Origin of the sequence: Thermus thermamylovorans, from assembly GCF_004307015.1 — a bacterium.
GTDB classification, from domain to species: Bacteria; Deinococcota; Deinococci; order Deinococcales; family Thermaceae; genus Thermus; species Thermus thermamylovorans.
On sequence record NZ_SIJL01000010.1, the window covers coordinates 1 to 52,836 of the forward strand.

Sequence of the window (52,836 nt, forward strand, 5' to 3'; positions counted from 1 at the left end):
GTGAGAGGGGTGCGGAATGTGGGCTACAGCCCCTTCCCTCCTTGCGCCTTCACCTCCTTGGGCGACCGAGCGTCTGGCTGAGGCTCCGGCGCTTCCTTGCCTCCTGAGGCCCCCCGGGGGGCCCCGGCGGACGGCCGGGGCGTGGCCCCGGGTCCGGGGGGGCGAGGGGGAAGGGAGCCTCCCCCTCAGGGCCCTTTGGCCAGAAGGCTCCTCACCGCCTCCGGCAAGGGCTCGTCCGGAAAGAGGGCCTGGAAGCGCCGGGCGAGGTCCCCGAGGAGGGGGCGGAGCCCCTCCTCCCTCAGGGCCTGGGGAAAGAGCTCGGCCATCTCCGCGAGGAGGGACTGCCGCGCCAGGTGGCGGGCCACGAGCAGGGCCTCCCCCTCGAGGCCCGCGGCGCGGCCCCGCTTGAGCCGCTCCGCCCCCTTACGCACCGCGGGGCTTTCCAGGAGGCGGCGGCAGGTGGGGCAGGGGTGGGCCTCGCTGGGGCTTTCGCAGATGGGGCAGGGCTCCCCCCGCCGGTGGCGCAGGAGGGCAAGGGCCGCCCGAGCCACCGACCCCCGCAACTCCGGAAGGGCCTCCCGGGCCAGCTCCCAGGCCTTGCGGGTCCCCTCGGGGTCCTCGGGGGCGGGGGAGCCGGGGGAGGGGGGTGCCCCCACCTGGCCCACCACAAAGCGGATCTCCCGGACCATCCCGGGAAAGCGCTCCTCGTAGTGCCGGAGAAGGGCCAGGCGGCTGTAGGTGAGCCCGTGGGCGGTGAGGGCGTCCGCCACCCGGACGGTGAGGATGCCCCCCTCGAGGGCCACCGCCTCCGTGAGGCGGGCCAGCTCCCGCCCCACCACCTCCTTCCAGGCGGCCAAGACCGCCCCCCGCCGCCACCGCTCCTCCCCTCCCAGCCGCCGCAGGGTCTCGGGGAGCACTTCCTTCAGCCGCCGGGGCACAGGACTACCCCCTCTTCCATCCAGCATACCGGGAGGCCCTCCGGAGCCCAAAGGCCCGCCAGGATGGCCTGGGGAAGCCCTTGGGCGTAGGCGAAAACCGCCTGGCGCCGGGCCCCGTCCAGCTCCTCGCTCCACTCGTCCACCAGGAGGAGGGGGGCCTCCCCGTGGTGCTCCCAAAGGAGCCGGTGCTCTGCCAGGCGCAGGGCCAGGGCCAGGGCCTTGGCCTCCCCGCGGCTTCCGAAGCGGTGGGCGGGCCGCCCCCCCAGGAGGAAGACCAGGTCGTCCCGGTGGGGGCCCACCAGGGTCTGCCCCCGGGCGAGCTCCTCCTTCCGCCCCCGCTCCAAGGCCTCCAGGAAATCCCCCTGGACGGTTTCCTCCAGCACCAGCCCCGCCTCCCCCGGGGCCAGGACCCGGTAAACCGACTGGAACATGGGCAGAAAGCGGCGGAGGAAGCGGCGCCTCAGGGCCGCGATCTCCACGCCGTACCGGGCCAGCTCCCGGTCCCACACGGAAAGCCCGTTGCCTCCCGCCTTCAGGAGGGCGTTCCGCTGGCGCAGGGCCCGCTCGTAGGCGGCGAGGAGGGCGGCGTGGCGACGGGAGAAGCGGGCGATCAGGCGGTCCAAGGCCGCCCGCCGCTCCTCCTTAGGGCCCAGGACCACCTCCACATCCTCGGGGGAGACCAGAACCGAGCCGGGAAGCTCGTGAAGGGCGCGCAGGCTTACCGGCCTCTCGTTGAGGCGCACCTCGCGCCCCTCGGGCGCCAGGCGCTGCTCCACCCGGTAGAGGCCGAGCTCGGTCTCCACCTCGGCGTAAAGCCAGGCCTCGGGCTCCCCGAAGCGGACCAGGTCCCCCAAGGCGGCCCGCACCTCCCCCCCCAGGGCCAGGTGGAGGGCCAGGAGGAGGCCCGTTTTCCCCTGGCCGTTCCCCCCCGCCAGGGCGAAGGGGCCCGGGGGAGGGCGGAAGGCGGGGAAGGCCAGGTTGCGGAAGTGGCGCTGGCGGAAGAGGAGGAGGCGCATCTACAACCTCATCCGGCGCAAAAGGGCGGGCAGGAGGGCCCAGGAGAGGAGAAGAAGGCCCGCCCCCAGGAGAAAGGGGGCCTCGGGCTGCAGGCGGTAGAGGCCCGTGCCCACCACCGGGCCCAGCATCCGCCCCAGGGCCTGGGCGGAGCTGTTGAGGCCGGCCACCGAGCCCTGCTCGTTCTCCCGCACCGCCAGGGAAAGGGCCGCCGTCACCCCCGGGCCCGCCAGGGCCGCCCCCGCCCCCTGGAGGGCCAGGCCCAGGACCAGGGCCCAGAACTCCCGGGCCAGGACCAGGACCAAAAACCCCAAGACGGCCATGGGAAGCCCCAGGAGGAGGAGGGTGCGGGGAGGCCAGGCCAGTTTGCGCACCAGAAACCCCTGGACGAAGACCGCCACCAGGCCGTAAACGGCCAGGGCCAGCCCCACCGCCCGGGCCGTCTCCACCCCGGAAAGGCTCAGGCGGTCTTGGAAGTAGAAGGCCACCGTCTGCTCCAGGGCCACCCCCGCCAGGTTCAGGGAAAGCCCCAGGAGGAGGAGGGGGAAGACCCGGGCGTCCCAGGGGGAGAGGCGGCCCGGAACCGGCCCTCCCCGGGTGCGGGACTCGGGGAGGAACAGGGCCGCGAAGAGGGCGTTGAGGAGGGCAAATCCCGCGGAGAAGAAGACCGGGGCCAGGAGGCCGAAGAGGGCGGCCAGGCCCGCCCCCAGGGCGGGGCCCAGGATCACCGCCAGGCCAAAGGCCGCCCCCAGGAGGGCCATGCCCGCGGTGCGGTTCTCTCGCCCGGTCACGTCGGCCACGTAGGCCTGGGCGGTGGGCAGGGTGGCGGAGCTGAAGGCCCCCCCCACCACCCGGGCCAGGAAGAGGAGGGGAAAGAGGGCCTCCGGGGGGAGGTGCCCTCCCTGGCCCAGGAGGGCGAAGAGGCCGAAGAGGAGAAAGCTCCCGGCGAAACCCAGGATGCCGAGGAGGAGAACGGGCTTCCTCCCCCCCTCGCTCCGCCGCCCCCAGTAGGGGGAGAGGAGAAACTGCATCAGGGCGTAGCCCGTGGAGAGGAGCCCCACCTGCACCTCGGTGAGGCCCAGCTCCCGGCCCAGGGGACCCAGGATGGGAAAGAGGATGGAAAGCCCCAGGACGCTGTTGAAAAGGGTAAGGAAGAGGAGGCCAAGGGCGGACACGCCCAAGAGTCTACCCGAAGCGCCCGGTGATGTAGGCCTCCGTATAGGGGTGCTGGGGCTTGGTGAAGATCACCTCCGTGGGGCCCTCCTCCACCAGGACCCCCAGGTGCATGAAGAGGGTGCGGTCGGAGATGCGGGCCGCCTGCTGCATGTTGTGGGTGACGATGACCACCGTGTAGCGCCGCTTGAGCTCGGTGATCAGGTCCTCGATGGCCTGGGTGGCGATGGGGTCCAGGGCGCTGGTGGGCTCGTCCATGAGGAGCAGGGGCGGTTCCACGGCGATGGCCCGGGCAATGCAGAGCCGCTGCTGCTGCCCCCCGGAAAGCCTCAGGCCGCTTTGCTTTTTGAAGATGTCCTGGACCTCGTTCCAGAGGGCGGCCCGCCTCAGGGCCTCCACCACCCGGTCCTCCAGCTCGCTCCCCTTTACCCCCATGAGGCGGAGGCCGAAGGCCACGTTCTCGAAGATGGTCTTGGGGAAAGGGTTAGGCTTCTGGAAGACCATGCCGATGTGCCGCCGCACGGCCACCGGATCCACCCGCGGGTCGTAGATGTTCACCCCCTCGTAGAGGACCTCCCCCGCCACCCGCACCCCGGGGATGAGGTCGTTCATGCGGTTCAGGGAGCGCAGGAGGGTGCTCTTGCCGCACCCCGAGGGGCCGATGATGGCCGCCACCTGGTGGCGGGGAAAGCGCACGGAGATGTCGAAGAGGGCCTGCTTCCTGCCGTACCAGAGGTTGAGGCCCCGCACCTCCGCCTGGGCCTCGGCCTCGGGGACGGGGGCGGTGCGGACCGTCTGGTGGTCCTTGAGGAGTTCCAAGCTCACCATTCCCTCCTAAAGCGGTTCCTGAGGTAAAGGGCCAGGGCGTAGAGGCCGGAGAGGACCATGAGCATCACCAGGATACCCGCGGCCGCCACCCGGTGGAACTCGGGGATGTTCATGCTGATCCAGAGGTAGATCTGCACGGGAATCACCGTGTACTCGGACATGGGCCCCGTGGGCATAAAAGGGACGAAGGCCGCCGCCCCTACCAGGAGGAGGGGGGCGGCCTCCCCGATGAGCCGGGCCGCGGCCAGGATCACCCCGGTGACCATCCCGGGGAGGGCGGCGGGGAAGACCACCCGGAAGACCACCTGGCGGCGGGTGGCCCCCAGGGCGAAGGCCGCCTGGCGCAGGGACTCGGGCACCGCCCTCAGGGCCTCCCGGGCGGTGACCACGATCACGGGGATGGCGAGAAGCGCCAGGGTCATGGAGGCGGCCAGGATGGAGGGCCCCAGGCCCAGGCCCCGCACGAAGAGGGCCAACCCCAAGAGGCCGTACACGATGGAGGGCACCCCGGCCAGGTTCCGCAGGTTCACCTCCAGGATCCGGTTCCAGGTGCCCTCCCGCAGGTACTCCTCCAGGAGGATGGCGGTCCCGATCCCTACGGGGATGGCGATGAGGAGGGCCAGGGAGAGCACCCAGATGGAGCCCAAGACCGCCACCCCGATCCCCGCGGTGAGGGGGGAGCGGGAGGGGGTGCGGGTGAGAAAGCTCTGGTCCAGCCAGGGGTTGAGGACGAGCCGCTCCCCTTCCCCCAACCCCGCCTTGAGCTCCTCCCAGCGCCTCAGGCCCTCCACCAGGGAGAAGTCGGCCACCCGGTCGTCCCGGAGGCCGGTGACCACATAGCGCAAAGGCCCCTCGTGGGTGAGCCACATGAGCTCCACCCGGTTCTGCAGGAAGAGGACCCGGCGTTCCGTGGGGTCTTGCAGCATGAACTGGACCTCTTCCCCCGTGTACTCCCGGGCCAGGAGCTCCCGGCGGAGGATCTCGTCGGCGGAGAGGCGGAAAGGGTAGGTCTGGCCCGGCCCCTCGTCCGCCCGGACCACCTGGACGGAGAAGCTGTTGTAGACCGTGTCCGCCAGGAGGAGGGCCAGCAGGCCCACGGCCAGGAAAAGGGGCAGGGCGATGGCCCGGGCGAAAACCCGGTCGATGCGGGCCTTCCAGGGGTCTACCCCGAAGGCCTCGGGGGCGCGGTCCAAAGCCCTATTCATACCGCTCCCGGTAGCGCTCCACCACCCACTGGGCCAGGATGTTGAGGAAGAGGGTGATGAGGAAGAGGGTAAAGCCCACGGCGAACAGGGCGTAGTAGGCGGTGGTGCCCGTGGGCTGGTCGCCGGTGGCCGCCTGAACGATGTAGCTGGTCATGGTGGCGATGGTCTCCCGCGGATCCAGGGTGAGGAGGGGACGCTGCCCCGCGGCGATGGCCACGATCATGGTCTCCCCCACCGCCCGGCTGGTGGCCAGGATGATGGCGGCGATGATGCCGGAGAGGGCCGCGGGAAAGACCACCCGCAGGGCCACCTCGTAGGGCCTGGCCCCCAGGGCGTAGGCCGCCTCCCGGATGGGGCGGGGCACGGACTCCATGGCGTCTGCGGCCACGTTGGACACGTAGGGGATGATGGCGAAACCCATGACCAGGCCCGCGGAGAGGGGGTTGAAGATGTTGAGGCCGGGGATCACCTGCTGCAGGAGGGGGGTGACGAAGAGGAGGGCGAAGTAGCCGAAGACCACCGTGGGGATGCCCTCGAAGAGCTCCAAGGTGCCCTTGATCCGGGCCCGGGCGGCCCCTTTGGCGTACTCCGCGATGTAGACCGCCAGGGTGAGGCCCAGGGGCACCGCCACCAGGAGGGCGATGGCGGTCACCAGGAAGGTGCCGGCGATGAGGGGGCTGATCCCGTAGCGGGGGTCGGCGAAGAGGGGGGTCCACTCGGGGGCGAAGAGGAACTCCGTGAGGGGGACCTGGAGGAAGAACTGGACCACATCCCCCAGGAGGCTGGCGATGACCCCCACCGTGGTGAGGAGGGTCACGGAGGAGAGGAGGAGGAGGAGGGCAAGGGTGACCACCTCCTTGGGGTTCCTCGAGGGCCTCTGCTTGAGGATCTCCATGCCTTTCCCATTCTAAGGGGGTGGGGGGAGCACCCCCACCCCCAGGAAACGAGGGTTACCGCAGCTCCCTGCGCAGCTCCTCCACGAAGCGGGAGAGGGGGGTGCCCACGGGCAGGTCGCTGAAGAAGGAGCCCGTCTTGCGCCGGTTCACCAGCTCCTGGCCGATCTGGTAGGCCTCGGCGGGCAGCTCCACGTACCCGGTGGAGCGGATGGCCCGGCGGGCGGCGGGGGAGAGGTAGAAGTTGATGAAGTCCCGCACCTCCCGGCGCTCCAGGCTACGCACGTTCACGTAGATGAAGAGGGGGCGGGAGAGGGGCTGGTAGGTGCCGTTCAGCACCGTCTCCCGGGTGGGGGCCACGCAGCCCTGGCCGTTGTTGATGGCCACCGACCGCACCCGGTCCCGGTTCTCCTCGTAGTAGGCGTAGCCCACGAAGGCCATGGCCCCCCGGTCCCCGATCACCCCCCGGAGGATCACGTTGTCGTCCTCGGAGGGGAAGAAGTCGGTGCGGATGGCCCCGGAGCGGCCCATGATGGCCTCGGTGAAGTAGTCAAAGGTGCCGGAGTCGGTGCCCGCCCCGTAGAGGACCAAGCGCTGGTTGGGCCAGTTGGGGTTGATCTGGTTCCAGTTGGTGATGCGGGAGCCCGGCTCCCAGATGGCCCGGAGCTGGGCGGTGGTGAGGCACTGGGCCCAGGTGTTGGCCTGGTTGACCAGGATGGAGAGGGCGTCGTAGGCCACGGGGATCTCGATGAACTGGATGCCGTTTTGGGCGCAGAGGTCCAGCTCCGTCTTGCGGATGGGGCGGCTGGCGTTCTGCACGTCCGTTTCCCCACGACAGAACTTCTGGAAGCCGGCGCCCGTGCCGGAGAAGGCCACGGAGATCCGCACCCCGGGGTTGCGGGTGAGGAACTCCTCCGCCACCGCCTGGGTGATGGGGTAGACCGTGGAGGAACCGTCCGCCCGGATCTGGGCCAGGGCCGTCCCCGCGAGGGCCAGTAGCGCTAGACCGATTGCCTTCCTCATCTCCTAACCTCCCACCCGTACTCTGGCACCCCTTTGTCAGGAGAAGGTCAAGGACCGCCCTGTCAGGGCCGGGTCAACCCCCGCCAAGTTGTAAAGCCCCCGGCGGATCACCGCCCCGCCCAAAAGCCGCTCCCCTTGGTAGAGGACGGCGCTCTGCCCCGGGGCCACGGCGAAGACCGGGCTTTGGAAGCGGAGGCGCAAGGGGTCCAGGGACTCCACCTTGGCCCGCACAGGAGGGGTGCGGTAGCGCACCTGGACCTCCACCTCCTCAGGAAGCTCGGCCAGGAGGTTGGCTTCCTCCCCCTCAAGCCCAAGCCAAAGGGTAGCCTCCTTTGGCCCCACGTAGACCACGTTGGCCAGAGGGTCTAACCCCACCACGTGCCGTTCCAGGTGGGGTTTGAATAGGCCGAGGCCCTTTCGCTGGCCGATGGTGTAGAGGCTTGCTCCTTGGTGTTCCCCCACCACCTCCCCGGTGAGGGCGTCCACCAGGGGACCGGGGCGGACCTTGAGCCTTTCCCTCAGGAACTCCTTCAGGTCCCCGGCCACGAAGCAGAGGTTCTGGCTTTCCGGCTTCCTGGCGGTGGGAAGCCCGGCCCTTTCCGCTAGGGCCCGCACCGCGGCCTTGGTCATCCCCCCCACGGGGAAGAGGAGCTGGGGGAGGGCCTCCCTGGGGGTGCCCCAGAGGAAGTAGCTCTGGTCCTTCCCCGGGTCCACCCCCCGGAGGAGGTCCGTCCCTTCCCGGCGCACGTAGTGCCCGGTGGCCACGAAGTCCAGGCCCAGGCGCTGCGCCTGCCTGAGAAGGGCCCCGAACTTCACGAAGGTGTTGCAGCGGGCGCAGGGGTTGGGGGTGCGCCCCCCCGCGTAGTCCCGCAGGAAGGGCCGTAGAATCGCCTCCTCAAAGACCTCGCGGTAGTCCAAAAGGTAGAAGGGGATGCCCAGGAGGTCCGCCACCCGCCTAGCCCCGTAGGCGGCGTCCGGGGTGCAGCAGCTTTCCCAGGCCCGGGACCCCTTGGGGTCCCCCTCGGGTCCCAAGGAGGGTCGGGGGGCTTCCTCGGGCCAGAAGCGCATCATGGCCCCCACCACCTCGTAGCCTGCCTCCTTGAGGAGGTAGGCGGCCACCGAGGAGTCCACTCCCCCGGACATAGCCACCAGGACCCGCTTCACGCCACCACCCTCTCCCCCACCGCCGCCTCCGCGCTCCGGATGGCCACCTCCACCATGTCCGGGGTAGGCTCGGCCACGGTGAGGGCCTGGAAGCGGAAGCCCAGCCCCCTCAGGGCCCGGGAAAGGGGATCCTCATGCCGGGCAGAGAAGTAGAGGAGCTCGAAGGCCAGGGCGGCCACCAGGGGCAGGAAGAGGACCCGGGCCAGAAGGCGCCACCAGACCACCTCCGGAGCGGGGATAAGGCTGTAGACCAGGACGGAGACCACGATGACGAAGGCGATGAAGGTGGTGCCGCACCGGGGGTGGAAGCGGGACTGGGCCAGGACGTTTTCCACCGTGAGGGGCAGGCCCTTTTCGAAGGCGTGGATGGCCTTGTGCTCGGCCCCGTGGTACATGAAGAAGCGGCGGATCTCCGGCATCCGACCGATGAAGAGGATGTAGCCCACCAGGATGGCCACCTTGAGGAGGCCCGCCAGGAGGTTGTGCCCCAGGGGGTGGCGGGCCGGGTCCAGGAGGAAGCCGGCGAGAAGCCCGGGCAACACGATGAAAAGGGCGATGCCGATGAGGAGGCTCACCGCCACCGTGGCCCAAAGGGCCCCCCTGGGCACCTCCTCCTCCCCCCCTACGAGCTCGGCGCTTCGGGCCAGGGCCCGGTAGCTCACGGAAAGGGCATCCCACAGGGCCGCCACCCCCCGGAGGAGGGGGAGCCTGGCCCAGGGATAGCGCTCGGTGAGGGCCCGTTCCTCGTGGCGCTCCACGTGGATCCGCCCATCGGGCAGGCGCACGGCCAAAGCCCAGGCCCAGGGGGCCTTCATCATGACCCCCTCCAAGGCCGCCGCCCCGCCCAGGGCCGTCTTTTGAGCCAGAAGAAAAAGGGGTCGCATCCCCACCCATTGTGCCACGGGACCGTGGTATAACCCTAGGCGTGATCACCCTGCGCGCCACTCGGGCCACGCTCGCGGAGGGGCAGGCCCCCCTGAAGGTCCTTTGGGTTAGGGAGGGCAGGCTTCTGCCCCAGGGGGAGGCCTTGGACGCCCGGCTGGGGGGCCTCCTCCGCCGGACCCTGGAGGAGGCCCGGTTCCACGGGGAGGCGGGGGAGAGCCTCTTCCTCGCCGCCGCCGAGGGCCACCTCCTCCTCTTCGGGGCGGGGGAGGACCCCCGCCAGGCGGGAGGTAGGCTCGCCCAGGCCCTGGGCCGGCTGGCCTTCCCCGAGGCCCTGGTGGAGCCCCTGGAGGCCGAAGGGAAGGCCTATCCTCTGGCCGAGGGGCTCTACATGGGGGCCTACCGCTTCGAGCGCCACAAGAGCCAGGCCCGGGAAAAGGCCCTCACCCTCGGGCTTTCCGGGGCCCAGGAGGAGGAGTTGGAGCGGGCCCGGAAGGTGGCGGAAGGGGTCTACTTCGCCCGGGATTTGGTGAACGAGCCCCCCAACGTCCTGAACCCCGAGGCCCTGGCGGAGACGGCCCTTTCCCTCGAAGCCCTGGGCGTGGAAGTGGAGGTGTTAGACGAGGAGGCCATCCGGGCCCTGGGCATGGGGGCCTTCCTGGCCGTGGCCCAAGGCTCGGAGAACCCACCCCGCTTCATCTCCTTGCGCTACGCCCCGGAAGGGGCAAAGGCCCGGCTGGACCTGGTGGGCAAGGGCCTCACCTTCGACTCCGGGGGCTACTCCCTAAAGCCCACGGAGAGCATGGCCGCCATGAAGGGGGATATGGCCGGGGCGGCGGCGGTCCTGGGGGCCTTTAGGAGCACTGCCCTTTTGGGCCTTCCCGTGGAGCTCAGGGGCTACATCGCCGCCTGCGAGAACCTGATCTCGGGCCGGGCCTACCGGGTGGGGGACGTGCTGAAGACCCTTTCCGGCAAAACGGTGGAGGTGATGAACACCGACGCCGAAGGCCGCCTCACCCTGGCGGATGCCCTGGCCTACGCGGAGCGGCAGGGGGCTGAGCGGCTCCTGGAGCTTTCCACCCTCACGGGGGCGGCGGTGGTGGCCCTGGGGGAGGAGGTGGCGGCGCTTTTCGCCACCGAGGCCGCCTGGGGGGAAAGGGTACGCCAGGCGGCGGAAAGGGCCGGAGAGAAGGTCTGGCCTCTGCCTCTGGAAGGGGCCTACCGGGAGAAGCTCAAAAGCCCGGTGGCCGACCTGAAGAACGTGGGGGACCGCCAGGGCGGGGCCATCACCGCGGCGCTTTTCCTGGCGGAGTTCGTCGGGGTACCCCTGGTCCACCTGGACATCGCCGGGCCGGCCTTCGCCAAGAAGGCCCACCCCCTGGGTCCCGAGGGGGGGACGGGGTTTGGGGTGCGGACCATCCTGGAGACGGCCCAGTCCCTGGCCGCCCCCTAGCGCGGGGGCCGGGCGCCACCCCCTCGGAAGGGCAAGGGCCCCCGGCGCAGCAAACGCCGCGCCGGGGGCCCTCGAGGCCCGGGCTACTTCTCCGGCCCCTTGCCCCGGAACTCGATGCGCACGTCCTGAACCTCCCAGCCCGTGCGCTCGGCCACAAGCCGCTTGAGCCCCTCCAGGTCCAGATCGGGGAGGTTCTTGAGGGGAAGGTCTTCCACCTTACCGGTCTCCACGTCGGTGAGGTGGACGTGGGGCTCGTTGTAGCCGTCGTAGCGGGTGTACCCCTTGGGGTCTTTGAACTCGTAGATGAGGCCGTGCTCCCGGAGGACGTGGAGGTTGAGGTAGACCGTGGAAAGGCCGATGTCGTAGCCCCGCCGCTTCAGGCCGTTGTAAAGCTCCTCGGGGGTGGGGTGCACGTTTTTGCGGTCCAGGTAGGTCAGAATCCGCTCCCGGGGCAGGGTGTGTCTAAGCCCTACCGCCTTCAGCCGCGCCCGGTAGCTTTCTTTTTCCTTAGTCCTTGGCATGACTCCTCCTTTCTTTCAGTTCCAGTATACATGGGTCGTGTGCGAATGCAATACCGAAGTGTGCCGGCAGGCAAGATAATGGTGGTTTACCGACCAATTCTCTCTCTGCACCCACTTTCCCCAGCAGGTGCCTCCCTCGTTTTGGAACCTCTCCTCCCTTTTCCCAAGGCCCCGCAGCGGCTTCCGGCCATGGGCTATAATGGGGTTGTTTTGGAGCGTCCCATCTACCGCATCCTCCACGTGATCTTCGCCCTGGGCCTGGCCCACGCCCTCTTCCTCCTGGGGCAGGAAGGCGTGCGGGCCCACCGCCTGGCCCAGGAAAGGGCTAAGCTGGAGGAGGCCCTAAGGCAGGCGGAGGCCCGGGTGGCCCGCCTGCAGGCGGAGGTGGAGGCGGCCAAGGACCCTGCCCACCTCGAGGCCCTGGCCCGCAGGCTCGGCCTGGTCCGGCAGGAGGAGGTATTGCAGAGGCGATGAGGGAAGATCCCGCCCAGCTCTTTTTGGAAGACGAAGCCTTGACCGAAGGCCTCACCGACGAGGAGGCGGAGGTCCTCCTCTCCTGGCTCCTGGACCTGGCGGGGGAGGCCTCCCCCGCCCGGCTTTCCCACCTGCGCCGGCTGGGCCACGAGATCACCCGCCTCTCCCGGGAGTACGGCCTGCCGGTGGAGGAGCTCATCTCCCTGGTGGAACTCTCCTGGGGGCAGGATAGCCTCCCCGGCCTCCAGGCCTAAAGGGCCAGGGCCCGGAGGAGTTCCCGCACCTCCTCCAGGCGGGGAGGGGGGGGGTTCTTGCGGTAGATGAGGGCCACCTGCAGGGCGGCTCCCTCCAGGGGCCGGAGCACCGCCCCGGGATGGGGGAAGACCCGGTAGGGGGCCAGGGTGAGGTGGACCCCCAGGCCCGCGGCCACCAGGCTGACCGCCTGTGGGAAGCGGGCCACCTCCCGGACCACCCTGGGGGTGAAGCCCGCCCGGCGGAACACCTCCATGAAGGCCTCGTGAAGGGGGGGCAGGGTCTCCCGGGGCAGGAGGAGGAAGGACTCCTCCTTCAGGGCCCCAAGGGGCACCCGCTCCCGGGCGGCCAGGGGATGGCCCTCGGGTAAGACCACCACGATGGGCACCTCCAGCAAGGGCTCCCGGGCGATGGCCGGGTCCCCCACCTTAAGCCCGGCCAGGCCGTAGTCCAGGCGGCCCTCCTTAAGGGCCTGCACCTGTTCAGGGGTGTGCATCTCCAGCACCTCCACCGCCTCTCCCAACCCCCGGCGCAGGTGGTCCAGAAGGGGCATGAGGTCGGGGAGGAGGTTTTCCGGCACCCCGAAGCGCAGGCCCCGGAGGGCCGCCCGGCGCACCGCCTCCTTGGCCCGATCCCAGGCCAGGAGGACCTCCCGGGCCTCCCGCAGAAGGGCCTCCCCGGCAGGGGTCAGGCGGAAGGGGCGGCGGCGGAGGAGCTCCACCCCAAGCTCCTGCTCCAGGGCCCGGATCCTCTGGGAGAGGGCGGGTTGGGAGAGGAAAAGCCGCTCGGCCGCCCGGTGGAAGTTGCCCTCCTCGGCCAGGACCAGAAAGGCCCGCAGGCGGCGCAGGTCCATGATAAGTCTATTTTATCAATTGGCCCAGGCCACGCTATTGGACAAGGGGTGGGACCTTGGTCCAGACTGGGAGGTAGACCGGTGTAGTGTACCTGGGCGCAAAGGAGGAAGGGATGACGGCGAAAGAGCTAAGGGAGGCCCTCGAGGCCCTGCCGGAGGAGCTTAAGGAACGGGCGCGGGCCGAGGAGAACCGGGACTGGCTGGAGTCCCTGGAGTACGTGCTGCAGGTGGAAGGGTTCGAGCGGGTGGAGGAGCTCCTGCGCCTTTTGGACGAGTACCTCTACCTCAAGGGCCACTTCCCGCAAAACCGCCTCTCCACCCCCTACCTCAACACCATCCCCAAAGGGCTGGAACCCCCCTACCCCGGGGACCTGAAGTTGGAGGAGCGCATCGCCAACATCCTCCGCTGGAACGTGGCCATGATGGTCACCCGGGCCAACGAGAAGGCGGAGGGCATCGGGGGCCATATCTCCACCTACGCCTCCATCGCCGAGCTCTACGAGGTGGGCTTCAACCACTTCTTCCGGGGCCCTGAGGCGGGGCTGGACCGGGATCTGGTCTTCTTCCAGGGCCATGCCTCCCCCGGGAACTACGCCCGGGCCTTCCTGGAAGGAAGGCTAGGCGAGGCCGAGCTGGAGAACTTCCGCCGGGAGGTCCACCCTCCCGCAGGAGGAGGCCGGGGGCTCTCCAGCTACCCCCACCCCTGGCTCATGCCGGACTTTTGGGAGTTCCCCACGGTCTCCATGGGCCTCGGCCCCATCCAGGCCATCTACCAGGCCCGCTTCATGCGCTACCTGGAGGACCGGGGGCTTAAGCCCAAAAGCGCCGCCAAGGTCTGGGCCTTCCTGGGGGACGGGGAGCACGACGAGCCCGAAACCGTGGGGGCCCTCCATCTGGCGGCCCGGGAAGGGCTGGACAACCTGATCTTCGTGGTGAACTGCAACCTCCAGCGCCTGGATGGGCCGGTGCGGGGCAACTCCAAGATCATCCAGGAGCTGGAAAGGCTCTACCGGGGAGCGGGCTGGCGGGTGATCAAGATCGTCTGGGGCTCGGCCTGGGACCCCCTCATCGCCAAGGACGGGGAGGGCCACCTCCTGCGCCGCTTCGAGGCCCTGGTGGACGGGGAGAGCCAGCGCTACGCCGCCTTCGGGGCCAAGGAGCTTAGGGAGCGCTTCTTCAACACCCCCGAGCTCAAGCGGCTCATCGAGGGCCTGAGCGACGAGGAGCTCACCGAGCTCACCCGGAGCCGGGGCGGCCACGACCTCAAGAAAATCTACGCCGCCTACAAGGCGGCGGTGGAGCACCGGGGAAGCCCGGTGGTCATCCTGGCCCGCACCATCAAGGGCTACGGCATGGGCCCCACGGCCATGGCCAAGAACGTGGCCCACCAGGTGAAGAAGCTCGCCGAGGAGGACCTCAAGGAGGCCCGGGCCTTTCTGGGCATCCCGGTTCCCGAGGAAAGGCTCCCCGAGCTCCCCTACTACCACCCGGGGCCGGACTCCCCCGAGGTGCGCTACCTCCAGGAGCGAAGGCAAGCCCTGGGGGGCTTTGTCCCTGAGCGGCGGGTGCGGTTTACCGGGGGCCTGGAGGTGCCCGGGGAGGAGTTCTTCCGGGAGTTCTACCAGGGCTCTGGGGGCCGGGAGATCTCCACCACCATGGCCTTCGTGCGCATCCTCGCCAAGCTTCTCCGCCACCCCGTGGTGGGCAAACTCATCGTGCCCATCGTGCCCGACGAGGCCCGCACCTTCGGCATGGAGGCCCTCATCGCCCAGGTGGGGGTCTACTCCCCCCAGGGGCAGCTCTACATCCCCGTGGACGCGGGGACCCTCACCGCCTACAAGGAGAGCCGGGAGGGGCAGATCCTGGAGGAGGGGATCACCGAGGCCGGGGCCATGGCCGACTTCATCGCCGCCGGCACCGCCTACGCCCACTGGGGCATCCCCACCATCCCCTTCCTCATCACCTACTCCATGTTCGGCCTGCAGCGGATCGGGGACCTGGTCTGGGCCGCCGCCGACCAGCGCACCCGGGGCTTCCTCCTGGGGGCCACCGCCGGGCGCACCACCTTGCTGGGGGAAGGCCTCCAGCACCAGGACGGGCAGAGCCAGGTCTACGCCCTGGCCGCCCCCAACCTCCTGGTCTACGACCCCGGCTTCGCCTACGAGTTCGCGGTGATCCTGGAAGACGGCCTCAAGCGCATGTACGGCCAGGGGGAGGACGTCTTCTACTACATCACCATCGAGAACGAGAACTACCCCCATCCCCCCATGCCCGAGCCTTGGGAGAGGGTGAAGGAGGGCATCCTGAAGGGCCTTTACCTCTTCCGCCAGGGGGAAGGGAAGGGCCCCCGGGTGCAGCTTCTGGGCTCGGGTCCCATCCTGCCCCAGGCGATGAAGGCCCAGGAGATCCTCCGGGGCTACGGGGTGGTGGCGGACGTGTGGAGCGCCACCAGCTACAAGGCCCTCTACGCGGACGCCATCGAGGCGGAAAGGGAGCGCAGGCTTCTGGGGAAGGCCCGCAGGCCCTACGTGGCGGAGGCCTTGGAGGGCCACGAGGGTCCGGTGGTGGCGGCCAGCGACTACCTGAAGGCCCTGCCCAACCTGATCCGGGGCTACCTGGACCGGCCCTTCTGCGCCCTGGGCACGGACGGCTTCGGCCGCTCGGACACCCGGGAGGCCCTCCGGGACTTCTTCGAGGTGGACGCAAGGCACATCGCCTACGCGGCCCTGGCCCTTCTGGCGGAGGAGGGCCAGGTGGAGGCGGGGCTCTTGCCGAAGGTGCGGGAGGAACTCGGCCTTAAGCTGGAGGCGACGCCGCCCCACCGGCGGTAGGGGGTAAGGCATGGAGCTCAGGCTTCCCGAACTGGGGGACAACGTCAGCGCGGCCACGGTGGTGGGGGTGCTGGTCAAGGAGGGGGACCAGGTGGTTCCCGGCCAGCCCCTCCTGGAGCTGGAAACCGACAAGGCGGTGATGGAGGTGCCCGCGGAGGCGGGCGGGGTGGTGCGGCGGGTTTTGGTGAAGGTGGGGGACGAGGTGCGCCCCGGGGAGCCTTTCCTGGAGCTGGCGGCCGAGGAGGAGGCCTCCCGGACCGCCCCCTCCGGAAAGGCGGCCGCCCAGGGGGCGAGGCCCGAGGCCGCCGCGCCCCCCTCCCCTCAGGCCCCGGCCCGGGAGGAGCGGACCGGGGAGGCACCCCCGCCTGGGGTGCCGGCCCCGGCGGAGGAGCGCCGCCTGGTCCCCGCCGCTCCCAGCGTCCGCCGGCTGGCCCGGGAGCTGGGGGTGGAGATCCGGGAGGTGCGGGGCACGGGCCTGGCGGGGCGGATCACCGCGGAGGACGTGCGCCGGGCGGCGGGGCTTGGCGCCCCGGTGGCCCCCGCGCCCCAGCGCGCGCCCGCGGTGCCTGAAGCCCCCCTCGAGGCCCAGGCCCCGGGGTACCCGGCCCCCAGGCTTCCCGACTTCAGCCGCTGGGGTCCGGTGCGCACCGAGCCCATGAGCGGGGTGCGCAAGGCCACCCTGCGGGCCATGGCCCAGGCCTGGGCCCAGGTGCCCATGGTCACCCACTTCGACGAGGCGGACATCACCGAGCTGGAGGCCCTGAGGAGGCGCTACGCCCCTCGGGCGGAGGAGCGGGGCTTTAGGCTCACCCTCACCGCCTTCCTCCTCAAGGCCCTGGCCCTGACCTTGCGGGCCTTTCCCAAGTTCAACGCCTCCATTGACCCGGAAAGGGCCGAGGTCATCTACAAGGACTACGTGCACATCGGGGTGGCGGTGGACACCCCCTTTGGCCTCCTGGTGCCCGTCATCCGGGACGTGGACCAGAAGGGCGTTCTGCGCCTGGCCAGGGAGCTCCAGGCGGTTTCCGAGCGGGCCCGGGAGCGGAAGCTCGCCCCCGAGGAGATGCAGGGGGGCAGCTTCAGCCTCTCCAACCTGGGGGGGATCGGGGGCAGCGGCTTCACCCCCATCGTCAACTGGCCGGAGGTGGCCATCCTGGGGGTTTCCCGCTCGCAGACCAAGCCGGTTTGGGATGCGGAAAAGGAGGCCTTCGTGCCCAGGCTGGTGATGCCCTTCAGCCTCACCTACGACCACCGGCTCATCGACGGGGCCGAGGCCGCCCGCTTCTGCCGCCACCTGGCAGGGCTTCTGGAAGACCCCCTGGGCCTGGCCCTGGAGTAGGGATGCCCGGCCCCGGCTTCTTGTGTAGTATGGGAAAGTATGCGCGTCATCGTGGTGGGAACCCGGGGCAGCGCCCTGGCCCTGGCCCAGACCCGCTTTGTGGTGGAGCGCCTGAAGGAGAGCTGGCCTGAGGCGGAGTTCAAGGTGAAGACGGTGAAGACCCGAGGGGACGGGGGGGCGAGCCCTCTGGAGGGGGCCATCTTCGTCAAGGAGCTGCAGGAGGCGCTTCTTTCCCGGGAAGTCGACATCGCCGTGCACTCCCTGAAGGACCTCCCCACGGAGGAGCCCCCGGGCCTCAAGATCGCCGCCGTTCCCAAAAGGCAAGACCCCCGGGACGCCTTCCTGGGCAGGGCCTACAAGCGCCTGGAAGACCTCCCTCCGGGGGCGGTGCTGGGCACCAGCTCCGTGCGGCGCCGGGCCCAGCTCCTGGCCTACCGGCCGGACCTTCGGGTGAAGGACCTGCGGGGCAACGTGGACACCCGCCTGGCCGCCTTGGGGAATGGGGAGTACGACGCCATCATCCTGGCGGCGGCGGGGCTCATCCGGCTGGACCTCCGGAACCGCATCGACCAGTTCCTGGAGCCCGAGGTGATGCTCCCCGCCCCTGGGCAGGGGGCCCTGGCCCTGGAGGTGCGCCAGGGGGACGATCTGGCGGAGGAGCTGGCCTACGCCCTCCACCACCACCCCTCCGCCGACCGGGTGCGGGCGGAGCGGGCCTTTTTGAAGGGCCTTGGGGCCGGGTGCCTGGCCCCGGTGGGGGCCCTGGCCCAGGTGGCGGAGGACGGCGCCCTTTCCCTCGAGGGGATGGTCCTTACCCCCGATGGCAAGAGCTTCATCCGGGCGGAGATCGAGGGGGAGGCCGCGGAGGCGGAGGAGCTCGGCCTGGAGCTGGCCCGGGACGTGCTGGAGCAGGGGGGGCGGGAGCTTCTGGCTCAAATCCGAGGGGTTTAGTGGAGTTTTCCCCGCGCCTGGGGTATAGTGAAGCCGATGGCGCTGAAGCGCTTGACCCGCCAGCGCAAGGCCGTCCTGGAGGTGGTGCGTAGGGCCCACAACCACCCCGACGCCGCCTGGATCTACCAGGAGGTGCGCAAGGTGGTGCCCAAGGTGAGCCTGGGGACCATCTACCGCACCCTGGACGCCCTGGTGGCGGAGGGCTACCTCCTCCCCATCACCAAGGCAGGGGAGGCCACCCGCTACGACGCCAACCTCCACCCCCACCTGCACCTGGTGTGCGAGGCCTGCGGGGAGATCGTGGACCTGGAGGTGGCCCTGCCCGACCTGGTGGCCCTGGCCCAGGAGGCCCACCCCGGGGTGGAGGTGCGCGCCGCCGAGGTGACTTACAGGGGCCTTTGCCCCACCTGCAAGGGGGCCCCCAGGGGCTAGGCCCGCCCGGGAGGCTACCTTGAACCCCTTGGCCTGGCTCTACGCCCGCCAGGGGGTGATGACCCTGGGCCTGGAGCGGATCCGGGCCCTCCTGAGGCTCCTCGGGGACCCCCAGGAGGCCTACCCCGTGGCCCTCGTCGGGGGGACCAACGGCAAGGGCACCGCGGCCCGGGCCCTGGCGGCGGTCCTGGGGGAGGCGGGCCTAAGGGTGGGGCTCTACACCAGCCCCCACCTGGTGGCCTTCCCGGAGCGCATCGCCGTGGGGGGAAACCCCATCCCCGAGGAGGGCCTCCTCGCCCTCCTGGAGGAGGTCCGCCCCCATGCGGAAAGGGTAGGGGCAAGCTTCTTCGAGGCAGCCACCGCCCTGGCCCTCCTCCACTTCGCCCGGGAGGGGGTGGAGTTCGCCGTGCTGGAGGTGGGCCTAGGGGGAAGGCTGGACGCCACCAACGCCGCGGAACCCCGGCTTTCCCTGGTCACCAACATCGGCCACGACCACCTGGAGCTCCTGGGCCCCACCCTGAGGGACGTGGCCCGGGAGAAGGCGGGGATCCTCCGCCGAGGCGTGCCCGCCCTCACCGCCGCCCGGGGGGAGGGGCTGGAGGAGCTCCGCGCCCAGGCGGGGCGCCTGGGGGCTCCCCTTTGGGTCCTGGGGGAGGCCTTCGCCCTCGCCGGGGTGGAGGCGGGGCCTTCGGGCCTCGCCTTTCGCCTCCGGCTTGGGGGGGAGGAAAGGGCCTTCCAGACCCCCCTCCTCGGCCCCCACCAGGCGGAGAACCTGGCCCTGGCGGCGGTGGGGGGGAGGCTTCTGGGCGCCCCCTGGGAGGCGGTGGCGAGGGCCCTCCTCCGGGTGGAGCACCCGGGCAGGCTGGAGCGCCTTCCCTGGCCCGGGGGGAAGGAGCTCCTCCTGGACGGGGCCCACAACCCGGAAGGGGCCTGGGCCTTGCGGGAGGCCCTGCGCTTCCATAGGCTCTTGCCCGCCGCCTTCGTCCTCGCCTTCAGCCGGGAGAAGGACCACGCCGCCATGGCCGAGGCCTTGGGGGACCTCGGCCCCGTGGTCCTCACCCGGTACGCCTCCCCGCGGAGTGCCGATCCCAAGGCCCTCCTTCCCCTCTTCCCGGGGGCCTCGGTGGAGGAAGAACCCCTGAAGGCCCTGGAGCGGGCCTTGGCCCTGATGGATCGGGTGGTGGTGGCGGGAAGCCTCTACCTGGTGGGGGAGGTGAAGCGGGCCCTTTTGGGGCTTCCCCCGGAGGAGAGGTGGCAGTAGTGCCCCCCTGGGTGCCCCACAAAGACCCTAGGAAAGGCGCTCTGGCCCTCGACCAGGGGGCAGTCCCCGCGCGCGGGCGCTTGGCTTGCGCCCCAAGGTGCCCTTAGTCCAGGGCCTCCCGAACCCTCCTGGCCGCCTGGAGGAGCTCTTCCAGGGGGCGCACCAGGGCGAGGCGCACCCACCCCCTGCCCCCCGGCCCGAACCCCTGCCCCGGGGCCAGGGCCACCCCCCGTTCCACCAGGCTCAGGGCGAACTCCAGGTCGTCCACCCCCTGGGGCAGGCGGCCCCAGAGGTACATGGTGGCCCTGGGGGGGAGGACCTCGAGGGCCCCCTCCAGGGCCTCGGCCATCCCCAAGGCCCGTTCCCGGTAGACCCGGGCGAAGCCGCGGGTCACCTCCCGGGGGGTCTTCAGGGCCGCCACCCCCATGCGCAGGATGCCTGCGTACTGGTTGAAATCGATGACCCCCTTGACCCGCTCCAGCCGCGCCATGGCCTCCTCGTTCCCCAGGGCGAAGCCCAGGCGGAAGCCCGCCAGGTTGTAGCTCTTGGAGAGGGAGAAGAGCTCCACCACCCGCTCCTTGCCTCCAGGGAGGGCCAAGGGGGAGGGAGCCTCCCCCTCGTAGACCTGGTCCACGTAGGGGTTGTCGTGGACCAGCCAGAGGCCGTGCCTCCTGGCCAGGCCCAGGGCCTCCTCAAAGTAGCCCCAGTCCGCCACCGCCCCCGTGGGGTTGTTGGGGTAGTTGAGGAGGAGGACCTTGGCCTCCCGCCAGATGGCTTCCGGCACCTTCGCCAGGTCGGCGAGGCCGTCTTCGCGCAAGGGGATGAGGTGGGTCCTCAAGGAGGCCACCCGGGCGGCACCGAAGTGGCTGGGGTAGGCCACCTCGGGCAGGAGGAGGAGGTCATGGGGCTCGGTGAGGGCCAGGAGGAGGTGGGCCAGGCCCTCCTGGCTGCCGATGAGGGCCAGGGCCTCCCGCCTGGGGTCCAGGCGCGCCCCGTAGCGGCCCTCGTACCAGCGGGAGGCCTCTTCCAGGAAGGGCAGGGTGCAGCTTTTCAGGCAGTAGCCGTAGGTGCTGGGGTCGGAAAGGGCCTCCCTAAGGACCCTTAGAGGTTCTTCCGGGGGGAGCAGGTCCGTGGAGCCGATGGAGAGGTCGAGGAGGCGGACTCCCTTCTCCCGGGCCCGCCGCTTGGCCTCGTCCACCACCAGGAAGACGGAGGCTTCCGGCACCCTACTCATGGTGCCCCTCCCGCCAGGGCTTGCCCGTGAGGAGGCTCAGGGCGTGGGGCAGCACGGGGAGCACCGCCTCCAGGGACTCCCGGGCCCCCTTGGGGCTTCCCGGTAGGTTCAGGATGAGGCTTTTCCCCCGCACCCCCGCCACGCCCCGGGAAAGGGCGGCCATGGGGGTCTTCTCCAAACCCCTGAGGCGCATGAGCTCGGCAAGGCCCGGCACCTCCCGTTCCAAAAGCTCCCGGGTGGCCTCGGGGGTCCGGTCCCTGGGGCTTAGCCCCGTGCCCCCGTTGGTAAGGATGAGGTCCAGCCCCTCCCGGTCGGCCCAAAGCCGCAGCACCTTCTTGATCAGGGGGGGCTCGTCGGGGACCATCTCGTAGGCCGCTACCTCAAAAGGCCCCCCCTTAAGGACCTCGCGGAGGGCCAGGTGGGTGGTGTCCTCCCGCTCCCCGCGGAAGCCCTTGTCGGACACGGTCAGGATGCCCACGCGGAACATTTGCCCCAAGCTTACCCGTTGGCCCACACCCGGCGCAAAAGGGCCCGGGTGTAGGCCAGGGTGGCCTCCAGCGCCCCCTTGTCCAGGCGGGCGAAGGTGTCCGTGGGCCAGTGCCAGTCGGGGGGAACCCCCCCTTGCAGGCGGATGAGGCTGAGGCAGGGTACGCCCCTTTGGGTCAGGGGAAGGGTGTCAAAGTAGGCCAGGCGGTAGCGGAGGGGCTTGGCCCCTGGGGTTTTGCGGGCCGCCTCGAGGAGGGCCCCCCGGTAGGGGTGGTAGAGGAGCATCCCCTCCCCTTCCGCGTAGAAGAGCTCCCCCTGGCCCACGTTGTCCAGGTTGAGGACCAGGGCCCCCGGGGGCAGGTGGGGGAGGAGGGCCTTGGCCCCCAGGGCCCCCACCTCCTCGCATCCCGTCAGGGCCAGGCCGAGGCGCCACCCCTCGGGAGGCTCCGTCTCCAGGAAGAGGGCGGTGGCCACCGCCACCCCGCTCCCGTTGTCGTTGCCCCCCTCCACGTAGGGGGCGGAAAGCTCCCGGTGGAGGAGGAGGGCGGCCTGGAGGAGGAAGTAGAGGCCCAGGGGCCACTTCAGGGGGGTAAGGGCAAGAAGGGGGGACAGGAAGGCCAGGAAGGCGTTCAGGAGGAAGTTGGCCCGGAAGAGGCGCACCCTTTTGGGGTGGTAGAGGAAGAAGGTCTTGGCGGTGTCCACGTGGGCCAGGAGGACCAGGGCTTTCTCCCCCTGTCCCTTCCAGGCCAGGAGGTTCTGCGAGGGGTGGCGGTCCAGGAGGAAGCCCCAGGGCCGCCAGCCATTGAAGTAGAGGAAGAAGCCCAAAGCCCCCAGGAGGGGGAGCACGGGGGAAACCGGAGCGAGCCCCAGGAGGAGGCTGATGAGGAGGAGCTCCGGGCCGTAGCTCCGCACGCCCCGGAAGGGGACCACCCGGACGGGGACCCCCTGGCCCTCCAGGAAGGCCTTCAGGCGCTGGGAAGCCTGGGCCTCGAGGGGCGTAGCGCTCCCCCGGTGGGGAAGGTGGAGGAAGCCGAGCACCGCTTTCAGGTGGTCCACGCTCCCAGCATAATGGGTCCATGTGGGCCTTCCCCGAGCGCTTTGTGGGGCGGTACGTAGCCCTAGAACCCTTGGGCCTCGCCCACCTGCCGGAGTTCCTGGCCCAGTTCGACCCCGAGGTCTTCCGCTTCCTGAGTCGCGGTCCCAAGGAGGCAGACGAGGCGGGCCTGCGGGCCCACCTCCAGGCCCTCCTCGCCGAGCCCGGGCGGGTGAACTGGGCCATCCGCCCCCGACCCGCCCTGCGCGCCCGCTGCCCGGGCCCTCTGCCCGACCTGACAGGGCGCATCTCTGTGATCGCCCCCGAGCCCGAGAACCGCAAGCTGGAGATCGGCACCATGCTCTTCCGCCCCTTCTGGGGCACCCCAGCCAACAAGGAGGCCAAGTACCTCCTCCTCCGCCACGCCTTCGAGGTCCTCGGGGCGGAGCGGGTGCAGTTCAGGGTGGACCGGAGGAACGAGCGGAGCCAAAGGGCCCTGGAGTCCTTGGGGGCGGTGCGGGAGGGGGTCTTGCGCAAAAACCGCCGGCTTCCCGACGGCACCTTCCGGGACGACGTGGTCTTTAGCCTCCTGCGGGAGGAGTGGCCCGGGGTGAGGGATAGGCTGGAGGAGCGCCTCTATGGAGGCCCGGGAGGCCCTTAGCCTCCTGGTCCTCCTCCTCACCTACCTGGGCCTGGCCCTGGGGGGGCTGCCCGGGTACCGCATGAACCGGGCGGGGGTAGCCCTGGTGGGGGCGAGCTTTTTGGTGCTCCTGGGGGTGCTGGACCTGGGGGAGGCCTGGGCCGCCCTGGACGCCAAGACCCTCACCTTCCTCTTCGGGGTCATGGTCCTGAACGCCCACCTGGGCTACGCGGGCTTCTTCGGCCTGGCGGCGGAAGGCCTCCTCCGCCTGGCCCGGACCCCCCTGGCCCTCCTGGTCCTCCTCACCTTCGGGGCGGGGATCCTCTCCGCCCTCTTCCTCAACGACACCATGGCCCTCCTCCTCACCCCCCTCCTCCTCTCCATCGCCCGGGGCCTAGGGCTCAACCCCCTGCCCTACCTCCTCGCCCTCATGGGGGCGGTGAACACCGGAAGCCTCATGACCCCCACGGGCAACCCCCAGAACATCGTGGTGGCAAGCCTCTCGGGCCTCTCCTACCTGGGCTTTGTGCAGGCCCTCTGGCTCCCCGCCCTCCTGGGCCTCCTCCTCCAGGTCCTCCTCCTGGCCCTCCTCTACCCCGAGGTGCGCTCCCTGAGGCCCCTTCCCCCCCTGCCTCCCTTGCGCTACCGCCTGCACCGCCCCCTCCTGCGGAAGGGGCTTCTCGTGGCCCTTGGGCTCCTTCTGGCCTTCCTCCTGGGCTACCCCATGGCCCAGGGGGCCTTGGTGGCCGCGGGGCTTCTCCTCTTCACCCGTAGGCTCCGCTCCGAGCGCTACTTCCTGCGGGTGGACTGGGAGCTTCTGGTGATGTTCGGGGGGCTTTTCGTGGTCACCGAGGGGGTGCGGCGGCTGGGGCTGGTGGAAGCCCTCCTGCCCCTGGCCCAAAGCCCCCTGGGGCTCCTCCTGGCTGCCACCCTCCTCTCCCTCCTGGTCTCCAACGTGCCCGCCGTGCTGCTCCTCGCCCCCTTGGTGGGGGAGGAGCGGGGCTGGCTCCTCCTGGCGGGGGGAAGCACCCTGGCGGGGAACCTCACCCTCCTGGCCAGCGTGGCCAACCTGATCGTGGCCGAAGGAGGGGTCCGGGAAGGGGTGCGGGTGGGCTTCCTGGAGCACCTCCGCTTCGGCCTGCCCCTCACCCTCCTGACCCTGGCCCTCCTCTACCTTCTCCTCGCCCCCTAGACCCGCACCCCCGGCAGGCCCCAGCCCGGGTAGGCGTAGAAGCGGCCCCGCTCCCCCGCCAAGTAGTCCAGCAGGGGTTCCTGCAGGGGGCGGTGGCTCCCGAGCCGGGCCGCCACCTCCTCGGGGGTGAAGAAGCGGGCCTCCACGATGTGGCCGTCGGGGTCCCGGGGGTTCAGGAGCCCCTCGTAGCTGGCCCGGAAGGCCAAGGCCAGGGTGCGCTCGTCCTTGCGGCGGTCCTCCACCTGGATGGCGTAGGCCAGGTGCTCGATGGCCTTCACCTTCAGGCCCGTTTCCTCCCGCACCTCCCGCACCAGGGCCTCCAGCACCGTCTCCCCCGGCTCCACCGTTCCCCCGGGCAGGGTGTAGCGCACCTGGCCCCGCCGCCCCCAGTCGTTGCCCACCAGGAGGACCCGCCCCTGGCGGTCCAGGAGGATGGCCGCCACCACCAGGATCTCCCGGCGCATCACGCTTCCGTCATGGCCTCCAGCTGGCGCTCCTGGTCGGCCCGCCGGAGGGCCTCCAGGAGGGGCTGGAGGTGCCCGGAGAGGACGCCCTCGAGGTCGTGGGTGGTGAAGCCGATGCGGTGGTCCGTGACCCGGGACTGGGGGAAGTTGTAGGTGCGGATCTTCTCCGAGCGCTCCCCGGTGCCGATCTGGGCCAGGCGGGTCTGGCGGAGCCTCTCCGCTTCCTCCGCCCGCCGCATCTCCAGGAGGCGGCTACGCAGGACCATGAGGGCCTTCTCCCGGTTCTTGATCTGGCTCCGCGACTCCTGGCAAGTGACGGTGATCCCCGTGGGCAGGTGCACCACCCGCACGGCGCTGTCCGTGGTGTTCACCCCCTGGCCCCCAGGCCCCGAGGCCCGCATCACGTCGATGCGGATCTCGTCCAGGTTGAGCTGGAAGTCGGACTCCTCCGCCTTGGGCAAGACGGCCACCGTGGCGGTGGAGGTGTGGATGCGCCCCTGGGTCTCCGTGGCGGGCACCCGCTGCACCCGGTGGACCCCGCTTTCGTACTTGAAGGTGCCGTAGGCCCCCTCGCCCCGCACCTCCACGACCACCTTGGCGAACCCCCCCAGATCCGTGGGGTTAGCGTCCAGGATCTCCGCTTCGTAGCCCATCTCCTCGGCGAAGCGCAGGTACATCTCCAGGAGGTCGCGGGCGAAGAGGGCCGCCTCCTCCCCCCCGGTGCCCGCGCGGATCTCCAGGATGGCGTCCCGCGCGTCCAGGGGGTCTTTGGGGAGGAGGTAACGCTCCAGCTGGCGCTCCAGCTCCCCCTTCCGGGCCAGGAGGGCTTCCCTTTCCGCCCTGGCCACCTCCTTGAGCTCGGGGTCTTCCAGGAGGCCCTCCACCCCCTCCAGGTCCTGGAGCACCTTGCGGTACTCCCGGATGAGGGCGATCACCTCCCCCATCTCCGCGTAGCGCCGGGAGAGGGCCTGGTAGCGCTTGGGGTCCTTGAGGACCTCGGGATCAGCGAGGCGCGCCTCCAACTCCCGGTGCTCCTCCTCTAGGCGGGCGAGCTTGTCCAGCATACCTCCTTTCAGGATACGCCAGGGTGGGCTTGACGGGAAGTTTAGGTTAGCCTAAAATTGGGGTTATGGAAGCCCACGTCCTCTACGCCCTCCTGGCCGGGCTCTTCACCTGGGCCTTCACCGCCTTGGGGGCGGCCCTGGTCTTCCTGGTGCGCAACCCCAACCAGCGCTTCCTGGACGGGATGTTGGGCCTGGCCGCCGGGGCCATGCTGGCGGCGAGCTTCTTCGGCCTTCTGGCCCCCGCCCTGGAGAGCGCGGAGGAGAGCTGGGGCGGGTTGGCCTGGGTGCCCGTGGGCCTGGGCTTTTTGGCCGGGGCCCTCCTGGTGGTCCTCCTGGACCGCTACGCCGTGGGCCTCCGCCTCTTCCGGCCCCTGGTGCGCTCCCTGGGGGAGCGAGGCAACCGCCGCCTGGCCCTCCTCCTGGTCCTGGCCATCGCCATGCACAACCTCCCCGAGGGGCTCGGCCTGGGGGTGGCCTTCGGGGCCGCCGCCTTAGGCCTCAGCGAGGCCATCACCCTGGGCGGGGCCATCGCCCTGGCCCTGGCCATCGGCCTGCACAACGTCCCCGAGGGAATGGCGGTGGCCTTTCCCCTGCGCCGGGAGGGGGCCAGGCCCGCGGTGGCGTGGTTTTACGGCCAGCTCTCGGCCATCGTGGAGCCCATCGGCGCGGTGCTGGGAGCCCTGCTGGTGGCCGCGGTGGTGCCCAGCCTCCCCTACCTCTTGGCCTTGGCCGCCGGGGTGATGGTCTTCGTGGTGGTGGAGGAGATCATCCCCTCGGCCCAGGGCAACGGGAGCAAGCGCCTCGCCACCTGGATGGCGGTGGCCGGCTTCCTCCTGATCATGGCCCTGGACCTCACCCTGGAGGGCTGAGGCCCCTCCCCCATCCCCTTCCCCGGGCCCTTAGGGCGGGGCAGCGTCAGAACCCCCGCAGGAGGGCCCGGAGGTCGGCCACCACCCGGTCGGTGGCCTCGACCTTGTCGGGGCTATAGAGGAGGGTGAGCCTGCCCTCCCGGACCACGAAGGTGGTGGCGGTGTGGTCCACCTGGTAGTCCAGGGGTCCCCGGTACTGGGTTTTCTGGTAGTAGACCCCAAAGCGCTGGGCCACCTCGCGGATGGCCTCGGGGGTTCCCGAGAGGCCCAAAAAGCGCTCGTGGAAGGCCTCGGCGTAGCGCTGGGCGATCTCGGGGGTGTCCCGCTCGGGGTCCACGCTGATGAAGACCACCTGGACCCGCTCCTGCTCCTGGGGGCTCAGGGCCTGGTAGGCCCGCCTGAGGGCCAGCATGGTGGTGGGGCAGACGTCGGGGCAGTGGACGAAGCCGAAGAAGATGGGGACCACCTTGTCCTCCAGGTCGGCGAGGCGCACGGGGCCCCCCGCGCCCTCTAGGGTGAAGTCCACGGGGCGGGGGTTCAGGAGACGGGTGCCGTAAAAGGTGGGGGAACCCTTGGGAAGCAGGAGGTAGGCCACGGCCACCAGGGCCAGAAGGGCGAGCATGGGCCAAAGCGCTTTCCGCCTCATCGCATCTCCACGGGAAGGACCACCCTAAGCCGGGTGCCGTCCTGGAACTTGAGGACGATCTCCACCCTTTCTCCCGCCTGCAGGGGGCGCCTGAGACCCTCCAGCATCAGGTGGTAGCGCCCGGGGCGGAACTCCACCCGCCCCCCTGGGGGGATGTCCAGGTGGGGCAGGGGGCGCATCCCCAGGACCACGTGCCCCCCCCGGTGCTCCCGGTGCTCCTGGTGGATGGAAACCCGCTCGGCCACCGGGGTCTCCCCCCCCACCAGGCGCAAGGGGGCCCTGCCCCGGTTCTCCAGGGTGAGGTAGGCGGCGGTATCCCGCACCACGGGGGGGACCAGACGCACCCAGCCCCCTGTGGCCACGGGCTGGGCCGCGGCCATGGCCAGGAGGGCGAGGAGGGGGAAGAAGAGGGGCCTCACACCCTCAGGGTAGCAGGGGGGGTGGGACAAATGTACTTTCCCCCAGGGGGGCCTTCCCGAAAGTACGAATGTCCCTGGCCCCGGACCTACCCTGAGGAGGATGCGACCCTTCTGGGGCCTTCTCCCTCTCCTGGCCGTCTTTGGCCTGGCCGCCCCCGAGCTGCGCCTCCAAGGGGAGGTGGAAGGCCCCCTGGTCCTCACCACCCCCGGCCTCCAGGTGGAAGGGGAGGGGGCGGTGCTCCGGGGCAGGGAGGGCCACACCCTCGCCCTCCTGGCCCCCGGGATCCGGGTGCGGGGCCTCAAGGTGGTGGGGGCGGGGCCGGAGGACGACTTCTTCGAACCCGACGCCGCCATCTACCTCCAGGGGTGCGAGGGGTGCCTGGTGGAGGGGGTGGTGGTGGAGGGGGCCCCCACGGCGGTGCGGATGGAGGACTCCCCAGGGGCGGTGATCCGCGACCTGAAGGCGGTGGGCCTGGGGGAGTCCCCCGGGGTCCTGGTCTACAGCAGCCCGGGGGCGCGGGTAGAGGGGAGCCACCTCCAGGGTTTTGTGGAGGGGATCTACGTGGAGTACAGCCCGGGGATGGTCATCCGGGACAACCTCCTGGAGGGCAACGGCCGCTACGGTTTCCACGTGATGTTCTCCTGGGAAGTGGTGGTGGAGGGTAACCGGAGCCTCCACAACGGCATCGGCAACGCGGTGATGCACGGGGCGCAGAACCGGGTGGTGGGGAACCTCCTCCTGGGCCACCGCGCCCCCGTGGCCTACGGCCTCCTCCTCCAGGACGAAAGGGGGAGCGTGGCCGAGGCCAACCGCTTCCTGGGCAACACCCTCGGCCTGGTGCTCATGGACGCCGAGGGGGTGCGGGTGGCGGGGAACGGCTTTGCGGAAAACGGCACCGCCTTGCGGATCACCCGGGAGCGGGGGGGGAATTCGGCCTCCGTGGAGGGGAACGCCTTCTTGGGCAACCTCTACGACCTCCTGGTGGACGACCCCGAGGCCAAGGTCGAGGTGCGGGGCAACCGCTACGACCGGGCCTCAGGCCTCCCCGTCCCCCACCTGCCCACGGGCTCCTTTGCCCTGCTCCTCGCCCGGCAGCCGGAGCTTTCCCTCTTCGCCCTCTCCCCGGGGGTGATCCTCTGGGAGGGGGTGGAGGGGCAGGTGCCGGGGTTGCGGACGGTGGCCCTGGCCGACCCCGCGGCCGAGAGGCTGCCGCGGGAAGCTCCCCTGGCGGGGCCCTGGCTCGCCCTCGGGCTTTTGGGAGGCTGGCTGTGGTGGCGGCTCAGGGCCTGAGGAAGGCGGGGCGGCTCCTCGGGGTGAGCCTCGAGGTCCGAGGGGGGGTGGTGGGCCTCCTGGGCCCCAACGGGGCGGGGAAAAGCACCCTCCTCGCCCTCCTCGCCGGGCGCCTCCGGCCCGACGGCGGGGAGGCCCGGCTCCTGGGCTATCCCCCCCGCGACCCCCGGGCCCTCCCCCTTAGGGCCTACCTCCCGCAAAGCCCCAGGCTTTTCCCCCATCTCAAGGCCCGCGAGGTCCTGGAAGGGGCGAGGCGGGCCAAGGGCTTGGGCCGGGAGGCCCTGGAGGAGGCGGCGGGGCGCATGGGGCTGGAGGGGCTCCTGCACCGGCCCGTGGGCCTCCTCTCCGGGGGGCAGCGCCAGCGCCTGGCCCTGGCGGCGGCCCTTATGGGGGACCCCCCCATCTGGCTCCTGGACGAGCCCACCGCCGCCTTGGACCCCAGGGGGCGGGAGCGGTTCTGGGCCTGGGTGGAGGCCAAGCGGGAGGGGGTGGTCCTCCTAGCCCTGCACCACGTGGAGGAGGCCCGGCGGGCGGACCGGCTGGCGCTCCTGCGGGGCGGGCAGCTGGTGGAAGAGGGCCCCCCCGAACTGGTTTTGGGCCCTGGGGACGAGCGCGTCCCTTGGCTGATGGAGGTGCTCTATGAGGAACCGGCGTGAGGTGCTCAAGGTTCTAGGGGGCCTGGTCCTGGCGGGGCCCGCCTTGGCCCAGCATGGGGGCCACGGCCACGGGGGGATAGCCTCCCCTCGGGGGGGGAGCCTGGTTTCCGCCAGGACCACCCCCTGGGAGGACGGGCGGTGCGCCTTCTGCGACATGCCCCTCAAGACCCCCGAGGGGCAGTGGCGGGGGCGCACCTTCCCCCAGGGCTTCTTCGAGCAGACCTACAGCCAGATCGCCTTTGAGCGGCCCCGTCCTGCTCCCCACGACCCCAAGCAGACCGTGGAGGCCCTGCACTTCGAGAGCATCGCCTGCATGGTGAACTACGCCTGGGTCCACGGCCTTGGGGACGGGGAGGGGGCCACCTTCCACGTGACCGACCGGGGGGGCTACGACCCCGCCCGGCCCCAGGAGACGGCCCGCCTGGTGCCCGCCCGCCAGGCCACCTTCTACTGGGGGGAGCGGATGATGGTGGTGATGAACGCCAGGCTGGTGGCCTTCGCCGACCCTGCCCAGGCCCGGGCGTTTGCGGAGCGGCACCGGGAGGCCCACGGCCGCCAGCGGCTCCTGGACTTCCAGACCCTCCTGGACCTGGCCCCTCTGCCGGAGATGAACCTGGTGGCCCTCCTGGCCCGGCACGCGGGGCTTCTGGAGGAAGGGGAAGGGCACCACGGGCACTAGGCCATGCGGCGACGCGAGCTTCTCCTCGGCCTTTTAGGGGTGGCCTTTCTGGGCCGGGCCCTGGCCGCCCCCCGGGCCCTTAGGGTGGGGGTGGAGGCCTGCCCCTACTGCTTCATGACCGTTCTGGACGCCCGCCACGCCGCCCAGGCGGTGAATCCCCAGGGGCGGGCCTTCTTCTACGACGACCCCGCCTGCCTCCTGGACCAGCTGAACGGCTGGGGGGGGCCCTCCCTCAGCGCCCGGGAGGTCTACCTGGCGGACTTCGGGGGGAGCACCCGCACCGCCCCCCGCTGGGTGGCCGCAGAAAGGGCCCTCCTCTACCACCACCCCCGGATCCGGACCCCCATGGGCTCGGGCCTCCTGGTCTTCGCCGACAGGCAGGCCCTGGCAGAGCACCTCCGGGCCCGGCCCGAGCGGGCGGGGGGGCGGGTCCTCACCTGGGTGGAGGCCCTGAAGGAGGGGGAGGGGCGCACCTGGGTGCCCGCCGACTTCCTCCCCCCACCCCCCAAGGTCCCATGACCGCCCTCTTCCTGAAGGAGGTCTGGCGCAACCCTTGGGCCCTGGGCCCCCTGGTCCTACCCCCCCTCCTGGCCCTGGGCTTCCTGGGCCGGGGGGAGGGGGTGGGGCTGGTGGGGCTGTACTCCGGGCTCCTCCTCCTCCTCCCCCCCCTGGTCCTGGCCCTGGGGGTGCCCCTATTGGCCTCGAGGGAGGAGTGGGCCTTCCTCCTGGGCCTGCCCCTCCGCCCCTTCCGGGGGTTCTTGCTGGGGGCGCTGGGGGTTTTCCTGGGCCTCGGTCTGCCCCTGGCCCTGGGCCTCCTGCTGGGGGCGGGGGTCTTGGGGCTTTCCGGGAAGGCCCTCCTCTGGCTCCTCCTCTCGGGGACAGGGGTGCTGGCCTTCTGGCTGGGGCTTGCCGCCCTGCTTTCCGCCCTCCTCCTGGAGGAAAGGCGGGTCTTGGGCCTGGGTTTCGCCCTCTTCGGCCTGCTGAACGTCCTCTACGGCCCCCTGGTGGTGGCCCTGGCGGTGCGCCTCAAGGACTACCCCCTGGAGGGCTTCTTCACCCTGGCCCTCCTCCTGAACCCCCAGGAGACCCACCGGGTGGGGCTCCTTGCGGGCCTGGACGCCCCGGTGCTCACCGGGCCCGTGGGCTACCTGGTGGCGGAAAGGCTGGGGGAGGTGGGACCCCTCTTGGGGTTCGCCCACCTCTCCCTCCTCGCTCTGGCCTTGGCGCTTCTCGGCGGCCTGGTCTTCGCCCGGCGGGACCGGTAGGATGGGACCTGTGGAGATCCTGCTCACCACCTTGGACGAGGTGCCCGGCCACCGGGTGGTCCAGGTGCTGGGGGTGGTCAAGGGCAGCGCGGTGCGGGCCAAGCACCTGGGTAAGGACCTCCTGGCGGGCCTCCGAACCCTGGTGGGAGGGGAGATCCCCGAGTACGCGGAGATGCTGAGGGAAGCCCGGGAGGAGGCGGAAAGGCGGCTGCTGGAGGAGGCCCGGCGGCTTGGGGCCCACGCCGTGCTGGGGGTGCGCTACGCCACCGCGGGGGTCATGGCGGGGGCGGCGGAGATCCTGGCCTACGGCACCGCCGTGCGCCTAGAAGCCCTGAGGGAGCGCCCCTAGTGCGGCTTGCCGCCTTTTTCCTCGCCCTCCCTTTCTTCCTGCAGCTCCTGGGCTTCGGGGAAACCCCCCTGGGCGGGGGGCTTTGCGGGGACATGTTCGCCGGGAGGGACCTGCCCCTGGACCAGCAGCCCGCGGGCTTCTGGTACGGGGTCCTCTTCATGTTCCTCCTGGCGGCCCAGCTGGGCTACGGGCTCTCCCTTCTTCTCCTCCCCCTCTTGGAGGTGCGCCTGGGCCCGGGGTGGCTCCGGGTGGGGCGGGGCCTGGTGGGCACCCTCCTTCTCCTCTTCCTCCTCACCCGCACCACCGGCCTGCCCACCCCGGGGCCCGTGGGCTGGCGGCTGGAGCCCGCCCCCCTGGACCCCCTAAGCCTCCTCCTGGTGGGCCTCTCCCTCCTCGGCGGCCTCCTCCTGCGGGAGAATAGGGGGCATGGAACGGCTGCTTGAGGTGATGCGCCGCCTGCGGGGCCCTGGAGGGTGCCCTTGGGACCGGGCCCAGACCCACGAGAGCCTGGTGCCCTACCTCCTGGAGGAAGCCTCCGAGGCCGCGGACGCCCTCCTCCGGGGAAACCCGGCGGAGATGGCCGAGGAGCTGGGGGACGTGCTCCTGCAGGTGGCCTTCCACAGCGTCATCGCCGAGGAGGAGGGGCGTTTCACCTACGGGGACGTGGAGCGCCGCATCGTGGAGAAGCTCATCCGCCGCCACCCCCACGTGTTCGGCGGGGCCAAGGCGGACACCCCGGAGGAGGTGAAGGGGCGCTGGGAGGCCCTGAAGGCGGAGGAAGGGAAAAGGGAAGCCCCTTGCGGCCTGCCCAAAACCCTCCCCACCCTCCTCCGGGCCTACGAGCTGCAGAAGAAGGGGGTGGAAAAGGGGAGTGAGGCGGGGTTGAGGGCCGCGCTGGAGCGGGGGGACCTGGAGGAGGCGCTTTGGCAGCTGGTAGGGCTTTTCGCCGAGCGGGGCCTGGACCCCGAGAGCGCCTTAAGAAGGCGCTCCCTCAGGGCCTGCCGGGAGGGCTAGCCCTCCCCGAGGGCTTCCGCCTGGCGGCGGTGGCCGTGCCCCTCCTGGGGGAAAGCCTCCTCTTTACCCGGCGGAGCCCCCACCTCCCCACCCACGCGGGGCAGGTGAGCTTCCCCGGGGGGGTGGTGGAGCCGGGGGAGACGCCCGTGGAGGCGGCCCTGCGGGAGGCGGCGGAGGAGGTGGGCCTTTCGGGGCTGGAACCTTTGGGCTTCCTCTCCTCCACCCTCTCCCCCCAGGGCTTCCTGGTCCAGCCGGTGGTGGTCTACCGGGAAGACCTCCCCCCCCTAAGGCCCAGCCCGGAGGAGGTGGCCGAGGTCCTCCTGGCCCCCCTCGAGGAGCTCCTGGGGGTGGCCCCCTGGAGCGAGGTGCGCCTGGGCCGCACGGTGTGGCACTTCCCCTGGCGGGGGGTGGACATCTGGGGGGTGACGGGGAATATCCTGAAGGAGTTCCTGGAGGTGTGGCGTGGAGCGCATCGGGATTCTCTTGGCGGACCTCTTTGACGAGCGGGAGTTCCTCTACCCCTACTACCGGGTGCAGGAGGCGGGGTACCGGCCCCTGGTCATAGGGCCGGAGGCCAGGGAGTACCGGGCCAAGTCGGGCTTTGCCTGGAAGGCGGATCTGAGCGCCAAGGAGGCCCCGGAGCTTGGGGGCCTCCTCATCCCCGGGGGCTTCGCCCCGGACTACCTGCGCCGGAGCCCGGAGGTGCTCTCCCTGGTGCGGCGGGTGGCGGGGGAGGGGAAGCCCCTCGGGGCCATCTGCCACGCGGGCTGGGTCTTGATCAGTGCCGGGCTCGTGCGAGGAAGGCGGGTCACGGGCTTCCGCTCCATCCGGGACGACCTCACAAACGCCGGGGGGCTTTACCGGGAAGAGGGGGTGGTGGTGGACGGAAACCTGGTCACCGCCCAGGGCCCCCAGGACCTCCCCGGGTTCATGCGGGCTTTTCTGGAGCTTCTCCAGGGGTGAAGCGGGTCCCCGCCTCCCCGGAAAGCACCCGTCCCAGCACACCCCGCTCCCCCTTGGCGATGGCCGCCCAGGGGGCCCCGGCCGCCAAGGCCCTGAGGGCCGCCGCCACCTTGGGGAGCATCCCCCCCCGGACCACCCCCCGGGCCTTCAGGGCCTCCACCCCCTCGGGGGTCAGGCGGGGGAGGCGGGTCCTGGGGTCCTGGGGGTCCTCCAGAACCCCCTCCACATCGGTGAGGAAGACGGCAGGCCACCGGAGGGCCCCGGCCACCGCCCCCGCGGCGGTGTCCGCGTTCACGTTCAGCGGGCCCGCCTCGTCCAGGGCGATGGGGGCGAGGAGGGGGGTGTAGCCCCCCGCCAGCAGGTCCAGGAGGAGCCCGGCCTCAACCCCCACCACCTCCCCCACCCGGCCCAGCCCCGGGAGGGCCTGGCCCCGGAGGCAAAGGGCGTCCCGGCCCGAGAGGGCCACCGCCTTCCTTCCCCTTCGGGAAAGCCCCTCCGCCAGGCGCTTGCCCGTGAGGTAGAGGGCCATCTCCACCGCCTCCAGCTGCTCCTCGGGGGTAACCCTGAGCCCTTCCACGAAGCGGCTTTGGAAGCCGAGCCGCTCCAGGAGGGCCCCGATCTCCGGGCCGCCCCCGTGGACCAGGACCAGGGGGCCGGGGTAGCCCGAAAGCTCGTCCAGCAGGGCTTCGGCCCCCCTTAGGCTTCCTCCCACCTTCACCAAGAGCGCTTCACTCAAGGTAGACCACCTCCTCGGGCAGGCCTTCCTCCTCCTCGGCCTCGAGGAGGTCCAGGAAGCCCAAGGCGGCGTGGTCGGGGTGGAGGCCGAAGGGGGCCGCCAGGGCCCGGACGGCGCTCAGGGGGGGCATGGCCTGGGCCGCCTCCAGCAGGGGGAGGAGGTCCTCGGGGCCCCACAGGGCCTCCCCCAGCTCCGGACCCCGCCTCAGCTCCGCCCGCACCCGGCCCCCTTCCGCCAGGAGGAAGAGGAGGTCCTCCTCCGCCAGGACCAAAAAGGCCAGGGCCCGCCCCAAGCGGGAGAGTTCCCGCAAAAACCCCCGGATGGCCCCCGGGTCCTCCTGGGCCTCGAGGGCCTCGTGGTAGAGGCTCACCCACGGGGGATCCGGGACCAGGTACACCCCCGCGCCCCCCGCGCGGGCGCGGGCGAAGGCCAGGGCCTCCTCCAGGGGGGCCTCGGCGTGGAAGGAGAGGAAGCTCCGCACCACGCCCTATACTAGCCCTTGTGAGCGCCCTCTACCGCCGGGTGCGCCCCCTGACCTTCGCCGAGGTGGTGGGCCAGGAGCATGTGAAGGAGCCCCTGGCGCGGGCCATCCGCGAGGGGCGGCTGGCCCAGGCCTACCTCTTCTCCGGGCCCCGGGGGGTGGGGAAGACCACCACCGCCAGGCTCCTGGCCATGGCCGTGGGGTGCCAGGGGGAGGAGGCCCCTTGCGGGGTCTGCCCCCACTGCCGGGCGGTGCAGCGGGGAGCCCACCCCGACGTGGTGGAGATCGACGCCGCCAGCAACAACTCCGTGGAGGACGTGCGGGAGCTCCGCGAGCGCATCCAGCTCGCGCCCCTCGCCGCCCCCAGGAGGGTCTTTATCCTGGACGAGGCCCACATGCTCTCCAAAAGCGCCTTCAACGCCCTCCTCAAGACCCTGGAGGAGCCCCCGCCCCACGTCCTCTTCGTCTTCGCCACCACCGAACCCGAGCGCATGCCCCCCACGGTCCTCTCCCGCACCCAGCACTACCGTTTCCGCCGCCTCACCGAGAAGGAGATCGCGGGGAAGCTGAGGCGGATCCTGGAGGGGCTCGGGCGGGAGGCCGAGGAGGAGGCCCTCCGCCTCCTGGCCCGGCTGGCGGACGGGGCCATGCGGGATGCGGAAAGCCTCCTGGACCGCCTCCTCCTCCTGGAGGGCCCCCTGACCCGGGAGAAGGCGGAAGGGGCCCTGGGCCTCCCCCCCCAGGAGGCCCTCTGGGGGCTTGCGGAAAGCCTCCTAGGGGGCCGCCTGGGGGAGGCCCTGGAGGGGGCCAGGAGGCTCCACGGGGAGGGGTTCGCCCCCCGGAGCCTGGTGGGGGGGCTCATGGAGGTCCTGCGGGAAGCCCTTTACGCCGCCTACGGCCTCCCGGGAAGGGCCCTGCCCGCCCCCCCTGAGGCCCTCCTCCACGCCCTCACCTCCCTGGACGAGGCCCTGGAGCGGCTCGCCCGGCGCTCCGACCTCCTCGCCCTGGAGGCCGCCCTCCTGGAGGCTTCCGCCCGGGCCCAGCCCCCCGCGGGCACCCCAGGCCTCACCCACCCGGGCCCCCCGCCCGGCGGCCTGGAGGCCCCCCTGCCGCCCCTGGGCGACCCAAGGGAGCCTGCGCCCCCACGGGCCCCCCAAAATCCCCTCGGGGAGAGCCCGCCCCGCCACCCGGACCCGGAAGCGCAGGCGGTACCCCCTCCCGAAACCGACCTCCCCGCCCGCTTCCGGAGCTTCCTGGAGGGCCTGAGGCCCACCCTGCGGGCCTTCGTGCGGGAAGCCCGGCCCCAGGTGGAGGGGGGGGTCCTGATGCTCCGCTTCCCCGAGGACAAGGCCTTCCACCACAAGAAGGCCGCGGAGCAGAAGGCGGCTCTCATGCCCCTGGCCCAGGCCCACTTCGGGGTGGCGGAGATCGCCTTCGTCCTGGAAAAAAAAAGCCCGGACCCTAGCCCCCCCGCCTCCCGCCCGGTTCCCCCGGAGGCCCCGCTACCCCCTCCCCCCCCTTGGGGAATGGCAGCCTCCCCCGCCGAAGAGGAGGATCCCCAGGGGGGGGTAGCGGATCCCGGCCAGCGCCTGGGGGAGATCGCCCGGCGTCTTGGGGCCAGGCTCCTTTGGGTGCGCAGGCCCAGGGCTACCGAACCCGAGGAACCCGTGAGCGAGGACGAAATAGGGGGTAGTGGTATATAATGCCCCCATGACCAAGACCACCGAGCTGGGGCAGGAGACCGTGGAGAACATCCTCAAGCGGCTGAGGCGCATCGAAGGCCAGGTGCGGGGCCTGCAGAAGATGGTGGCCGAGGGCCGCCCTTGCGACGAGGTCCTCACCCAGATGACCGCCACCAAGAAGGCCATGGAGGCGGCGGCCACCCTGATCCTCCACGAGTTCCTGAACGTGTGCGCCGCCGAGGTCTCCGAGGGCAAGGTGGACCCCAAGAAGCCCGAGGAGATCGCCACCATGCTGAAGAAGTTCATCTAGCCTTGGAAGGGGCGAAGGCCAAGGGCCTGCCGCAGAGGCGGGCCGGGGGGTTTCAGGGGCGGCTCCTCCGCCTCCTTCGCGCCCTCTTCCCCCGCTGGGAGAGGCCGGACGACGCCTTCGCCCTGGCCTTCCTGCAGGGGGAGGAGCGGGCCCTGTACCTCTCCATGGACCCCCGGGACCGGGCCCACGGGGTGCGGGTGGCCCGGAGGCTCCTGCGGGACCACCCGGAGGCCCCGGCCTACGCGGTGCGGGCCGCCCTCCTGCACGACGCGGGCAAGGCCCTAAGGCCCTACCGCCCCCTGGAGCGGGTGCTCACCGGCCTCTACGCCCCTCCCCTCCCCCCCTACCCCCTGCGGCGGGGGCTCCTCGGGGCCTTCCAGGTGCGGCGCCACCATCCCCTCTACGCCGCGGAGCGCATAGAGGACCCTGAGGTGCGGGCCCTGGTCCTGGAGCACCACCGGCCGCAAAGCCTCTGGGGCGAGCGCCTCCACCGGGCGGACCGGGAGGAGTAGCCCCTTTGGGCAAACGCCCCTAGCCAACCGCCCCCCTTTGGGGTAGGGTAATCGGAGAAGCAAGGAGGACCCTATGCAGGAGTTCACCTGGCGCGTCGGTGGCCCCCAAGGGGGCGGGATCGAGACCGCGGCCACCCTCTTCGCCCGGGCGGTGGCCAAGGGCGGCTGGTGGGTGGCCACCAAGCGGGAGTACCACTCCAACATCATGGGGCGGCACTCCTACCTAGACGTGCGCCTCTCGCGAAAACCCGTGGGGGCCTTTCGGGAGAAGGTGGACTTCCTGGTGGCCCTGGACGGGGAGACCCTGGCCCGGCACCTGGGGGAGGTGCGCCCTGGCGGAGCCCTCCTCTACGACCCCAGGGCCCTGGACCTCACGGTCCACAAGCTCCCCATGCTGGACCACCGGGCGGCGGAGGCCCTCGCGGAGCGCTTCGGCAAGCTGGACCCGAGCCTCAAGGAGGTCCTGCAGGCCTACGTGGAGGCGGGGGTCCAGCCCCTGCCCTACCCCTTTGAGGAGGTGGCGGACCGGATCGGGGGGGAGCTCGGGGTGCCCTCCCTCCAGGCCCGGCGCACCCTCAACACCATCGCCGTGGCCGCGAGCCTGCGCCTTTTGGACTTTCCCCTGGAGCCCCTTCTGGAGGCCCTGGCCCATCAGTTCCGGGGCAAGGTGCTGGAGCTCAACCAGGAGGTGGCCAAGGCGGTCTACCGGGAGGAGGTCCCCAGGCTCCCCTCCCAGCTCTCCCTGAATGGCTACGAGCCGGGCCGGGTCTACCTCACGGGGGCCCAGGCGGCCGCCTTGGGGAAGCTGGCCGGGGGGCTCCGCTTCCAGACCTACTACCCCATCAGCCCGGCCACCGACGAGTCGGTGTACCTGGAGGCCCACACCGCCTTCCAAGGGGCGGACGTGGCCGTGGTCCAGACCGAGGACGAGATCGCCGCGGTGACCATGGCCATTGGCGCCGCCCTCACCGGGGCCAGGGCGGCCACCGCCACCAGCGGCCCCGGCTTCAGCCTCATGGCCGAGGGGATGGGCTTCGCCGGGATGCTGGAGGCCCCTCTGGTGGTGACCCTTTACCAGCGGGGCGGGCCCAGCACGGGGTTGCCTACCCGCACGGAGCAGGGGGACCTCCAGTTCGCCCTAAGGGGCGGGCACGGGGAGTACCCCCGGCTGGTCCTGGCCTCCGGGGACATCGAGGACGCCTTCCTGGACGCCCAGAAGGCCCTGGCCTGGGCCTGGCGCTACCAGACGGTGGTGGTGCACCTTTTGGACAAGTTTCTGGCCTCCATGGCCCAGAGCCTGCCCAAGGAGGCCCTAAAGCCCCTTTCCTTGAACGGAGAGCGGCGCTTCCCAGGCCGGGAGGGCCGGCCCGAGCCCTTCCCCCGCTACGCAATGGCCCCCGACGGCATCTCCCCCTTCGCCCCCCTGGGCACCCCGGGGAGCTTCTACTGGATGACCTCCGACGAACACGACGAGGTGGGCCACATCACCGAGGATCCCGTGGTGCGTGAGGCACAGATGGAAAAGCGCATGCAAAAGCTCCAAACCGCCCGGAAGGAGATCCCCCAAGAGGACCAGTACACCCTCTTCCGGGACGGGGAGGTCCTGGTCCTGGGCTTCGGCACGGTGAAGGGGACCCTCCTGGAAGCCCTGGAAAGCCTCCCTGGGGTGGGTTACCTGCACCTCCGGCTCCTCTGGCCCTTCCCCGAGATCGCCCCCCTCCTGGAGGGGAAGCGGCTCGTCACCGTGGAGCACAACTACTCCGGGCAGCTCGCCGATTTGGTGCAGCAGGAGACCCTCCAGAGGGTGCACCACCGGGTGGTGAAGTACAACGGCCGCCCCATCACCCTGGACGAGGCGGTGGAGGCCCTACGGGCGGTGCTGACGAAAGAGGCGCCGGAGCGCCTGGTCCTCAGGAAAGGAGTCTAGAATGCTGGAACTCAAGCCTGCCGACTACAAGGCGGAGAAGAACCCCGACTGGTGCCCCGGCTGCGGGGACTTCGGCATCCTCTCCGCCCTGCAGATGGCCCTCTTCGAGCTGAAGAAAGACCCCAGCCGGACCGTGGTCTTCTCCGGGATCGGCTGCTCGGCCAAGACCCCCCACTACCTCAACGTCTACGGGGTCCACACCCTGCACGGCCGCGTGCTCCCCATCGCCCAGGGGGCCAAGCTGGCCCACCCCCACCTCACGGTGGTGGCGGTGGGGGGGGACGGGGACGGCCTAGGGATCGGGGCCGGGCACTTCGTGGCCGCAGGCCGCAGGAACGTGGACATGCTGTACATCCTCTACGACAACGAGGTCTACGGCCTCACCAAGGGGCAGGCGGGGCCCACCCTGGGCTTCGGAGAGAAGACCAAAAGCCTCCCCAAGCCCAACCCCCAGGGGCGCATCAATCCCCTCCTCCTGGCCTTCGCCGCGGGCTACACCTGGATCGGGCGGGGCTACGCCTACGACGTGAAGGGCCTGAAGGAGCTCATCAAGGAGGGGATCCTCCACCGGGGCCTGGCCTTCCTCCACGTCCTCCAGCCCTGCCCCACCTACAACGACCTGCACACCAAGGAGTGGTTCGCTCCCCGCCTCTACCGGCTCCAGGAGGAGGGCTACGACCCCTACGTGCCCGAGGGGCTTTCCCCCGAGGAGCTGGACGGGAAGATGGCCCTCTTCCAGGCGAAGGCCGCGGAGTGGGGGGAGCGGATCCCCGTGGGGGTCTTCTGGCGGGCGGAGGCACCCACCTTCGAGGAGCGCCTCCAGGCCTACCTCCCCCGCTACCCCGGGGTCTACCCCGCCCTGGGCCAGCGGGAGGCCCTGGACCTGGAGGGGCTCCTCCGGGAGTTCGCCCTCTAGCGCCGCCCCCGCGGCCCCCCGCGGCAAGCCCTACACTGGGGGCATGGACCTCACCCACTTCAAGGACGGTCGGCCCCAGATGGTGGACGTTTCGGAAAAGCCCGCCACTCTCCGCACCGCCACCGCGGAGGCCTTTGTGGAGCTCACGGAAGAGGCCTTCCTGGCCCTGGAAGGGGGCGGGGTGGGCAAGGGGGACCCCCTCCTGGTGGCCCAGCTGGCGGGGATCCTGGGGGCCAAGCGCACCGCCGACCTCATCCCCCTCTGCCACCCCCTGCCCCTCACCGGGGTGGAGGTGCGGGCGGAGCTCCTCCGGGAAGCGAGGCGGGTACGCCTCGAGGCCACGGTGCGAACCAAGGCGGAGACCGGGGTGGAGATGGAGGCCCTCACCGCCTGCGCCGTGGCCGCCCTCACCGTCTACGACATGCTGAAGGCGGCCTCCAAGGGCCTCACCATCTCCGGGCTGCGCCTCCTCCACAAGGCGGGGGGGAAGAGCGGGGAGTGGCGGCGGGAGGGGTAGGCCGGGGAGGCGGGATGTATCCTGGGGCCATGCGCATCGCCATCGCCCTGTCCAAGGACGACGAGGGAAGGGTCTACCCCGGGCCCTTCGGCCACGCCCCCCGCTTCGCCATCTACCAGGTGGAGGGGGAGGGCTTCCGCCTTCTGGAGGTGCGGGCCAACCCCTACGCGGCCATGGAGGGGGGAAACAAGCACGCGCTCATGCGGGAGCTCCTCAAGGATGTGGACCTGCGGGTGGGGGCCCGCTTCGGCCACGGGGGGAGCCTGGGGGCCTTCCCCATGGCGGACCGCCTCGAGGTGGGCCCGGTGAAGGTGGCCGAGGCCCTGGAGCGGATCCGGGGACGGGGGACCCCCTAAGGCCTCCCCCCCTCCAGGAAGTAGCGCCGGAGGAGCTCCCGCGCCTCAGGGGATAGAGGGGTGCGCTCCAGGTAGACCTCCACCCCCCGGCGCACCCGTTCCGGGGGCTGGCCCCCGGCCCAGGGGGCGGGGAGCTCCCCGAGCCCCTCCCCCGCGCCCGGTTCCAGGAGCCCCACCCCCTCCCCCGGGGGCAGGGGAAGGGGAGGCAGGGCCGGCCCCTCCCCGAAGAGGGGTGGGGGGCCCGCCCCCCCCGGCAAGGGGGAGGGTCCCTCGGGAACCCCTTCCCCTCCCGGGCCCCCGGTCCGGCCTTCCCCCGGGGTCCCCTCCTCCCCGGCCCCCGGGGGGGTTCCGGCCCCTCCCGGCCCCGGGGCCGGCTCCCCGTCCCGGGAAACCCCCTCCCCGGGGGCGGCCTCGAGGTCCGAGGGGGGGGCTTGGGCCTCCCCTGCCCCCGGGGACACGGCCTCCCCGCCCTCCCCAGGGGGGGGAGGGAAGGCCCCCAACTCCCCCTCCGCCCCTTGGGGAGCGGGCTGGGCCTCCCCGGGGAGGGCCTCCCCTCGCCCCCCGTCAAGGGGCTCCCCGGCGGGGGCCGCCTCCCCGTCCCCCCGCCTGGGGTCCGCCGGACGCTCCACCCCGGGAGGGGCCGCCTGGCTCCCCCCCACCGTCCCGGCTCGCCAGGCGGCGAGGACGAGGACCAGGAGGAGGAGGACCAGGTAGAGGAGGAGGAGGCCCTGGGGGAAGGAGGGAAGCGCCAGAGGGGCCTTGCGCACCTCGGCCCAAAGCCGCTCCTCCCCGTAGGCCAGGGCCGTGGGGTAGGCCAGGGTCTGCCGGGCGATGGCCCGCAGGGCCGGGCCCTCGAAGAGGCGGGCGGGGAGGAGGAGGGCCAGGAGGGAGGCCAGGGCCAAGGGGGGGTGGAGGAGGCCGGGGAGGGCCAGGCCCGAGGCCAGGAGGAGGCGGTAGCGCCAGGCCAGCCGCCCCGCGTAGCGGCGGTGGAAGCCCGGGGCCATGGCCCCATTATGGCCCCGGAGGCGGGGCCGGGTCCCGCCCGGGACCACGGTCTCCCTGCCCGCAGGCTAAGGCCGCCCCGCGGGTCAGAGGCGGAAGCCGCCTGCCCGTGCCCCTGAGGCCCCCGCCGTGGCGCGGGCCGCGGAGGGCGCTTAGACTGGGACCGTAGGGGGTGGCGGGTGCGGGCGAGGGCCCTGGCGGTCTGGGGCACGGGAAGTGGGGTGGGGAAAAGCTTCCTCACCGCGGGACTTCTCCGCCACTTCCGCCGCCTGGGCCTCCGGGCGGCCCCCTTCAAGGCCCAGAACATGTCCAACCACGCCCGGGTGGTGGCCGGGGGGGAGATGGCCAGCGCCCAGTGGCTCCAGGCCCTGGCGGCGGGCGTCCCCCCCGACCCGCGGATGAACCCGGTGCTCGTCAAGCCCTTCGGGGAGCGGGGGAGCCAGGTGGTGGTCCTGGGCCAGGTGGACCCCAGGCTCTCCCGCCTCCCCTGGCGGGAGCGGCGGCCCCACCTCCTGGCCCCGGTGCGGGAGGCCCTGGAGGGGCTTTTGCGGGAGTACGACCTCCTGGTCCTCGAGGGGGCGGGCAGCCCAGTGGAGCGCAACCTCTGGCCCGACCTCCCCAACCTCCAGGCGGCAGCCTGGGCGGACGCCCGGGCCCTCCTGGTGGCGGACGTGGACCAAGGGGGCTCCCTGGGGGCCCTCTTCGGCACCTGGGCCCTTTTGGGGGAGCACCGGGAGCGGCTTGTGGGCTTCGTCCTCAACAAGTTCCGGGGGGACCTCTCCCTCCTGGAGCCCGCCTACGGCCTCCTCCGGGGCTGGACGGGGGTGCCGGTCCTGGGCACCCTGCCCCTCCTCCCCCTGGACCTCCCCGAGGAGGACGGCTTCCGCTACCGGCCCCGGACAGGGGAGGGCCCCAAGGTGGCCGTCCTCCGCTACCCCCACGCGGCCAACCTGGACGAGTTCTGGCCCCTTTCCGAGCTCGCCCGCCCCCTGTACGCCCGAACGCCGGAGGAGGCCGAGGGGGCCGACCTCCTGATCCTCCCCGGAAGCCGCCTCCCGGCCCGGGACCTCCCCTGGCTCCGCGGCTTCCTCCCCCTGATCCGGGAACACACGCAAAGAGGCAAGCCCCTCCTGGCGGTCTGCGGCGGGGCGGAGATGCTCTCCGAGCTCCTGGTGGACGAGGAAGGGGTGGAGGAAAGGGGGGTCTTCCCCGGCCTGGGCCTCCTCCCCTTCCGGGTGCGCATGGCGCGGGAGAAGACGGTGCGGCGGAGGCGGGTGCGCCTGGAGGGGCTGGAGGGCTTCTGGGGGAGGCTGAACGGCCTGGAGGCGGAGGGGTACGAGATCCACCACGGGCAGGGCCTGCCCCTCCTCCACCAGGAGGGACCCCTCCTCGCCACCTGGCTCCACGGCCTCCTGGAGGACCCCGCCGTGCAGCGGGCCCTCTTCGGCCGGGAGGCCCGGGGGCTGGAGGCGGCCCTGGAGGGGCTGGCGGACGCCGTGGAGGCGCACCTGGACCTGGGGCACCTCCACCGGGCCCTGGGCCTCGTCCGGGGGGGAGGGGTGGCCCTCGAGGGGGGTCCCTCGAGCCCCGACCCCCCGCCCCCGCCCGGGCTGGTCCTCCTCCTGGGCGGGGCGAAAAGCGGCAAGAGCCGCTTCGCCCAGCGCTTGGCCGGCCCCTTCGCCACCCTCATCGCCACCGCGGAGGCCCGGGACGAGGAGATGGCCGAGCGCATCGCCCGCCACCGGGCGGAGCGCCCCCCCACCTGGGAGACCCTGGAGGAGCCCCGGGACCTGGCCGGGGCCCTCCGCCGGGCCCGCCACCCCACGGTGGTGGTGGACTGCCTCACCCTCTGGGTGGCCAACCTCCTGGAAGGGGGGCTGGACCCCCTGGCGGAGGCCGGGCGCTTCCTGGAGGCGGTGCGGAAGAGCGGCAAGCGGGTGATTGCCGTGAGCAACGAGGTGGGGATGGGCATCGTCCCCGCCCACCCCCTGGCCCGGCGTTACCGGGACCTCCTGGGCCAGGTGAACGCCCTCCTGGCGGAAGGGGCGGAGGAGGCCTACCTCCTGGTGGCGGGAAGGCCCCTGCCCCTCCCCCCTAGGCGAAGTGGTTGAGGGGGCCGTGGCCGTGCCCCAGGCCGGGAGCGGTCTCCAGGGCCCGGGTCAGGTAGGCCTTGGCCTCCCCCACCGCCTCCCCCAGGGGCTTCCCCAGGGCCAAGAGGGCGGCGATGGCCGCGGAGAGGGTGCAGCCGGTGCCGTGGGTGTTGCGGGTCCGCACCCGGGGGGCGCGGAAGGCCCGGACCCCTTCGGCGGTGGCCAGGAGGTCCACCGCCTCCTCCCCCTCCAGGTGCCCCCCCTTGAGGAGGACGGCCCGGGGGCCCAGCTCCAGAAGGGCCCAGGCGGCCTCCTCTGCCTCCTTTGGGGTGCGTATGGGGCCTTGCAGGAGGGCCTCGGCCTCGAGGCGGTTGGGGGTGATAAGGGTGGCCAGGGGGAAGAGCCTTTCCTTCAGGGCCCGGACCGCCTCGGGCGCCAGGAGGGGATCCCCGCTTTTAGCCACCATCACCGGGTCCACCACCAAGGGCGCGATCCCGTGGCGGGCCACCGCCTCGGCCACAGCCTCCACGATGGCCCCGTTGCCCAAAGCCCCCGTCTTGGCGGCGTGGATGGGGAGGTCGTCCGCCACGCTTTGGATCTGGGCATAAACCAGGTCAGGAGGTAGGAGTTCCACCCGTTGCACTCCCAGGGTGTTTTGGGCGGTGACCAGGGTGAGGGCGCTGGCCCCATAGACCCCGAAGCGGAAGAAGGTCTTAAGGTCCGCCTGCACCCCGGCCCCGCCCCCGGAGTCGGAGCCGGCGATGGTAAGCGCTACCTGCATGCCTCACCTCGGGCATAATGAGGGTATGCGCGCCAAGGTGATGGAGCTGGACGGGCGCATGGCCCTGGTCCTTGAGGAGCATGCCCCCGGGCTGAAGCCGGGCCAGGAGGTGGAGGTGCTGGGGTGGGAAGGAGCCTTGCTGGTGGCAGAGCCGGGGGCCGGCGTAACAACCTTAAGGGCCTTGATGGCCTACCTCCAGTCCCTACAGGAGCGGGAAGCGCTTTATCGGCGCCTGGCGGATGCTTAAGCTTCCCCTCTCCTTGGTCTTGGCCATCCACGAGGACCTTCTCCGCCGCTATGGGGGAAGCCCCGGGATACTGGATTTGGGCAGGCTCGAGGCTGCCTTGGAACGCCCGTGGACTGGCTTCGCCGGGCAGGAAAGCTTCCCAACCCCTTGGGAAAAGGCCGCAGCCTACCTTGTCGGCATAGCCAAAGGCCACCCTTTCGCGGATGGCAACAAGCGGACGGCCTTCGCCGTGGCCGATATCCACCTGCGCCTTTACGGTTTTCGGCTTACCCTTAGCGACGAGGAGGCCTTCACCCTGGTGCTGGAGGTTGCCCAGTGCCGTCAGGAGGTGGGGGGCGTGGCCGAAGCTTTTCGTCAGCATCTCGACCCCCCGCCCTAGCCCACGGGGTCGTGGGCGTAGGGTGCACCCTGAAGCTCCATCCGGGCCCTGCCCCGTAGGACCGCCTCCACCAGGTTCATGGGGCAGAAGGGGCCGCACATGCTGCAGGCCTTGGTCCTGGAGCCCCGCTCCTCCTTGAGGCGGCGGGCCTCCTCGGGAAAGAGGCAGAGGGCGAACTGCCCCTCCCAGTCCAGGCGGTAGCGGGCCTCGGACATGCGCCGGTTGCGCTCCAGAGCCCGCGGGTTCCCCCGGGCCACGTCCGCGGCGTGGGCGGCGATCCGGAAGGCGATCACCCCCTCCTTCACGTGCTCCGGCGTGGGGAGGCCCAGGTGCTCCGCCGGGGTCAGGTAGCAGAGCATATCCGCCCCCATCCACCCCGCCAAGGCCCCCCCGATGGCCCCGGCGATGTGGTCGAAGCCCGCGGCGGTGTCCACGGGGAGCATTCCCAGGATGTAGAAGGGAGCATGGCCCGTGAGCTTCTTCTGGATCTGCACGTTGGCCGCAACCTCGTTCAGGGGGATATGCCCCGGCCCCTCCACCATGGCCTGCACCCCCGCCCGCCTCGCCCGTTCCACCAGCTCCCCGAGGGTGAGGAGTTCGGCCATCTGGGCCCGGTCGATGCTGTCCGCCAGGGAGCCGGGCCTCAGGCCATCCCCCAGGGAGAGGGTCATGTCATAGGTGCGGGCGATGTCCAGGAGGTCGTCAAAGCGGGCGTAGAGGGGGTTTTCCTCACCCCGGTGGAGCATCCAGGCGGCCATGAGCCCTCCTCCCCGGCTCACGATCCCCGTGGTGCGAGGGGTTTGGCGGTAGACCTCCAGGTTCCTCAGGGTCACCCCCACGTGCACGGTGATGTAGTCCACCCCCTGCCGCCCGTGCTCCTCGATGACCCCGAAAAGCTCATCCGCGGACATGTCGTAGAAGCTCTTCCTCCTGGCGGCGCGGAACTCTGCCTCGTAGATGGGCACGGTGCCCAGGGGAACGGTGGCCACCTCCAGGATTCTTTCCCGGATGGCCTTCAAGTCCCCCCCCGTGGAGAGATCCATGATGGTGTCCGCCCCGTACTGGATGGCCACCCGGGCCTTCGCCACCTCCTCCTCGAGGTCCACGTAATCGTAGGAGGTGCCCAGGTTGGCGTTCACCTTGACGGAAAGCCCCTCCCCAATCCCCTTGAAGTCCCGAAGGGTGCGGTGGTTGGGGTTCCGGGGGATCACGATCCGCCCCGCCGCCACCCCCTCCCGCACGAACCCGGGGGAAACCCCCTCCCTCTCGGCCACGTAGGCCATCTCCTCGGTGACGATGCCCTTCCTCGCCGCCTCCAGCTGGGTCATGCCCCTACCCCCATAAGCTCCAGAACCCTCGCCGCGGTCCAGGGGGCCAGGAGAACCCCGTTCCTCCCGTGGCCCACCGCGGCGTAGATGCCCTCCTCCACCTCCCCCACGAAGAGCTCCCCCACCGGCCGGTAGCCCCAGAGGGCCTCCCGGAACCGGGCCCCTTCCAAGGGGGGAAAGCGCTCGTGGGCGTAGTCCGCAAGCCACCTGAGGCCGAAGAGGTCCACCCCCGGGGCCCAGCCCTCCCGCCCCGTGGCCCCCACGTACACCCCGCCCTCCCGGGGCAGGAGGTAGCCGTCCCCGGCGAAGAGGGGCATGGGGGGCGGCGCCCCCTCCAGGAGCAAGGCCTCCCCCTTCAAGGGCCGCACCCCCAGGCCAAACCGGCCGCCCCAGGCGCCCACGGCCAGGAGGATGCGCCTGGCCTCCAGGGAAAACCTCCCCCCCTCGCCCCGCCCGTGGATCCGCCCCGGCTGCACCCGATCCACCTCGGCGGGGACCAAGGGGGTTTCCATCGCCTCCAAGGCCTTCAGCAGGGCCTGCCGCAGGGCCCGGGGGTGCACGTACCCCCCGGGGAAGGTACGCGCCCCCCTCCCCCCCCGCACAGGGTAGGCCAAGGGCTCCCGGGCTTCCCAGGCCTCCTCTTCCCCTGGGGAAAGGGCCACCACCTGGGTCCCGGAGAAGTCCGCCTCCAGCGGCAAGCCCCAATCCCCAAGCTCCGCCAAGAGGTCGGGGTAGCGCTCCAGGCCGAAGAGGGCGGCCTCCAAGACCTCCCCGGAGAGCCCCTCGGGGTAGGGGGCCAGCATCCCCGCGCTGGCGGGGGTGGCCGCCCCCTCCTTGCCCGCGTCCAGGAGGAGGACCTCGAGGCCCCGCTTCCTGAGCTCGTAGGCGGCCAGGGCCCCGATGATCCCCGCCCCCACCACCGCCACTTCCGCCCTCATGGCGTCTTCCCCAGGGGAACCCCCTCCACGGGGCTGCTGGGGCTCGCCCCCTCCCTAGGGGGCATGGGCCCCGCCAGGTAGGCCCTCCTCCCCGCCTCCACCCCCAGGCGGAAGGCCTCGGCCATGGCCACGGGGTCCTTGGCCTCGGCGATGGCGGTGTTGACCAGCACCGCATCCAGGCCCAGCTCCAGGACCTCGGCCGCGTGGGAGGGGAGGCCGAGCCCCGCGTCTACCACCACCGGGGGGAGGGTGGCCCTTTCCCGGGCGAAGAGCTCCAGAAGGGCCCGGGTCCGCACCCCCCAGCCGGAGCCGATGGGGGCCGCCAGGGGCATCACCGTGGCCGTGCCCAGCTGGGCCAGCCTTCGGGCCAGGACCAGGTCCGGGCCGATGTAGGGCAGGACCAAAAAGCCCTCCGCCAACAGGGCCTCCGCCGCCTTCAGGGTCTCCACGGGGTCGGGGAGGAGGTAGGTGGGGTCGGGGATCACCTCCAGCTTCACCCAGCGCTCCCCGGTGAGGGCCCGGCCCAGGCGGGCGATCCTCAGGGCCTCCTCCGCGGTCTTGGCCCCGGCGGTGTTGGGGAGGAGCCTCACCCCCTCCAAGGCCTCCAGAAGCCCCACGTGCCCCGGGGCCTTGGCCTCCACCCGGCGGATGGCCACGGTGACCACCTCCGCCCCCGAAGCCCTTATGGCCTCCCGCATCACCCCGAAGTCCCGGAACTTGCCCGAACCCAGGATGAGGCGGCTTTTCAGCTCCACATCCCCTACCTTCCAGGTGTCCATCTAGCCTCCTTGCATGAGGGCCACCACCTCCACCACGTCCCCTTCCTGGAGCACGCGGTGGGGCAGCTCCCGCCCGGGGTAGGCCTCCTCGTTGAGGAGGACCGCCACCCGGGCAAGGTCCACGCCCAGCTCCTCCAGGACCTCCTTGAGGGTCCTCCCCTCCAGGGGCTTGGCCTCGCCGTTAAGCCACACCATAAAGCCGCTCCTTAAAGGCCCGGGCCGCCCCCTCGGGGTCAGGGGCGTCCAGGATGGCCCGCACCACCACGACGCGCCGGGCCCCGGCCTCCAAGACCCGGTCCAGGTTCTCCAGGGTGATCCCCCCGATGGCGTACCAGGGCTTCTCCCCGAGGCTTTCCGCGGCCCAGCGCACGTACCCCAGGCCCGCCGCGGGGCGGCCGGGCTTGGTGGGGGTCTCCCACACCGGCCCTACGGAGAGGTAGTCCGCCCCCTCCGCCAACGCCCTCAGGGCCTGCTCCGGGGCGTGGGTGGAGCGGCCCACCAGCCCCCGGAAGAAGCGCCGGGCCTCCTCCGGGGCGAGGTCTCCCTGCCCCAGGTGCACCCCGTCCGCCCCCAAAAGGGCCGCCAGGTCGGGCCGGTCGTTGAGGAAAAAGGGCACCCCGTAGCGCCGGGCCAGGGAGAGCATCCTCTCCCCCAGCGCCAGGATGGGCCTGGCCTCCCAGTCCTTGGCCCGAAGCTGCACCACCTCCACCCCGCCCCCCAGGGCCCTTTCCGTGCGGTCCAGGACCTCCTCCCAGGACCAGCCGGGCCTGGGGGTCACCACCAGGTACAGCCTTCCCAGCAAGGTCTCACCTCCTCAGGCCGGCAAGGCCAAGCCCTGCGGCCCGAGGAAGGCTGGGTTTTGGGGGTTTGGGCGCTTCCGCATAGGCTTCCCTCCGCCGGCATTACCCGGATCAGGTTCCAAGGGTTGCTGGGACCCACCCAGCTCTCAGCCCCTCGCTTGGGGGCACCCCTAGCCTGCCCCTCCACTCTAGCACGGGGGGTGGGGGGAAAGGTGAGCCGGGACACGGGCCTAAGGGGCGGTCCTCGCCCCGGCTGGATGTGGTGCCCGAGGGCCGGGCCCGGTAACCTCAATAGGGTATGGAATCCCTCTGGCACCTCTTCCTGGTCGCCCTGGGCATCCTCCTCCTCTACCTGGGGGGGGAGGCCCTGGTGCGGAGCGCCGTGGCCCTGGCCCGGGCCTGGGGCGTGGCCCCGGCGGTGGTGGGCCTCACCGTGGTGGCCTTCGGCACCAGCAGCCCCGAGCTGGCGGCCAGCCTGGCCGCGGCCCTGGCGGGAAGCCCGGGGATCGCCCTGGGGAACGTGGTGGGCTCCAACATCCTGAACCTCCTCCTCATCCTGGGCCTGGCCGCCCTGCTGGCCCCCCTGAGGGCCCAAGCCCGCTTCCTGCGGCAGGAGGTGCCCTTCATGCTCCTCGCCACCCTCCTCCTCTTCCCCGCCCTCTGGACGGGGGGCGGCATAGGCCGCCTCGAGGGCCTCCTCTTCGTGGGCCTTCTCCTGGGGTACATCGGGTTCCTTTACCGGGCCACGGAGGGGGCGGAAAGGGAGGTGGAGGAGGAGTTCGCCCGGGAGTTCGGGGGGAGGGGGAGGGCGGGCCTTGGGGACTACGGCCTCCTCCTCCTCGGCCTCCTCCTTCTGGCCCTGGGGGCCCGGGTGCTCACGGAGGGGGCGGTGGCCCTAGCCCGGGGGCTCGGGGTGCCGGAACTGGTCATCGGCCTCACCCTGGTGGCCCTGGGGACCAGCCTTCCCGAGGTGGCGGCCTCCTTGGTGGCCGCCCTCAAAAGGGAACCCGATATCGCCCTGGGCAACATCGTGGGTTCCAATATCTTCAACATCCTGGGCATCCTGGGCCTCACCGCCCTGGTCCAACCCCTGGCCTTCCCCCTGGCGGAGGTCGCCCGGGACCTGGGGGTTATGCTCCTGGCGAGCCTCCTCCTCTGGCCCTTCCTCTACACGGGAGGGCGGCTCGGCCGCAGGGAGGGGGTGGTCTTCCTCCTGCTCTACCTCCTCTACCTGGGCCTTTTGGCCCGGGACCTGGGAGGCTAGGTGCCCGCGCCCGGGTTGCCCCACCGGGAAGGAGCGTACCCGGGGCCCTCCCGGGGCCCCAGACGGCTTGGGCTTGGGGGGGTGCTCAGCCCGGCCTCAAGGGGGCGGCATCTTTGGGACCTCCGGCAGGGGCAGGGGCTCCAGGTCCTGGCCCAGGCGCAAGACCCCCACCACCAGACCTCGGTGGAGGACAAAACAGCGGTACTCCCTCGGGAGGACCACCACCCGCCGGGCCAGGGAAAGCTCCCCCAGAAAGGCCAAGGGGCGCCGGGGAAGAGGCCTCCCTCGGGGGGGGCCTGGGTGGGGCCGCAACCCTCCTCCCTCCAGGGCCAGGAGGAGGTAAGGCCGCTCCCGGCCCAAGAGGACCAGGGTGACGCCGTTCTCCCGGTACAGGGCCTGGACCTCCAGGCCTCGCACCACCTCCCAGCAGCGGTGGAGGACGGGGCCCGGCCAGGGGGGGCCCCCCTCCCCTAGGACCGGGCCCAGGGCCAGGAGGAGGGCCAGCCACCTAGGCGCGGGCATCCTGGCCCCTGGCTAGGCCACCCCTCGAGGCAACCCCGGCCGACAGCAGGCCGGGCCCCCTTCTGCCAAGCCTTTCCGCCTTTCACCGGGAAGGGCTGGAGGGGCACCTTTCTCCGGAACCCCCTCCCCGAAGGGGTCAGGACAGGGTGGCATCAGAAGCCCCGCTCCGCCGAGATCAGGGCCAGGGCCGCCCGGGAGAGGAGCAGGGCCCGTCCGGGCTCCCCCTCCAGGCGGCCTTTGGCCTCGGCGATGAGGTCTTGGATCAGGGGATCCTGGCCCCGGTAGTAGACCAGCTCCCTCTCCACCCGGTCCACCGCCCTCCTAGCCCCTTCCGCCAAGCGGGGAGCAAGCTCCGCCCGGGGCCTGCGCCCGGGGGCGAAACGCCCCTGTCCCCGGCCGGGGCCCAAGCCCATGCGGGGGGCAGGGCGGGCCGGGGGCTGGGCCCGTGCCTCCGGCTCCCCCCGGGCTGCCCGGAAGAGGAGGAGGGCAGCCTGGGCCTCCCGCGCCGCCCGGAAGTAAGCCCGCTCCCCGTAGCTTGTCTCCGCCCGGGCCTTCAGGCCCTGGGCCCAGCCCAGAAGCCGTTCCTCTCCCGAAGCCCCTTGGGCCACCGTTTGGAGCCGGGCTAAGGCGGCGGCCGCGGCCGCCGCCTGCCGGTAGTCGGTCCCTTGGGCTAAGGAAAATCCCGCCGCCAAGAGGAAGAGCCCCCAAAGCACCTGCTTCATGGCTTCACCTCCCGGGTCTCAAGCTAGCCCCTTTGGCCAAAGGGCGCACGGGGAGAAAGCTTAAGGGAGGCCAAAGGCAAGGAGAACCCCACGGCGGCCCCGCCCCGGTTTTCCGCCACCGCCTGCCCCCCGTGGGCCCGGGCCACCGCCGCCACCAGGGCCAGGCCCAAGCCTGTGCCCCGCCCCCCGTGGACAAAGGGTTCGAAGACCCGGGGGAGGAGTTCCGGGGGAAAGCCGGGCCCCGCGTCTACCAACCAGAGCCAAAGCCGCTCCCCCTCCAGCTGAACCTCCCCCCTAAGGGGCAAGGCCCCGTGCCGCTGGGCGTTTTCCCGAAGGTTCTCCACCGCCAGGGCCAAAAGCTCGGGATCGGCCAGGGCCACTCCCTCCCCCTTCACCTCTATGGCCCGCTCTTCCAGGAAGGCCCGAAGGTCCAAGGGGACGGGCCGGATTGTGGTGGCCTCAAGGCGAGAAAGCCGCAAAAGCCCCGCCAGGATGGCCTCCATGCGCTCCGCCTCCCGCAAGGCCCCGGCCAAGGCCCGGGGCTCGGACCTGCGCTGGAGCACCTCTAGGTAGCCCTTGAGGGCAGTCAGCGGGGTGCGCAGCTCGTGGGAGGCGTGGCGGGCAAAGCGGCGGGCCGCCTCCTCCTTCTGGGAAAGCTCGGCCAGAAGGCCTGCCACCCGGGCCAAAAGCCCGTTCAAGGCCGCCACCACCGGCTTGAGCTCCGCCACCTTGGGGTCCGGCAAGGGGGATAGGTCGGCGGGGGCCCTCTCCTTGAGGAAAAGGGTCAGGTGGGAAA

The 52,836-nt window shown here is 71.5% G+C and carries 62 protein-coding genes and 1 riboswitch (1 of these 63 only partly in view); of the genes, 32 read left to right on the forward strand and 30 right to left on the reverse strand.

Annotation, left to right across the window (positions count from 1 at the left end):
• Window positions 1-185: 185 nt before the first annotated feature.
• The 9 genes from ETP66_RS08225 to ETP66_RS08265 are packed head-to-tail and all read right to left on the reverse strand — an operon-like array spanning window position 186 to window position 9,122.
• Complete coding sequence (locus ETP66_RS08225; protein WP_201738510.1) at window positions 186-938, reverse strand: DciA family protein; 753 nt, start codon at window positions 936-938, stop codon at window positions 186-188.
• The gene (gene recF, locus ETP66_RS08230) at window positions 923-1,954 is read right to left on the reverse strand and encodes a DNA replication/repair protein RecF (RefSeq protein ID WP_130842159.1); all 1,032 of its coding nucleotides are present in this window, start codon (window positions 1,952-1,954) and stop codon (window positions 923-925) included. The genes ETP66_RS08225 and recF overlap by 16 nt, the downstream gene beginning before the upstream one ends.
• The gene (locus tag ETP66_RS08235; protein WP_130842160.1) at window positions 1,955-3,127 is read right to left on the reverse strand and encodes an MFS transporter; all 1,173 of its coding nucleotides are present in this window, start codon (window positions 3,125-3,127) and stop codon (window positions 1,955-1,957) included.
• Between the two features lie 10 nt (window positions 3,128-3,137).
• Complete coding sequence (pstB, locus tag ETP66_RS08240; protein WP_130842161.1) at window positions 3,138-3,953, reverse strand: phosphate ABC transporter ATP-binding protein PstB; 816 nt, start codon at window positions 3,951-3,953, stop codon at window positions 3,138-3,140.
• Window positions 3,947-5,158 (reverse strand): phosphate ABC transporter permease PstA, encoded by a 1,212-nt coding sequence (gene pstA, locus ETP66_RS08245; RefSeq protein ID WP_130842162.1) that lies wholly within the window; start codon window positions 5,156-5,158, stop codon window positions 3,947-3,949. Before pstA ends, pstB begins: the two co-directional genes overlap by 7 nt.
• A complete protein-coding gene (pstC, locus tag ETP66_RS08250; protein ID WP_130842163.1) occupies window positions 5,151-6,053 on the reverse strand; it encodes a phosphate ABC transporter permease subunit PstC in 903 nt (300 codons plus the stop codon). Before pstC ends, pstA begins: the two co-directional genes overlap by 8 nt.
• A 55-nt stretch (window positions 6,054-6,108) precedes the next feature.
• A complete protein-coding gene (locus tag ETP66_RS08255) occupies window positions 6,109-7,074 on the reverse strand; it encodes a PstS family phosphate ABC transporter substrate-binding protein (protein ID WP_130842164.1) in 966 nt (321 codons plus the stop codon).
• 36 nt (window positions 7,075-7,110) lie between these two features.
• Window positions 7,111-8,238, reverse strand: coding sequence for a tRNA 2-thiouridine(34) synthase MnmA (gene mnmA / locus ETP66_RS08260; RefSeq protein WP_130842165.1), 1,128 nt, complete (start codon window positions 8,236-8,238; stop codon window positions 7,111-7,113).
• Complete coding sequence (locus ETP66_RS08265) at window positions 8,235-9,122, reverse strand: DUF1385 domain-containing protein (protein ID WP_130842166.1); 888 nt, start codon at window positions 9,120-9,122, stop codon at window positions 8,235-8,237. Before ETP66_RS08265 ends, mnmA begins: the two co-directional genes overlap by 4 nt.
• Before the next feature lie 41 nt (window positions 9,123-9,163).
• Between ETP66_RS08265 and ETP66_RS08270 the strand changes: the two genes are divergently transcribed.
• Window positions 9,164-10,573 (forward strand): leucyl aminopeptidase, encoded by a 1,410-nt coding sequence (locus tag ETP66_RS08270; RefSeq protein ID WP_130842167.1) that lies wholly within the window; start codon window positions 9,164-9,166, stop codon window positions 10,571-10,573.
• An 83-nt stretch (window positions 10,574-10,656) separates the two neighbouring features.
• Here ETP66_RS08270 and ETP66_RS08275 read toward each other — a convergent pair whose 3' ends face one another.
• Window positions 10,657-11,094 carry a Fur family transcriptional regulator gene (locus tag ETP66_RS08275; protein ID WP_130842168.1) on the reverse strand — a complete coding sequence of 146 codons (438 nt, stop codon included), beginning with the start codon at window positions 11,092-11,094 and terminating at the stop codon, window positions 10,657-10,659.
• A gap of 210 nt (window positions 11,095-11,304) precedes the next feature.
• Here ETP66_RS08275 and ETP66_RS08280 point away from each other — a divergent pair, with 210 nt between their 5' ends.
• Window positions 11,305-11,568, forward strand: a complete 264-nt coding sequence (locus ETP66_RS08280) for a septum formation initiator family protein (protein WP_201738511.1) — start codon at window positions 11,305-11,307, stop codon at window positions 11,566-11,568.
• Window positions 11,565-11,822 carry a hypothetical protein gene (locus ETP66_RS08285; RefSeq protein ID WP_130842170.1) on the forward strand — a complete coding sequence of 86 codons (258 nt, stop codon included), beginning with the start codon at window positions 11,565-11,567 and terminating at the stop codon, window positions 11,820-11,822. The genes ETP66_RS08280 and ETP66_RS08285 overlap by 4 nt, the downstream gene beginning before the upstream one ends.
• Here the strand turns inward: ETP66_RS08285 and ETP66_RS08290 are convergent.
• A complete protein-coding gene (locus ETP66_RS08290; protein ID WP_130842171.1) occupies window positions 11,819-12,673 on the reverse strand; it encodes a LysR family transcriptional regulator in 855 nt (284 codons plus the stop codon). The genes ETP66_RS08285 and ETP66_RS08290 overlap by 4 nt on opposite strands.
• Before the next feature lie 113 nt (window positions 12,674-12,786).
• Between ETP66_RS08290 and aceE the strand changes: the two genes are divergently transcribed.
• The 5 genes from aceE to ETP66_RS08315 are packed head-to-tail and all read left to right on the forward strand — an operon-like array spanning window position 12,787 to window position 19,487.
• Window positions 12,787-15,504, forward strand: a complete 2,718-nt coding sequence (aceE, locus tag ETP66_RS08295; RefSeq protein ID WP_130842172.1) for a pyruvate dehydrogenase (acetyl-transferring), homodimeric type — start codon at window positions 12,787-12,789, stop codon at window positions 15,502-15,504.
• A 10-nt stretch (window positions 15,505-15,514) separates the two neighbouring features.
• Entirely contained in the window at window positions 15,515-16,843 is a 1,329-nt protein-coding gene (locus ETP66_RS08300; protein WP_130842173.1) for a 2-oxo acid dehydrogenase subunit E2, read from the forward strand.
• Between the two features lie 39 nt (window positions 16,844-16,882).
• The gene (gene hemC / locus ETP66_RS08305) at window positions 16,883-17,794 is read left to right on the forward strand and encodes a hydroxymethylbilane synthase (protein ID WP_130842174.1); all 912 of its coding nucleotides are present in this window, start codon (window positions 16,883-16,885) and stop codon (window positions 17,792-17,794) included.
• 36 nt (window positions 17,795-17,830) lie between these two features.
• Entirely contained in the window at window positions 17,831-18,226 is a 396-nt protein-coding gene (gene perR / locus ETP66_RS08310; RefSeq protein WP_130842175.1) for a manganese-dependent transcriptional regulator PerR, read from the forward strand.
• A 19-nt stretch (window positions 18,227-18,245) separates the two neighbouring features.
• A complete protein-coding gene (locus tag ETP66_RS08315) occupies window positions 18,246-19,487 on the forward strand; it encodes a bifunctional folylpolyglutamate synthase/dihydrofolate synthase (RefSeq protein ID WP_130842176.1) in 1,242 nt (413 codons plus the stop codon).
• Between the two features lie 103 nt (window positions 19,488-19,590).
• Here the strand turns inward: ETP66_RS08315 and ETP66_RS08320 are convergent, their stop codons facing one another.
• The 3 genes from ETP66_RS08320 to ETP66_RS08330 are packed head-to-tail and all read right to left on the reverse strand — an operon-like array spanning window position 19,591 to window position 22,263.
• A complete protein-coding gene (locus tag ETP66_RS08320; RefSeq protein WP_130842177.1) occupies window positions 19,591-20,721 on the reverse strand; it encodes an aminotransferase class I/II-fold pyridoxal phosphate-dependent enzyme in 1,131 nt (376 codons plus the stop codon).
• Window positions 20,714-21,208, reverse strand: coding sequence for a MogA/MoaB family molybdenum cofactor biosynthesis protein (locus ETP66_RS08325; RefSeq protein ID WP_130842178.1), 495 nt, complete (start codon window positions 21,206-21,208; stop codon window positions 20,714-20,716). Before ETP66_RS08325 ends, ETP66_RS08320 begins: the two co-directional genes overlap by 8 nt.
• 11 nt (window positions 21,209-21,219) lie before the next feature.
• The gene (locus tag ETP66_RS08330; RefSeq protein WP_130842179.1) at window positions 21,220-22,263 is read right to left on the reverse strand and encodes a M28 family peptidase; all 1,044 of its coding nucleotides are present in this window, start codon (window positions 22,261-22,263) and stop codon (window positions 21,220-21,222) included.
• Between the two features lie 20 nt (window positions 22,264-22,283).
• On the opposite strand from ETP66_RS08330, the gene ETP66_RS08335 reads away from it, so the two are divergent.
• Window positions 22,284-22,901: a GNAT family N-acetyltransferase gene (locus tag ETP66_RS08335; RefSeq protein ID WP_130842180.1), complete on the forward strand. Its 618-nt coding sequence runs from the start codon at window positions 22,284-22,286 to the stop codon at window positions 22,899-22,901.
• The gene (locus ETP66_RS08340; protein ID WP_130842181.1) at window positions 22,879-24,072 is read left to right on the forward strand and encodes an SLC13 family permease; all 1,194 of its coding nucleotides are present in this window, start codon (window positions 22,879-22,881) and stop codon (window positions 24,070-24,072) included. The genes ETP66_RS08335 and ETP66_RS08340 overlap by 23 nt, the downstream gene beginning before the upstream one ends.
• Here ETP66_RS08340 and ETP66_RS08345 read toward each other — a convergent pair.
• Window positions 24,069-24,536 (reverse strand): NUDIX hydrolase, encoded by a 468-nt coding sequence (locus tag ETP66_RS08345; RefSeq protein WP_130842182.1) that lies wholly within the window; start codon window positions 24,534-24,536, stop codon window positions 24,069-24,071. The two genes, ETP66_RS08340 and ETP66_RS08345, sit on opposite strands and share 4 nt — an antisense overlap.
• The gene (prfA, locus tag ETP66_RS08350) at window positions 24,536-25,600 is read right to left on the reverse strand and encodes a peptide chain release factor 1 (protein WP_130842183.1); all 1,065 of its coding nucleotides are present in this window, start codon (window positions 25,598-25,600) and stop codon (window positions 24,536-24,538) included. The genes ETP66_RS08345 and prfA overlap by 1 nt, the downstream gene beginning before the upstream one ends.
• A gap of 65 nt (window positions 25,601-25,665) precedes the next feature.
• Between prfA and ETP66_RS08355 the strand changes: the two genes are divergently transcribed.
• On the forward strand, window positions 25,666-26,469 hold the full coding sequence (locus ETP66_RS08355; RefSeq protein WP_130842184.1) for a ZIP family metal transporter: 804 nt from the start codon (window positions 25,666-25,668) through the stop codon (window positions 26,467-26,469).
• Window positions 26,470-26,515: 46 nt separating this feature from the next.
• Here ETP66_RS08355 and ETP66_RS08360 read toward each other — a convergent pair whose 3' ends face one another.
• Window positions 26,516-27,115 (reverse strand): SCO family protein, encoded by a 600-nt coding sequence (locus ETP66_RS08360; protein ID WP_130842185.1) that lies wholly within the window; start codon window positions 27,113-27,115, stop codon window positions 26,516-26,518.
• Entirely contained in the window at window positions 27,112-27,495 is a 384-nt protein-coding gene (locus ETP66_RS08365; protein WP_201738514.1) for a copper chaperone PCu(A)C, read from the reverse strand. Before ETP66_RS08365 ends, ETP66_RS08360 begins: the two co-directional genes overlap by 4 nt.
• Before the next feature lie 139 nt (window positions 27,496-27,634).
• On the opposite strand from ETP66_RS08365, the gene ETP66_RS08370 reads away from it, so the two are divergent.
• From ETP66_RS08370 to ETP66_RS08415, 10 genes are read left to right on the forward strand one after another with little or no spacing between them, the layout of a single operon-like run.
• The gene (locus ETP66_RS08370; RefSeq protein WP_130842187.1) at window positions 27,635-28,825 is read left to right on the forward strand and encodes a right-handed parallel beta-helix repeat-containing protein; all 1,191 of its coding nucleotides are present in this window, start codon (window positions 27,635-27,637) and stop codon (window positions 28,823-28,825) included.
• Entirely contained in the window at window positions 28,804-29,481 is a 678-nt protein-coding gene (locus tag ETP66_RS08375; protein WP_236630168.1) for an ABC transporter ATP-binding protein, read from the forward strand. Before ETP66_RS08370 ends, ETP66_RS08375 begins: the two co-directional genes overlap by 22 nt.
• Entirely contained in the window at window positions 29,465-30,160 is a 696-nt protein-coding gene (locus ETP66_RS12415; RefSeq protein WP_130842188.1) for a nitrous oxide reductase accessory protein NosL, read from the forward strand. The genes ETP66_RS08375 and ETP66_RS12415 overlap by 17 nt, the downstream gene beginning before the upstream one ends.
• A 3-nt stretch (window positions 30,161-30,163) precedes the next feature.
• On the forward strand, window positions 30,164-30,679 hold the full coding sequence (locus ETP66_RS08385) for a nitrous oxide reductase accessory protein NosL (protein ID WP_130842189.1): 516 nt from the start codon (window positions 30,164-30,166) through the stop codon (window positions 30,677-30,679).
• Window positions 30,676-31,425, forward strand: coding sequence for a hypothetical protein (locus tag ETP66_RS08390; RefSeq protein ID WP_130842190.1), 750 nt, complete (start codon window positions 30,676-30,678; stop codon window positions 31,423-31,425). The genes ETP66_RS08385 and ETP66_RS08390 overlap by 4 nt, the downstream gene beginning before the upstream one ends.
• A gap of 1 nt (window position 31,426) precedes the next feature.
• Window positions 31,427-31,774: a YbjQ family protein gene (locus ETP66_RS08395; RefSeq protein WP_130842191.1), complete on the forward strand. Its 348-nt coding sequence runs from the start codon at window positions 31,427-31,429 to the stop codon at window positions 31,772-31,774.
• Window positions 31,774-32,217 carry a hypothetical protein gene (locus ETP66_RS08400; RefSeq protein ID WP_130842192.1) on the forward strand — a complete coding sequence of 148 codons (444 nt, stop codon included), beginning with the start codon at window positions 31,774-31,776 and terminating at the stop codon, window positions 32,215-32,217. Before ETP66_RS08395 ends, ETP66_RS08400 begins: the two co-directional genes overlap by 1 nt.
• Entirely contained in the window at window positions 32,192-32,788 is a 597-nt protein-coding gene (locus ETP66_RS08405; RefSeq protein WP_130842193.1) for a MazG family protein, read from the forward strand. Before ETP66_RS08400 ends, ETP66_RS08405 begins: the two co-directional genes overlap by 26 nt.
• A 29-nt stretch (window positions 32,789-32,817) precedes the next feature.
• The gene (locus tag ETP66_RS08410; protein WP_130842194.1) at window positions 32,818-33,288 is read left to right on the forward strand and encodes an NUDIX hydrolase; all 471 of its coding nucleotides are present in this window, start codon (window positions 32,818-32,820) and stop codon (window positions 33,286-33,288) included.
• Window positions 33,251-33,751: a type 1 glutamine amidotransferase domain-containing protein gene (locus ETP66_RS08415; RefSeq protein ID WP_130842195.1), complete on the forward strand. Its 501-nt coding sequence runs from the start codon at window positions 33,251-33,253 to the stop codon at window positions 33,749-33,751. The genes ETP66_RS08410 and ETP66_RS08415 overlap by 38 nt, the downstream gene beginning before the upstream one ends.
• Here ETP66_RS08415 and argB read toward each other — a convergent pair.
• The gene (gene argB, locus ETP66_RS08420; protein ID WP_130842196.1) at window positions 33,717-34,487 is read right to left on the reverse strand and encodes an acetylglutamate kinase; all 771 of its coding nucleotides are present in this window, start codon (window positions 34,485-34,487) and stop codon (window positions 33,717-33,719) included. The two genes, ETP66_RS08415 and argB, sit on opposite strands and share 35 nt — an antisense overlap.
• Window positions 34,480-34,971 carry a hypothetical protein gene (locus ETP66_RS08425; RefSeq protein ID WP_130842197.1) on the reverse strand — a complete coding sequence of 164 codons (492 nt, stop codon included), beginning with the start codon at window positions 34,969-34,971 and terminating at the stop codon, window positions 34,480-34,482. The genes argB and ETP66_RS08425 overlap by 8 nt, the downstream gene beginning before the upstream one ends.
• A 17-nt stretch (window positions 34,972-34,988) precedes the next feature.
• Here ETP66_RS08425 and dnaX point away from each other — a divergent pair, with 17 nt between their 5' ends.
• From dnaX to ETP66_RS08460, 7 genes are all read left to right on the forward strand, one after another.
• Window positions 34,989-36,671 (forward strand): DNA polymerase III subunit gamma/tau, encoded by a 1,683-nt coding sequence (dnaX, locus tag ETP66_RS08430; RefSeq protein ID WP_130842198.1) that lies wholly within the window; start codon window positions 34,989-34,991, stop codon window positions 36,669-36,671.
• A 7-nt stretch (window positions 36,672-36,678) separates the two neighbouring features.
• Window positions 36,679-36,960 (forward strand): metal-sensitive transcriptional regulator, encoded by a 282-nt coding sequence (locus ETP66_RS08435; protein WP_130842199.1) that lies wholly within the window; start codon window positions 36,679-36,681, stop codon window positions 36,958-36,960.
• 2 nt (window positions 36,961-36,962) lie between these two features.
• The gene (locus ETP66_RS08440) at window positions 36,963-37,472 is read left to right on the forward strand and encodes an HD domain-containing protein (RefSeq protein WP_236630170.1); all 510 of its coding nucleotides are present in this window, start codon (window positions 36,963-36,965) and stop codon (window positions 37,470-37,472) included.
• A gap of 73 nt (window positions 37,473-37,545) precedes the next feature.
• Complete coding sequence (locus ETP66_RS08445) at window positions 37,546-39,399, forward strand: 2-oxoacid:acceptor oxidoreductase subunit alpha (protein ID WP_130842200.1); 1,854 nt, start codon at window positions 37,546-37,548, stop codon at window positions 39,397-39,399.
• 1 nt (window position 39,400) lies between these two features.
• Window positions 39,401-40,315 carry a 2-oxoacid:ferredoxin oxidoreductase subunit beta gene (locus tag ETP66_RS08450; RefSeq protein WP_130842201.1) on the forward strand — a complete coding sequence of 305 codons (915 nt, stop codon included), beginning with the start codon at window positions 39,401-39,403 and terminating at the stop codon, window positions 40,313-40,315.
• Between the two features lie 43 nt (window positions 40,316-40,358).
• Entirely contained in the window at window positions 40,359-40,832 is a 474-nt protein-coding gene (gene moaC, locus ETP66_RS08455) for a cyclic pyranopterin monophosphate synthase MoaC (protein WP_130842202.1), read from the forward strand.
• 29 nt (window positions 40,833-40,861) lie between these two features.
• Complete coding sequence (locus ETP66_RS08460) at window positions 40,862-41,188, forward strand: NifB/NifX family molybdenum-iron cluster-binding protein (protein WP_130842203.1); 327 nt, start codon at window positions 40,862-40,864, stop codon at window positions 41,186-41,188.
• On the opposite strand, the gene ETP66_RS11940 is transcribed toward ETP66_RS08460, so the two are convergent.
• Window positions 41,185-42,192 carry a hypothetical protein gene (locus ETP66_RS11940; RefSeq protein WP_161569075.1) on the reverse strand — a complete coding sequence of 336 codons (1,008 nt, stop codon included), beginning with the start codon at window positions 42,190-42,192 and terminating at the stop codon, window positions 41,185-41,187. The two genes, ETP66_RS08460 and ETP66_RS11940, sit on opposite strands and share 4 nt — an antisense overlap.
• Window positions 42,193-42,369: 177 nt before the next feature.
• Between ETP66_RS11940 and ETP66_RS08470 the strand changes: the two genes are divergently transcribed.
• Complete coding sequence (locus ETP66_RS08470) at window positions 42,370-44,301, forward strand: cobyric acid synthase (RefSeq protein WP_130842204.1); 1,932 nt, start codon at window positions 42,370-42,372, stop codon at window positions 44,299-44,301.
• Here the strand turns inward: ETP66_RS08470 and thiD are convergent.
• A complete protein-coding gene (thiD, locus tag ETP66_RS08475) occupies window positions 44,285-45,061 on the reverse strand; it encodes a bifunctional hydroxymethylpyrimidine kinase/phosphomethylpyrimidine kinase (protein WP_130842205.1) in 777 nt (258 codons plus the stop codon). The two genes, ETP66_RS08470 and thiD, sit on opposite strands and share 17 nt — an antisense overlap.
• A 25-nt stretch (window positions 45,062-45,086) precedes the next feature.
• On the opposite strand from thiD, the gene ETP66_RS08480 reads away from it, so the two are divergent.
• Complete coding sequence (locus tag ETP66_RS08480; protein WP_130842206.1) at window positions 45,087-45,308, forward strand: hypothetical protein; 222 nt, start codon at window positions 45,087-45,089, stop codon at window positions 45,306-45,308.
• The gene (locus ETP66_RS08485; protein WP_130842207.1) at window positions 45,301-45,687 is read left to right on the forward strand and encodes a type II toxin-antitoxin system death-on-curing family toxin; all 387 of its coding nucleotides are present in this window, start codon (window positions 45,301-45,303) and stop codon (window positions 45,685-45,687) included. The genes ETP66_RS08480 and ETP66_RS08485 overlap by 8 nt, the downstream gene beginning before the upstream one ends.
• Here the strand turns inward: ETP66_RS08485 and thiC are convergent.
• The 5 genes from thiC to thiE are packed head-to-tail and all read right to left on the reverse strand — an operon-like array spanning window position 45,684 to window position 49,534.
• Window positions 45,684-47,015, reverse strand: a complete 1,332-nt coding sequence (gene thiC, locus ETP66_RS08490; RefSeq protein ID WP_130842208.1) for a phosphomethylpyrimidine synthase ThiC — start codon at window positions 47,013-47,015, stop codon at window positions 45,684-45,686. The genes ETP66_RS08485 and thiC overlap by 4 nt on opposite strands.
• Window positions 47,012-47,953 (reverse strand): NAD(P)/FAD-dependent oxidoreductase, encoded by a 942-nt coding sequence (locus tag ETP66_RS08495; RefSeq protein ID WP_130842209.1) that lies wholly within the window; start codon window positions 47,951-47,953, stop codon window positions 47,012-47,014. The genes thiC and ETP66_RS08495 overlap by 4 nt, the downstream gene beginning before the upstream one ends.
• A complete protein-coding gene (locus tag ETP66_RS08500) occupies window positions 47,950-48,732 on the reverse strand; it encodes a thiazole synthase (RefSeq protein WP_130842210.1) in 783 nt (260 codons plus the stop codon). The genes ETP66_RS08495 and ETP66_RS08500 overlap by 4 nt, the downstream gene beginning before the upstream one ends.
• The gene (gene thiS / locus ETP66_RS08505; protein WP_130842211.1) at window positions 48,733-48,927 is read right to left on the reverse strand and encodes a sulfur carrier protein ThiS; all 195 of its coding nucleotides are present in this window, start codon (window positions 48,925-48,927) and stop codon (window positions 48,733-48,735) included.
• Window positions 48,914-49,534, reverse strand: a complete 621-nt coding sequence (gene thiE / locus ETP66_RS08510; protein WP_130842212.1) for a thiamine phosphate synthase — start codon at window positions 49,532-49,534, stop codon at window positions 48,914-48,916. Before thiE ends, thiS begins: the two co-directional genes overlap by 14 nt.
• A 69-nt stretch (window positions 49,535-49,603) precedes the next feature.
• Window positions 49,604-49,714: riboswitch (TPP riboswitch) on the reverse strand.
• 116 nt (window positions 49,715-49,830) lie between these two features.
• On the opposite strand from thiE, the gene ETP66_RS08515 reads away from it, so the two are divergent.
• Window positions 49,831-50,796 carry a calcium/sodium antiporter gene (locus ETP66_RS08515; protein ID WP_130842213.1) on the forward strand — a complete coding sequence of 322 codons (966 nt, stop codon included), beginning with the start codon at window positions 49,831-49,833 and terminating at the stop codon, window positions 50,794-50,796.
• Window positions 50,797-50,892: 96 nt separating this feature from the next.
• Here ETP66_RS08515 and ETP66_RS08520 read toward each other — a convergent pair whose 3' ends face one another.
• The 3 genes from ETP66_RS08520 to ETP66_RS08530 all read right to left on the reverse strand — a co-directional run.
• A complete protein-coding gene (locus ETP66_RS08520) occupies window positions 50,893-51,318 on the reverse strand; it encodes a hypothetical protein (RefSeq protein WP_130842214.1) in 426 nt (141 codons plus the stop codon).
• A gap of 152 nt (window positions 51,319-51,470) precedes the next feature.
• Window positions 51,471-52,040 (reverse strand): hypothetical protein, encoded by a 570-nt coding sequence (locus tag ETP66_RS08525; RefSeq protein ID WP_130842215.1) that lies wholly within the window; start codon window positions 52,038-52,040, stop codon window positions 51,471-51,473.
• A 23-nt stretch (window positions 52,041-52,063) separates the two neighbouring features.
• Window positions 52,064-52,836: the 3' portion of a sensor histidine kinase gene (locus tag ETP66_RS08530; RefSeq protein WP_130842216.1), read on the reverse strand. It continues 553 nt past the right edge of the window; 773 of the gene's 1,326 nt are visible here — the last part of the coding sequence; its start codon lies off the right edge, out of view; it ends in the stop codon at window positions 52,064-52,066.

Coding starts and splice junctions, on each gene's coding strand:
- thiC (WP_130842208.1), bottom strand. CDS start 47,015: ATGACCCAGCTGGAGGCGGCGAGGAAGGGCATCGTCACCGAGGAGATG.
- pstB (WP_130842161.1), bottom strand. CDS start 3,953: ATGGTGAGCTTGGAACTCCTCAAGGACCACCAGACGGTCCGCACCGCC.
- recF (WP_130842159.1), bottom strand. CDS start 1,954: ATGCGCCTCCTCCTCTTCCGCCAGCGCCACTTCCGCAACCTGGCCTTC.
- ETP66_RS08500 (WP_130842210.1), bottom strand. CDS start 48,732: ATGGACACCTGGAAGGTAGGGGATGTGGAGCTGAAAAGCCGCCTCATC.
- ETP66_RS08495 (WP_130842209.1), bottom strand. CDS start 47,953: ATGAGGGCGGAAGTGGCGGTGGTGGGGGCGGGGATCATCGGGGCCCTG.
- ETP66_RS08435 (WP_130842199.1), top strand. CDS start 36,679: ATGACCAAGACCACCGAGCTGGGGCAGGAGACCGTGGAGAACATCCTC.
- ETP66_RS08360 (WP_130842185.1), bottom strand. CDS start 27,115: ATGAGGCGGAAAGCGCTTTGGCCCATGCTCGCCCTTCTGGCCCTGGTG.
- ETP66_RS08325 (WP_130842178.1), bottom strand. CDS start 21,208: ATGTTCCGCGTGGGCATCCTGACCGTGTCCGACAAGGGCTTCCGCGGG.
- pstC (WP_130842163.1), bottom strand. CDS start 6,053: ATGGAGATCCTCAAGCAGAGGCCCTCGAGGAACCCCAAGGAGGTGGTC.
- ETP66_RS12415 (WP_130842188.1), top strand. CDS start 29,465: ATGAGGAACCGGCGTGAGGTGCTCAAGGTTCTAGGGGGCCTGGTCCTG.
- thiD (WP_130842205.1), bottom strand. CDS start 45,061: ATGCAGGTAGCGCTTACCATCGCCGGCTCCGACTCCGGGGGCGGGGCC.
- ETP66_RS08265 (WP_130842166.1), bottom strand. CDS start 9,122: ATGCGACCCCTTTTTCTTCTGGCTCAAAAGACGGCCCTGGGCGGGGCG.
- ETP66_RS08395 (WP_130842191.1), top strand. CDS start 31,427: ATGGGACCTGTGGAGATCCTGCTCACCACCTTGGACGAGGTGCCCGGC.
- ETP66_RS08290 (WP_130842171.1), bottom strand. CDS start 12,673: ATGGACCTGCGCCGCCTGCGGGCCTTTCTGGTCCTGGCCGAGGAGGGC.
- thiS (WP_130842211.1), bottom strand. CDS start 48,927: ATGGTGTGGCTTAACGGCGAGGCCAAGCCCCTGGAGGGGAGGACCCTC.
- ETP66_RS08515 (WP_130842213.1), top strand. CDS start 49,831: ATGGAATCCCTCTGGCACCTCTTCCTGGTCGCCCTGGGCATCCTCCTC.
- ETP66_RS08335 (WP_130842180.1), top strand. CDS start 22,284: ATGTGGGCCTTCCCCGAGCGCTTTGTGGGGCGGTACGTAGCCCTAGAA.
- hemC (WP_130842174.1), top strand. CDS start 16,883: ATGCGCGTCATCGTGGTGGGAACCCGGGGCAGCGCCCTGGCCCTGGCC.
- prfA (WP_130842183.1), bottom strand. CDS start 25,600: ATGCTGGACAAGCTCGCCCGCCTAGAGGAGGAGCACCGGGAGTTGGAG.
- pstA (WP_130842162.1), bottom strand. CDS start 5,158: ATGAATAGGGCTTTGGACCGCGCCCCCGAGGCCTTCGGGGTAGACCCC.
- ETP66_RS11940 (WP_161569075.1), bottom strand. CDS start 42,192: ATGGCCCCGGGCTTCCACCGCCGCTACGCGGGGCGGCTGGCCTGGCGC.
- ETP66_RS08355 (WP_130842184.1), top strand. CDS start 25,666: ATGGAAGCCCACGTCCTCTACGCCCTCCTGGCCGGGCTCTTCACCTGG.
- ETP66_RS08275 (WP_130842168.1), bottom strand. CDS start 11,094: ATGCCAAGGACTAAGGAAAAAGAAAGCTACCGGGCGCGGCTGAAGGCG.
- ETP66_RS08460 (WP_130842203.1), top strand. CDS start 40,862: ATGCGCATCGCCATCGCCCTGTCCAAGGACGACGAGGGAAGGGTCTAC.
- ETP66_RS08520 (WP_130842214.1), bottom strand. CDS start 51,318: ATGCCCGCGCCTAGGTGGCTGGCCCTCCTCCTGGCCCTGGGCCCGGTC.
- ETP66_RS08445 (WP_130842200.1), top strand. CDS start 37,546: ATGCAGGAGTTCACCTGGCGCGTCGGTGGCCCCCAAGGGGGCGGGATC.
- ETP66_RS08320 (WP_130842177.1), bottom strand. CDS start 20,721: ATGAGTAGGGTGCCGGAAGCCTCCGTCTTCCTGGTGGTGGACGAGGCC.
- ETP66_RS08340 (WP_130842181.1), top strand. CDS start 22,879: ATGGAGGCCCGGGAGGCCCTTAGCCTCCTGGTCCTCCTCCTCACCTAC.
- perR (WP_130842175.1), top strand. CDS start 17,831: ATGGCGCTGAAGCGCTTGACCCGCCAGCGCAAGGCCGTCCTGGAGGTG.
- ETP66_RS08370 (WP_130842187.1), top strand. CDS start 27,635: ATGCGACCCTTCTGGGGCCTTCTCCCTCTCCTGGCCGTCTTTGGCCTG.
- ETP66_RS08300 (WP_130842173.1), top strand. CDS start 15,515: ATGGAGCTCAGGCTTCCCGAACTGGGGGACAACGTCAGCGCGGCCACG.
- ETP66_RS08525 (WP_130842215.1), bottom strand. CDS start 52,040: ATGAAGCAGGTGCTTTGGGGGCTCTTCCTCTTGGCGGCGGGATTTTCC.
- ETP66_RS08285 (WP_130842170.1), top strand. CDS start 11,565: ATGAGGGAAGATCCCGCCCAGCTCTTTTTGGAAGACGAAGCCTTGACC.
- ETP66_RS08255 (WP_130842164.1), bottom strand. CDS start 7,074: ATGAGGAAGGCAATCGGTCTAGCGCTACTGGCCCTCGCGGGGACGGCC.
- ETP66_RS08345 (WP_130842182.1), bottom strand. CDS start 24,536: ATGCGCCGGGAGATCCTGGTGGTGGCGGCCATCCTCCTGGACCGCCAG.
- moaC (WP_130842202.1), top strand. CDS start 40,359: ATGGACCTCACCCACTTCAAGGACGGTCGGCCCCAGATGGTGGACGTT.
- ETP66_RS08485 (WP_130842207.1), top strand. CDS start 45,301: ATGCTTAAGCTTCCCCTCTCCTTGGTCTTGGCCATCCACGAGGACCTT.
- ETP66_RS08365 (WP_201738514.1), bottom strand. CDS start 27,495: ATGGCCGCGGCCCAGCCCGTGGCCACAGGGGGCTGGGTGCGTCTGGTC.
- ETP66_RS08390 (WP_130842190.1), top strand. CDS start 30,676: ATGACCGCCCTCTTCCTGAAGGAGGTCTGGCGCAACCCTTGGGCCCTG.
- ETP66_RS08480 (WP_130842206.1), top strand. CDS start 45,087: ATGCGCGCCAAGGTGATGGAGCTGGACGGGCGCATGGCCCTGGTCCTT.
- ETP66_RS08450 (WP_130842201.1), top strand. CDS start 39,401: ATGCTGGAACTCAAGCCTGCCGACTACAAGGCGGAGAAGAACCCCGAC.
- ETP66_RS08385 (WP_130842189.1), top strand. CDS start 30,164: ATGCGGCGACGCGAGCTTCTCCTCGGCCTTTTAGGGGTGGCCTTTCTG.
- aceE (WP_130842172.1), top strand. CDS start 12,787: ATGACGGCGAAAGAGCTAAGGGAGGCCCTCGAGGCCCTGCCGGAGGAG.